The organism is Massilia genomosp. 1, assembly GCF_011682185.1.
GTDB classification, from domain to species: domain Bacteria; phylum Pseudomonadota; class Gammaproteobacteria; order Burkholderiales; family Burkholderiaceae_D; genus Telluria_A; species Telluria_A rubra.
The window spans coordinates 1-43,491 of the sequence record NZ_WHJF01000057.1 but is presented as its reverse complement, the minus strand read 5'-3'; the positions used below and the strand labels follow the sequence as shown (position 1 = coordinate 43,491).

Annotated in this window: 39 protein-coding genes and 1 pseudogene; 25 read left to right on the top strand and 15 right to left on the bottom strand. The window is 64.6% G+C overall.

Annotated elements, in window-relative coordinates; genetic code table 11:
• The first annotated feature begins 215 nt into the window (after positions 1-215).
• From F1735_RS37455 to phaP, 3 genes are all read left to right on the top strand, one after another.
• Complete coding sequence (locus tag F1735_RS37455; RefSeq protein ID WP_373888556.1) at positions 216-548, top strand: ATP-binding protein; 333 nt, start codon at positions 216-218, stop codon at positions 546-548.
• A gap of 62 nt (positions 549-610) precedes the next feature.
• Positions 611-817, top strand: coding sequence for a hypothetical protein (locus F1735_RS20250; protein ID WP_167238623.1), 207 nt, complete (start codon positions 611-613; stop codon positions 815-817).
• A 74-nt stretch (positions 818-891) separates the two neighbouring features.
• Entirely contained in the window at positions 892-1,437 is a 546-nt protein-coding gene (phaP, locus tag F1735_RS20245) for a TIGR01841 family phasin (RefSeq protein ID WP_167238622.1), read from the top strand.
• Positions 1,438-1,674: 237 nt separating this feature from the next.
• Here the strand turns inward: phaP and F1735_RS20240 are convergent, their stop codons facing one another.
• The gene (locus F1735_RS20240) at positions 1,675-2,166 is read right to left on the bottom strand and encodes an Hcp family type VI secretion system effector (protein WP_167238621.1); all 492 of its coding nucleotides are present in this window, start codon (positions 2,164-2,166) and stop codon (positions 1,675-1,677) included.
• A gap of 251 nt (positions 2,167-2,417) precedes the next feature.
• Here F1735_RS20240 and F1735_RS20235 point away from each other — a divergent pair, with 251 nt between their 5' ends.
• From F1735_RS20235 to F1735_RS20230, 3 genes are all read left to right on the top strand, one after another.
• Positions 2,418-3,164 carry a hypothetical protein gene (locus F1735_RS20235; RefSeq protein ID WP_167238620.1) on the top strand — a complete coding sequence of 249 codons (747 nt, stop codon included), beginning with the start codon at positions 2,418-2,420 and terminating at the stop codon, positions 3,162-3,164.
• 102 nt (positions 3,165-3,266) lie between these two features.
• Positions 3,267-4,910: a VRR-NUC domain-containing protein gene (locus F1735_RS35755; RefSeq protein ID WP_222853038.1), complete on the top strand. Its 1,644-nt coding sequence runs from the start codon at positions 3,267-3,269 to the stop codon at positions 4,908-4,910.
• Positions 4,907-7,189 carry an ATP-dependent DNA helicase gene (locus F1735_RS20230; RefSeq protein WP_373888555.1) on the top strand — a complete coding sequence of 761 codons (2,283 nt, stop codon included), beginning with the start codon at positions 4,907-4,909 and terminating at the stop codon, positions 7,187-7,189. Before F1735_RS35755 ends, F1735_RS20230 begins: the two co-directional genes overlap by 4 nt.
• Here F1735_RS20230 and F1735_RS20225 read toward each other — a convergent pair.
• The 5 genes from F1735_RS20225 to F1735_RS20205 form a co-directional block, all read right to left on the bottom strand.
• Complete coding sequence (locus tag F1735_RS20225) at positions 7,159-7,881, bottom strand: LytR/AlgR family response regulator transcription factor (protein WP_167238618.1); 723 nt, start codon at positions 7,879-7,881, stop codon at positions 7,159-7,161. The genes F1735_RS20230 and F1735_RS20225 overlap by 31 nt on opposite strands.
• Positions 7,872-8,930 carry a sensor histidine kinase gene (locus tag F1735_RS20220; protein WP_167238617.1) on the bottom strand — a complete coding sequence of 353 codons (1,059 nt, stop codon included), beginning with the start codon at positions 8,928-8,930 and terminating at the stop codon, positions 7,872-7,874. The genes F1735_RS20225 and F1735_RS20220 overlap by 10 nt, the downstream gene beginning before the upstream one ends.
• Positions 8,930-9,682 (bottom strand): LiaI-LiaF-like domain-containing protein, encoded by a 753-nt coding sequence (locus tag F1735_RS20215; RefSeq protein ID WP_167238616.1) that lies wholly within the window; start codon positions 9,680-9,682, stop codon positions 8,930-8,932. Before F1735_RS20215 ends, F1735_RS20220 begins: the two co-directional genes overlap by 1 nt.
• Positions 9,672-10,046: a LiaF transmembrane domain-containing protein gene (locus tag F1735_RS20210; protein ID WP_167238615.1), complete on the bottom strand. Its 375-nt coding sequence runs from the start codon at positions 10,044-10,046 to the stop codon at positions 9,672-9,674. The genes F1735_RS20215 and F1735_RS20210 overlap by 11 nt, the downstream gene beginning before the upstream one ends.
• Positions 10,047-10,154: 108 nt before the next feature.
• A complete protein-coding gene (locus F1735_RS20205; protein ID WP_167238614.1) occupies positions 10,155-10,769 on the bottom strand; it encodes a LysE/ArgO family amino acid transporter in 615 nt (204 codons plus the stop codon).
• Between the two features lie 112 nt (positions 10,770-10,881).
• On the opposite strand from F1735_RS20205, the gene F1735_RS20200 reads away from it, so the two are divergent.
• Complete coding sequence (locus F1735_RS20200; protein WP_167238613.1) at positions 10,882-11,775, top strand: LysR family transcriptional regulator ArgP; 894 nt, start codon at positions 10,882-10,884, stop codon at positions 11,773-11,775.
• A gap of 74 nt (positions 11,776-11,849) precedes the next feature.
• On the opposite strand, the gene F1735_RS20195 is transcribed toward F1735_RS20200, so the two are convergent.
• The 3 genes from F1735_RS20195 to F1735_RS20185 form a co-directional block, all read right to left on the bottom strand.
• A complete protein-coding gene (locus F1735_RS20195; protein WP_222853037.1) occupies positions 11,850-12,608 on the bottom strand; it encodes a hypothetical protein in 759 nt (252 codons plus the stop codon).
• Positions 12,609-12,751: 143 nt separating this feature from the next.
• A complete protein-coding gene (locus tag F1735_RS20190; protein WP_167238611.1) occupies positions 12,752-12,928 on the bottom strand; it encodes a hypothetical protein in 177 nt (58 codons plus the stop codon).
• A 95-nt stretch (positions 12,929-13,023) separates the two neighbouring features.
• A complete protein-coding gene (locus F1735_RS20185) occupies positions 13,024-13,182 on the bottom strand; it encodes a hypothetical protein (protein WP_166888914.1) in 159 nt (52 codons plus the stop codon).
• A 452-nt stretch (positions 13,183-13,634) separates the two neighbouring features.
• On the opposite strand from F1735_RS20185, the gene F1735_RS20180 reads away from it, so the two are divergent.
• The gene (locus tag F1735_RS20180; protein ID WP_167238610.1) at positions 13,635-14,723 is read left to right on the top strand and encodes an N-acetylmuramoyl-L-alanine amidase-like domain-containing protein; all 1,089 of its coding nucleotides are present in this window, start codon (positions 13,635-13,637) and stop codon (positions 14,721-14,723) included.
• A 168-nt stretch (positions 14,724-14,891) separates the two neighbouring features.
• Here F1735_RS20180 and F1735_RS20175 read toward each other — a convergent pair whose 3' ends face one another.
• Both F1735_RS20175 and F1735_RS20170 read right to left on the bottom strand, forming a co-directional pair.
• The gene (locus tag F1735_RS20175; RefSeq protein WP_229505873.1) at positions 14,892-15,395 is read right to left on the bottom strand and encodes a glycoside hydrolase family 19 protein; all 504 of its coding nucleotides are present in this window, start codon (positions 15,393-15,395) and stop codon (positions 14,892-14,894) included.
• Positions 15,396-15,442: 47 nt separating this feature from the next.
• Positions 15,443-16,395: pseudogene (locus tag F1735_RS20170) on the bottom strand (Hsp70 family protein); the annotation flags it as partial.
• 491 nt (positions 16,396-16,886) lie between these two features.
• Between F1735_RS20170 and F1735_RS20165 the strand changes: the two are divergent.
• The 15 genes from F1735_RS20165 (at position 16,887) to F1735_RS20095 (ending at position 33,514) form a co-directional block, all read left to right on the top strand.
• On the top strand, positions 16,887-18,869 hold the full coding sequence (locus F1735_RS20165; protein WP_229505872.1) for a polysaccharide biosynthesis protein: 1,983 nt from the start codon (positions 16,887-16,889) through the stop codon (positions 18,867-18,869).
• Positions 18,870-18,945: 76 nt separating this feature from the next.
• Positions 18,946-20,274 (top strand): nucleotide sugar dehydrogenase, encoded by a 1,329-nt coding sequence (locus tag F1735_RS20160; protein WP_167238609.1) that lies wholly within the window; start codon positions 18,946-18,948, stop codon positions 20,272-20,274.
• Between the two features lie 107 nt (positions 20,275-20,381).
• Positions 20,382-21,443: a Gfo/Idh/MocA family protein gene (locus F1735_RS20155; RefSeq protein WP_167238608.1), complete on the top strand. Its 1,062-nt coding sequence runs from the start codon at positions 20,382-20,384 to the stop codon at positions 21,441-21,443.
• 2 nt (positions 21,444-21,445) lie between these two features.
• Entirely contained in the window at positions 21,446-22,036 is a 591-nt protein-coding gene (locus tag F1735_RS20150; protein WP_167238607.1) for an acyltransferase, read from the top strand.
• A 25-nt stretch (positions 22,037-22,061) separates the two neighbouring features.
• Positions 22,062-23,177 (top strand): DegT/DnrJ/EryC1/StrS family aminotransferase, encoded by a 1,116-nt coding sequence (locus F1735_RS20145; RefSeq protein ID WP_167238606.1) that lies wholly within the window; start codon positions 22,062-22,064, stop codon positions 23,175-23,177.
• A gap of 13 nt (positions 23,178-23,190) precedes the next feature.
• Complete coding sequence (locus F1735_RS20140; RefSeq protein ID WP_167238605.1) at positions 23,191-24,441, top strand: lipopolysaccharide biosynthesis protein; 1,251 nt, start codon at positions 23,191-23,193, stop codon at positions 24,439-24,441.
• Positions 24,438-25,703 carry a hypothetical protein gene (locus F1735_RS20135; RefSeq protein WP_167238604.1) on the top strand — a complete coding sequence of 422 codons (1,266 nt, stop codon included), beginning with the start codon at positions 24,438-24,440 and terminating at the stop codon, positions 25,701-25,703. The genes F1735_RS20140 and F1735_RS20135 overlap by 4 nt, the downstream gene beginning before the upstream one ends.
• Positions 25,609-26,745, top strand: a complete 1,137-nt coding sequence (locus F1735_RS20130) for a glycosyltransferase family 4 protein (protein ID WP_167238603.1) — start codon at positions 25,609-25,611, stop codon at positions 26,743-26,745. Before F1735_RS20135 ends, F1735_RS20130 begins: the two co-directional genes overlap by 95 nt.
• Before the next feature lie 257 nt (positions 26,746-27,002).
• On the top strand, positions 27,003-27,707 hold the full coding sequence (locus tag F1735_RS20125) for a hypothetical protein (RefSeq protein WP_167238602.1): 705 nt from the start codon (positions 27,003-27,005) through the stop codon (positions 27,705-27,707).
• On the top strand, positions 27,704-28,477 hold the full coding sequence (locus F1735_RS20120) for a hypothetical protein (protein WP_229505871.1): 774 nt from the start codon (positions 27,704-27,706) through the stop codon (positions 28,475-28,477). Before F1735_RS20125 ends, F1735_RS20120 begins: the two co-directional genes overlap by 4 nt.
• Before the next feature lie 28 nt (positions 28,478-28,505).
• Entirely contained in the window at positions 28,506-29,735 is a 1,230-nt protein-coding gene (locus F1735_RS20115; protein ID WP_167238601.1) for a glycosyltransferase family 4 protein, read from the top strand.
• Between the two features lie 151 nt (positions 29,736-29,886).
• Entirely contained in the window at positions 29,887-31,083 is a 1,197-nt protein-coding gene (locus tag F1735_RS20110; RefSeq protein WP_167238600.1) for a DegT/DnrJ/EryC1/StrS family aminotransferase, read from the top strand.
• Positions 31,080-31,670 (top strand): sugar transferase, encoded by a 591-nt coding sequence (locus F1735_RS20105; RefSeq protein ID WP_167238599.1) that lies wholly within the window; start codon positions 31,080-31,082, stop codon positions 31,668-31,670. The genes F1735_RS20110 and F1735_RS20105 overlap by 4 nt, the downstream gene beginning before the upstream one ends.
• A gap of 10 nt (positions 31,671-31,680) precedes the next feature.
• A complete protein-coding gene (locus tag F1735_RS20100; RefSeq protein WP_167238598.1) occupies positions 31,681-32,274 on the top strand; it encodes a membrane-associated phospholipid phosphatase in 594 nt (197 codons plus the stop codon).
• Between the two features lie 43 nt (positions 32,275-32,317).
• The gene (locus F1735_RS20095) at positions 32,318-33,514 is read left to right on the top strand and encodes an acyltransferase family protein (RefSeq protein WP_167238597.1); all 1,197 of its coding nucleotides are present in this window, start codon (positions 32,318-32,320) and stop codon (positions 33,512-33,514) included.
• A 137-nt stretch (positions 33,515-33,651) separates the two neighbouring features.
• On the opposite strand, the gene F1735_RS20090 is transcribed toward F1735_RS20095, so the two are convergent.
• From F1735_RS20090 to F1735_RS20075, 4 genes are all read right to left on the bottom strand, one after another.
• Complete coding sequence (locus F1735_RS20090) at positions 33,652-34,365, bottom strand: class I SAM-dependent methyltransferase (protein WP_167238596.1); 714 nt, start codon at positions 34,363-34,365, stop codon at positions 33,652-33,654.
• Between the two features lie 54 nt (positions 34,366-34,419).
• Positions 34,420-36,765, bottom strand: a complete 2,346-nt coding sequence (locus F1735_RS20085) for a DUF1565 domain-containing protein (protein WP_167238595.1) — start codon at positions 36,763-36,765, stop codon at positions 34,420-34,422.
• Between the two features lie 233 nt (positions 36,766-36,998).
• Complete coding sequence (locus tag F1735_RS20080; protein WP_167238594.1) at positions 36,999-39,272, bottom strand: polysaccharide biosynthesis tyrosine autokinase; 2,274 nt, start codon at positions 39,270-39,272, stop codon at positions 36,999-37,001.
• 21 nt (positions 39,273-39,293) lie between these two features.
• Complete coding sequence (locus F1735_RS20075; RefSeq protein WP_167238593.1) at positions 39,294-40,403, bottom strand: polysaccharide biosynthesis/export family protein; 1,110 nt, start codon at positions 40,401-40,403, stop codon at positions 39,294-39,296.
• Positions 40,404-40,580: 177 nt separating this feature from the next.
• Between F1735_RS20075 and F1735_RS20070 the strand changes: the two genes are divergently transcribed.
• Together F1735_RS20070 and F1735_RS20065 are read left to right on the top strand one after the other, a co-directional pair.
• Positions 40,581-42,656, top strand: a complete 2,076-nt coding sequence (locus F1735_RS20070) for a PAS domain-containing hybrid sensor histidine kinase/response regulator (RefSeq protein ID WP_167238592.1) — start codon at positions 40,581-40,583, stop codon at positions 42,654-42,656.
• Positions 42,657-42,989: 333 nt separating this feature from the next.
• Entirely contained in the window at positions 42,990-43,235 is a 246-nt protein-coding gene (locus F1735_RS20065) for a hypothetical protein (protein WP_167238591.1), read from the top strand.
• The last annotated feature ends 256 nt before the right edge of the window (positions 43,236-43,491 follow it).

The following is a 43,491-nucleotide window of genomic DNA, read 5'->3' as shown; positions in this document are numbered from 1 at the left end:
AGCGACATCGGTCCGTGTGTCATTCTCGCGTCCAAATATCAAGAGTAAACGCCTTTCTCGGCGAGTTTACAAGCAATATTTACAATCTTTGCTCACCGCGACGTCCCAGCCTTCATGCAATCGCCCTGTTGCGCAGCCCGATGCGCGCGACAGCGCCAGGTTGCGCAACGGCCAGCACCGCCTGCTGGAAATGATCGCGCGCGCAGGAAGATCTGGTGCGGCGCGACCGGCTGGCAGCGCTGGGCGCGCTGGCGGGCAGCGTGGAAGGCGGCTTGCGCCGCTCGCAGCTGGCGCAATTTCTGACCCAGGCCGACGAGGCCGGCCAGATCCTGGCGCGCAAGCTGCAAGGGGCAGCGCGGCTGGTGGCCAGCTTCAAGCAGGTGGCGGTCGATCGCGGCAGGATGGGCTCGGGCGGATCGGGGCTGGGATTGCATGTGGTACACAACATCGTCAGCGGCGTGCTGGGTGGCAGCATCGACCTCGAAAGCGAACCGGGCAAGGGTTCGACCTTTGGCCCGCGCCTGCCGGCGATCGCGCCCGGGAGCTGAAACGCTGCGTACACGCCGCACACTTGACTTGCGGCGCCAACAGGCTATGCTCGCTCTGGCATATGACAACTTTCCGCAAATCCGCTGTGGCCGTCCTGCTCGCCTGCGCAAGCGCAGCGCTGCTGGCCGCCCCCGCACCCTGGTTCACCTGGCGCAGCAAGGCCGACGGCAAACAGGTGTGCCACCAGACGCCGCTCGGACCGGGTTGGGAAAAAGTCAACGGCCCCTATCGAGATAGCCATTGCATGAAGTTGCTTATTGCTAAATAATAGTGAAAAAACATAGAGGAGAAACTTGAAGGTTGAGGGTTGTCAGTACATCCATTCACACTGAGGAGAAGTCCATGTTTACGAATCCCGAACAATTTGCATCCGCCACCAAGACGCTGTTTGAACTCCAGATGATGACTTTTAACGCCCTCACCAGCAAAGCGGTGCAAGGCGTGGAACAGGTTGTCTCGCTGAACATGACGACTGCAAAAAATTCGGTGCAAGGCTCGATGGCGATGGGCAAGGAAATGAGCCAGGCCAAGGACCCGAAAGCGGCGATCGACGTTGCCACCGCCCACGCCAAGCCGATGGCCGGCGCGGTGCAGTACGGCGAGCAGCTCAAGGTGATCATCGACGACATCCACAGCGAATTCACGCAGGCCGCCGACGCCCATATCGCCGAAGCCAAGAGCGCCCTGACGGCGCTGATCTACGACGTGACGCAGAACGTCAAGCCGGGCTCGGAAAACGCCGTCGAAATCATCAAGACCGCGATCGACAATGCCTTCCAGGGTTACGAGCAGGTGACCAAGGCCACGCGCCAGGCCGTGCAGGTGGTGGAAGACCAGATTGCCAAGGCCACCGCGCAGGTTGCGCCGGCCGAGAAAAACGCCGCCTGAGCCGTTCCTTCTTGCTTCAGGCATGAAAAAGCGCCGTTCCCGGCAATCCGGGACGGCGCTTTTTACGTTTGGAATGCGCTGCGTCAGGCGACCACGCCGCTGCAAACAATGATCACCAGCACCAGCAGGGTAATGCGCTTGCGCGTGGCGAGGCGATCGAGCGCCCGGTGTGCATATTGTCTCACTCTGTTCTCCCGGTGGAGCCGCGGCGTGCGCCACGGCGCTTGCGTCTGTGTGTCAGACTACTTTGTTGGTGGCCAGGTCCCATCCGCCCGAGGTATTGCCGCCCGTTCCGCCACCGACTTTTTGCTGCGTGTACTTCCATTTCACCTTGGAATACTTCAAGCCCAGGTGCTCGTTCAGGATGTCGCCTTCGGTCACGGAGGGGCTGACGGTGCTGATCAGGACGTTTTCCAGTTCCATCTCGACATACTTGATGCGTTCCCCCTGGCCGTCGGCGCGCATGAATTCCAGCTTGGCTTTCGGCAGCGTCTTGCCGGACGAACAGTTTTGCAGCAGCAGCGGCGTGGCCAGGTCGGCCAGCTTGGCGATGAACAGCTCGCTGTGTTCGCAGCGCTCGGCGGTATGGCCTCCGCCGGTCGACGCGGTGGCCGACTTGGGCTGCGACACGCTCCACGACACCGACTGGCATTCGATCCAGTCCTTGTGCAGGTTATCGGTCGATTCGCCCTTGATGCCGTCGATTTGCAGGTAAACGTCGATTGCCATGTTGAACTCCGTGTGTGAGGAATGAGACCGCAAGAGAGTGAACGCAAACCCCATTATTGGCGCGGGGAAGCGCGCCGCGATTGCGCACGATCAAGCTCGGCTCAGTTCGCTTAAGGTCTTGCTGAATCGGGGCACAATTGATCTCGATCAAACAGCGTCTTGCGCTGGAATGAAAGCACGACAAATATCATGAAGGTGCCGTGCGGAATTGTTTCTAATTGGAATGCATCCTCACCTTCAGGGAGTCGTCCGTGTCCATTTCCGCCCAGAATACCTATTCCAGCATCAAGCCCGAGCTACGCCAGGGCAACCGGCGTTCATCCGATATCGAACAGCAAGCGTACGCCGCCGTGGGGCGCAGGTTCGCCACCGGCGCCGCCAGCAGGGTCCGCTACGTGCGCCTGGTGCTGGGCGCGGCGGCGTCGATCACGGTCGTGATGCTGGTCACGCTGGTGGCGCTGCTAACGTACGACAACATCAAGACGCCGCATGCGCTCAAGGCCACCTCCCCCGCCAAGGTCGCGCCGCGCGCGGCCGCCGTGGCGCCGGCCGCGCCCGCCAAGCCGGTCGTGATCATCGATGAAAAAGAGGAGGCGCCGGCGCGCCCCGTGGTGGCCCCGGAACCGATTCCACCGCTGGTGCTGCTGGCGCCGGAGGCGGTTCAGGCGTCGGCGACGCCGGCACGGCTGGCGAGCCCGGTCAAGACGCCGGCCAGGCTGCGCGAGCACGTCAAACCGGCCGCCGCAGGCAAGCATGTCGCCGTGAAAGCGGGCAAAACGGTGCAACTGCCGGCCCTGCGCAAGGCGAGCCGCAGCGAGCCGCGCAAGGCGCCCGCCGCCGTGAAACGCAAGGTGGCGTCGGCGCGGCAACACGAGAACGGCGGCGCGCTCATCACCGCGCTCTCGAACCCCGGCGCGCAGCGGCGCTACCTGGCCCAGCCCGCGTCGATGCTGACGGCCCGCCACGCGCCGCGCCGGCGCCACCTCGCCGAACCCTGAAAACCACGCCGCCCCACACCTGAGGCGAATTTGCTGGGGTTTGCCGGCCACTGACGATATACTGTACATAATTACAGGTTTTGGTCGATGGTCCGCAGCACAATGCGCAAAGTTCTTGAGAATGAGTTCTACTATCTGGATAACTTCCATCAGGTACTGGAATGGATTGCCGGGCGTTACAACGACTTGCTGACCGAGGAGGAGCGCGCGTTCATCGCCACCTTCCCGTCGCTGCCGCAAGCCTCGCGCGCGCTGCTGGTGCGCATGGTCATACGCAAAGGCACGGTTTTTCGCGCCAGCAAGCTCAATTACGCCGAAATCGGCTGCGCGGTCGAGGCTGCGCGCCACCTGCTGCCCACCGGCTGGGTCCATGCCGACCCGGTGCTGACGCTCGACGCGCTGTTCGAGCTGCTGCTCAAAGCCGAGATCGGCGCCATTTTCAGCCTGTCGCTGCACGAAAAGAGCGCGCGCAAGGGCGAACAACTGGCCGCCCTGCGCGACGCTTTCGGCGACGCGCGCGCGTTTTCGGCCTGGTACCGCGACTCGCCCGACACGGTCTACAACATCACCGTCAAGGACCTGTGCGACCGCCTGCGCCTGATCTTCTTCGGCAACCTGCGCCAGGACTGGACCGAATTCGTGCTGTCCGACCTGGGCTTGTTCCAGTACGAAAAAGTGGAATTTTCAGCCTCCTCGCGCGGTTTTCGCACGCGCCGCGATGTCGACGATTACCTGGCCCTGCACCAGTGCAAGGAGCGCTTTCGCGCCGGCGACGCCCTGGACGAGGTGTTGGCCACCCTGCCGCGCGAGCGTTTTGACAACGAATGGATCGATAGCCGGCGCGAACGGCTGATGTTCCAGATCGCGCAACACGTGGAAAAGCAAAAAGACTGGGGCCAGGCGTTCGAGTTGTACGCCTGCTGCAATTATCCCGGTGCGCGGGCGCGCGCCATCCGCGTGCTGGAAAAACACGAACGCCATGCCGAGGCGCACGCGCTGCTCGAACGCGCCCAGGCCGCGCCCGAGAGCGACGCCGAGCGTCAGCAACTGCTGCGCATCGCGCCGCGCCTGCGCCGCAAACTCGGGCACCCGCCGCTGCCCTCGCGGCGCACTGCGGCGGTGCTGCGGCTCGACCTCACCCTGCCGATGCCGCCGGATGCGGACTGGTGGGTCGAAGGCATTGTGCGCGACCATCTGGCCAGCGCCGATGCGCCCGTGTTCTACGTCGAGAACGCGCTGATCAATTGCCTGTTCGGGCTGCTGTGCTGGGGACCGATCTTCAGCGCCATTCCGGGCGCGTTTTTCCACCCGTTCCACCGTGGCCCGGCCGACCTGCACAGCGCCGATTTTTATCGCCGGCGCGAGCGCGAATTTTGCGCCTGCCTCGACCAGCTCGACGACGGCCGCTACCAGGACACCATCCGCGCCAACTACGACAGCAAGCGCGGCATCGTCTCGCCGTTCGTGGCCTGGGAAACGCTCAGCGCCGAACTGCTCGGGATGGCGCTGGCCTGCATCCCCGCCGCGCACCTGAAAAAATGGTGCGAGCGCATCCTGCTCGACATCAAGGCCAACCGCAACGGCTTCCCCGACCTGATCCAGTTCTGGCCGCTGGAACGGCGCTACAACATGATCGAAGTCAAAGGCCCGGGCGACCGCCTGCAGGACAACCAGTTGCGCTGGATCGACTACTGCGCCGCGCATCAGATGCCCATTTCCGTGTGCTACCTGCAGTGGGCGCAGTGAGCTACGTCGTCGCGGTGCGCGCCCTGTGCGAATTCTGCGCCAAGCAGGGCGACCTCGACCTGCGCTTCACGCCCTCGCCCACCGCCCAGGAAGGCATCGCCGGACACGCCGTGGTGACCGAGCGGCGCGGCCCCGGCTACCAGAAAGAGGTCAGCCTGGCGGGCGAGTACGGTCCGCTGCTGGTGCGCGGGCGGGCCGACGGCTACGACCCGGCCCGCAACGAAATCGAAGAAATCAAGACCTTCCGCGGCGACCTCGATCGCATGCCGGCCAATCACCGCCACCTGCACTGGGCGCAGGTGCGCGTCTACGGGCATCTGCTGTGCGCGCAGCTCGGCCTGGAGCAGGTGTCGCTGGCGCTGGTCTACTTCGATATCGGCAAGCAGACCGAAACCGTGCTGCGCGAAACCCACAGCGCGGCCGGCCTGCGCGCCATGTTCGCCGACCAGTGCGAACGCTTCGTGGCGTGGGCCGCGCAGGAACTGGCGCACCGCGAGGCGCGCGACGCGGCGCTGGGCGCGCTGCGCTTCCCGCATCCGGCCTTTCGCCCGGGTCAGCGCGACCTGGCCGAAACCATCTTCCGCGCCAACAGCGGCGCGCGCTGCGTGCTGGCGCAGGCGCCGACCGGCATCGGCAAGACCATCGGCACCCTGTTCCCGGCGCTCAAGGCGGCGCCGCTGCACCGGCTCGACAAGGTGTTTTACCTGGCCGCCAAGACGCCGGGACGCAAGCTGGCGCTCGACGCGGCCGAAGCGATCAAGCGCAGCGCGCCCGGCCTGCCGCTGCGCGTGCTGGAACTGGTCGCGCGCGACAAGGCGTGCGAGCATCCCGACAAGGCTTGCCACGGCGACTCCTGTGCGCTGGCGAAGGGCTTTTACGACCGCCTGCCGGCGGCGCGCAGTGCCGCGTGCGCCGCGCCGCTGCTAGACCGCGAGGGCTTGCGCGCGGTGGCGCTGGCGCACCAGGTCTGCCCGTATTACCTGGGCAGCGAAATGGCGCGCTGGAGCGACGTGGTGGTGGGCGACTATAACTACTACTTCGACATCGGCGCGATGCTGTACGCTCTGGCGCTGGCGAACCAGTGGCGCGTGAGCGTGCTGGTGGACGAGGCGCACAATATGGTCTCGCGCGCGCGCAAGATGTATTCGGCCGACCTGGAACGCGGCGCCTTGCGGGCGGCGCGCGCGGTGGCGCCGGCGCACCTGAAAAAGGCGCTCGACAAGGTGGGGCGCAACTGGCCGCCCAGCGCTGGCGCCGATTACGAAGTGCTGGGCGCGCCGCCCGAAAAGCTGCTCGATGCGCTGCAGGGCGCGTCAAGCGCGATCACCGACTACCTGGCCGACAATCCGGGGCCGATGGAAGCGGACCTGCAGCGCTTCTACTTCAACGCCCTGCACTTCGCGCGGCTGGCCGAGACCTTTGCCGAGCACTCGATGGTCGACTGCACGCGTGACGGCGCGCACGCATCCACCCTGGCGATCCGCAATATCGTGCCGGCGCCGTTCCTGAAACCGCGCTTCGCGCTGGCGCATGCGACGGCGCTGTTTTCGGCCACGCTCAGTCCCTGGAATTACTACAGCGACGCGCTCGGCCTGCCGGCCGATACGGCCTGGGTCGACATCGACTCGCCTTTTGTCGCCGACCAGTTAAGCGTGCATGTGGTGCGCGATATCTCGACGCGCTTTACGCACCGGGCCAGGTCGGTGGCGCCGATTGCGGCGCTGATCGCGCGCCAGTATGCGCAGGCGCCGGGCAATTACCTGGCGTTTTTCAGCAGCTTCGATTACCTCGAGCAGGTGGCCGAGCGGGTCGAGCGCGATTATCCCGACATTCCCGTATTCCGCCAGCCGCGCCGCATGCTTGAAACCGAGCGCGATGCATTTTTGGGGCGCTTCACGCTGGACAGTCGCGGGGTCGGGTTCGCGGTGCTGGGCGGCGCGTTCGGCGAAGGGATCGACCTGCCGGGGGCGCGCCTGATCGGGGCCTTCATCGCCACGCTCGGGCTGCCGCAAATGAATCCGGTCAATGAGCAGATCCGCCAGCGCATGCAGGCCACGTTCGGGGCCGGCTACGACTACACGTATTTGTATCCGGGCATGCAGAAGGTGGTGCAGGCGGCCGGGCGCGTGATTCGTACGGAGGGCGACCGCGGGGTGGTGTATCTGATCGATGACCGCTTTGCGCAGCCGCAGGTGCGCGAACTGCTGCCGCGCTGGTGGCATGTGGAGCAGGCGGGAATGACGGGGGGTCAGCCGATCAGCGCCCTGACCTTCTGGTAGCCACTGCGGCTGATCGGGATGCGGGTGGCGTCCTTGAGAATCGCGGTATGGCTGTCCCTGCCCTGCTCGATGCGCTCGATCGCGCCCAGATTGAGCATCCAGGACCGGTGAACGCGCACGAAAACCGCCGGATCGAGCTGGCTTTCGAGTTCCGTCAGCCGCTGGTTCTTTAAATAGTCCCTGCCGCCGGCGCTGATGCGCACGTAATCGTCCTGCGCTTCGATATAGTCGATCTGCCCGGCGCCGATGATGTGTACGCGCGCGCCATCGCGAATCAGCACCCGCTCGAGCGGCTTGCCGCATAGCGCCGACTCGCGCAGCACGGCGTCGACGCCAACCTGCTTGACGCTGGTGCGCGCATGCGCCAGCGCCGCGTCCAGCCGCTGCTGGCTGAAGGGTTTGAGCAGGTAATCGACGGCGTGGATATCGAAAGCCTTGAGCGCATACTGGTCGAAGGCGGTCACGAAGATATAGCGCGCCCCGGCCCCGGCCAGTTCCACCACCTCGAAGCCGTTCAGCTTGGGCATCTCGATGTCGAGAAAGACCAGGTCCGGCGCCAGTTCGGTGATGGCCTTGACGGCGTCGAAGCCGTTGGCGCATTCGGCCACGATCTCGATATCGGCGTGCATCGCCAGGAACTCGCGCACCAGGGCGCGCGCCAGGTCTTCATCGTCGACGATTATCACGCGCATGCTTGTCTCTCCATCGTATGGGCCGGCAGCGACAGCGCCACCCGGAACTGGTGCGCCTCGCGCGTCCAGTGGATGCTGGCCTCATTGCCATAGGTGGCCGCCAGGCGCTGGCGCACGTTGGCCAGGCCGATCCCGTGGCTGGTGGCGGCCGGCGGATCGTTGTCGATATCGTTTTCCACCACGATTGTCAGGATCGAACCGGCGCGCCGCGCCGCGATGCGGATGGTGCCGCCGCCGCTCAGGTGGGCGATGCCGTGCTTGACGGCGTTTTCGATCAAGGGCTGCAGGATCATCGGCGGCAGCAGGCAGTCGAGCGCGCCGGCGTCGAGCGCCTGCTCGACGTTCAGGCGCGCGCCAAAGCGCACTTTTTCGATGGCGACGAAATGCATCGCCATCGCCGCTTCCGCTTCCAGGGTAACCTTGCAGCTGGCCGCCAGGCCAAGGCTGTGACGAAAAAAATCGGCCAGTTGCAAGGTCATGTCGCGCGCGCGGGCCGGGTCGATGGAAGTGAGCGCGCTGATCGAATTGAGGCTGTTGAACAGAAAATGCGGATCGATCTGGGTGCGCAGCATGCGCAGTTCGGCGTCCTGCGAGGTCAATGCCGCTTCCAGTTCGCGCCGTTCGGCGGCGCGCGCGCGCTGGAATTCGAGCGCCAGGTAATGCGCCACGGCGCACAGCGCGTACAGGATCACGCCCAGGCCAAAGATCGCCGCTTGCAGCGGGGCGCTCATGGCGATGGCGGCGCAGGCATGGTTCCAGCCGATGCACAGCGCGGTCCACGCAAGGCTGGCCACCACGGCGGCGACCGCAAACACCAGCAGCACGGACATCGCGCTGCGCTCATTGAGCGGATAGGCGCGGCACAGGTAGTAGCTGGAAAACCCGCTGGCGCAGGCATACAGCAGCGTCACCGGCACGGTAAAGAGCAAGCCGTCGGTCCACGCGGCGCCGCTGGCGGCCACGATCAGGCCCGCGAACACGATCGCCAGCAGCAGCCACGCGAGCAGGTACAGCCCGGCGCCGCGCCGCGTGGAGAACGGTCCTTGCATCAGTTGCGCACTTCCACGCCGCCCATGATGGCGTAGCCCCGGATGGTGAGGCGCTTGCCGGGGTCCGGGGCGGGCGCGGTTTTTTCTTCGAAGCCGCCGAGCACCGGCACGCCCTTGAGGATAATGGTCCAGTCGGGCGGACACTTGATGGTGATGCCGCCCATGACGGCGAACACATTCAGTTCGGCCTCGCCGACGATGGACGACTCGCGCAAATCGAGCATGCAGCCGCCCATGAGGGCGCTGATGTCGCCGCCACGGAAGTCCTGCGTGCTGATGCGGCGCTGGAAACCGCCGAGGATGGCCGTGATATCGACCACGCTATCGGTGTCCGGCGGGACCTCGGCCCTGTCCGTGGCGCCCGCACTGGCAAGCGCATCGTCCTTGAGCGCCACGCCGTGCGGCGTATCGCGCTTGCGCAACGCTTTGTGGATCACGCCGATGCCGAACAAGATCAGCAGCACCGGCCACAGGGTGCGGGCGTTGAAGAAGTAGCCGTAGCCGAGGCGGTTGAGGGTGAGGACGACGCCGGCGGCGGTGATCAGGCCGAACACCATGCGCTCATGGCGCGAATCGGCTTCGGCGAACTTGACCAGGCCGCCGATGATGACCAGCACGGGCCAGAAATGCATGACCTGGCGGCGGTCGATGATGTACAGGTTATCGAGCAGGTACAGCATGCCGAAGGCGATCACCGCCAGGCCGAGCCAGACCTGCTTGGGCACGCCGGATGTGCGGGCTTTACTTTTCATTGGTCGGCTCCGTGCCTGGCGCGAGGCGGCGTTCGATGAACGGTTCCAGGATCATGGTCACGCCGCAGAAGATGACCGGAACCGGCCAGCCGTTGCTGAAGGTCAGGCCGAACAGGTGTTCGAACACGGCAAACAGCCACAGGCTGCCGAACACCTCCCACAAGCCCCTGGTGAAGTCTTTGGCGCTCGGGAAGCCGATCATTCTGTTCACGCCCATGACAGTGAGCACCAGTGGCGAGTAATGCCAGATATCGTCGACGTGGTACAGATCGAGCCGGTCGAGCAGCACGACGGTGCCGAAGCCGATCAGCAGCAAGCCCCACATCAACTGCCTGCGCCATTCGTAAGAGGATTTATTGGACACGATTGCTCCTGTAGTCAGTTCAGGCGCAACGATACAACGGCGCGGCGGCGCTGCACAGGGGATTTCGGCCAATGGCCGCTGGCGCCCGGTGAACGGCGGCGCGACCGGCTAGGCGCCGAACGCCACCGAGGCCGACAGCGCCAGCATCATGGTGCCGGTGAGGCCATCGATCCATTTCCATGCGGCGGGGCGGGCAAACAGGCCGGACAGCCGGGTGGCGCCGCAACCGAGCGCGCAGAACCACAGCGCCGAGGCGCTCATGGCGCCCAGTGCGAAAGCCGGACGTTCCGGTGGCGCGAAGTTGCCGCCGATGGCGCCGAGCAGCACCACGGTGTCGAGGTAGACGTGCGGATTGAGCAGGGACAGTGCGACCACGCTGGCCAGTGCCTGGCGGGCACTGCTGCGCACGGTGGCCGGCCCGACCGTGAGCGCGGCGCTGGCGAACACGGCGCGCCAGCTGCGCAGGCCGTACCACAGCAAAAACGCGGCCCCGCCCCAGCGCGCCGCGCCCAGCAGCAGCGGCGACGATTGCACCAAGGTGCCCACGCCGGCCACGCCGAGTCCGATCAGGGCGGCATCGATGAGAATGCAGGCGAGCACCGTCAAGCCCACGTGTTCGCGCTTGAGGCCCATGCGCAGCACGTGGGCATTTTGCGAGCCGATGGCGACGATCAGCCCGAAACACAGGGCCAGGCCGTTGAAAAAAGTGGAAAGGTAGGGCATGCACACTCCGCTTGATCGCTAAGAGATGCGAGTGTGCAATATCGATGTGCGCAAGTGAAGCCGGATTAACTTCTTTACGTATAATTAAATCTTTCTAATGCGGGAGACGCAGATGCTCGATACACGCAAGGGCGAAGCATTGCTTGCCGTGCTAGACAGCGGCAGTTTCGAGCAGGCGGCCGCCCTGCTCCACCTGACGCCGTCGGCGGTATCGCAACGGGTCAGCGCGCTGGAAAGCGAGCTGGGCATGCCGCTGCTGGTGCGCAGCAAACCCTGCCGCGCCACGCGCGCCGGCCAGCGCCTGGTGCAATACCTGCGCCGCAGCCGGCTGCTGGAAGCGGAGTTTATGGCGGAATCGGCCGACAGCGATGCGCATCCTTTGAGCATCGCCCTGGCTGTCAACAACGATACGCTGGCCACCTGGCTGCTGCCAGGGCTGGCGTCCTTCCTGATCGAAGAACAGATCCTGCTCGATATCGCGCTCGACGACCAGGACCATACCTACACCTTGCTGTCGCAGGGAGCGGCGCTGGCGGGCGTCTCGAGCGAAGCGCAGCCGATGCGGGGATGCACGGTGGCGCGGCTGGGCGCAATGCGCTACCGCCTGCTTGCCACGCCGGCGTTCGCCGCGCGCTGGTTTCCCGACGGCTTGCAGCGCGAGGCGGCGCGGCGCGCGCCCGTGATGGTGTTCGACCGCAAGGATGCCTTGCAGGCGGTGTTCCTGCTGCGCGAACTGGGGCTGCCGGCCGGCAGTTATCCCTGCCATTTCATTCCGTCGAGCGACGCCTTCACCCAGGCGGTGCGGCTGGGGCTCGGTTACGGCATGGTGCCGGAACAGCAGTTCAGGGACGATATCGACAAGGGCGCGCTGGTCGACCTGGCGCCCGGCAAGCCGACCGATGTGATGCTGTACTGGCACGCATGGCGGGTACAGTCGCCCAAGCTCGAGCGCCTCAGTGCGCGCCTGATCGAGGTGACGCGGGCGGCGTTGCGCCAGCCGGCGTGACAGCGCCGGCCGAAGGGCGCGGCCTCAGCGCGTGCTTGCGGATACGCTGAAACAATTCACAGGAATGTCGAGGCTCATGGCTTGCAGGTCGCATTGACGTCCTTGCCGATCGAACGGAATCTGAGCAATCGGCCTTGCGCATCCATTGTAATGACGGCCGTTCTTTCGTCTTTCAGGTGGGCGTTGTAGCTGAGATTCCTGTTCGGCTCGATCTTGACGCGCTCGAGCGTCGCCTGGTTCAAGTCGACAACCTGATCGGCCACTTTCAGGATACCGTTGGCCAGCTGATAGTCAACCACGGTCTCTTTCTTGCTCGTGTTGAACAGGCATGTCAGCTTCATCGTTGCATCGAGCGTGCCGGCATAGGTCGCATACAGGCTTTGCCTGGCGATCTCGAAGGGCCGCTCGATCTTGCATCGGGTGGCGTTTGGCTCCACCCCAAAACTGGCTATCGGGGTTCCTTGCGCAGGCAGCATGAATGACACCATCCGGGCGTCCCTGGTCGCCAGGAGCGACAACGACAATGCGCCATTCGGCTCGCGGAACCGGCTCAACAAGACACCCATGTCCGCCATGGAAGCCTGGGCCAAGCCGGCACCGGTAACGGTCCCGTCCGCGCTCACCACGACCGGGCCTCTGGTCCCGGCAGCGCCGGGCGCATCTGGATACATCTGGGTACACTCGCTGTTGTAGGTGCCGGCGATGCTCGCCAATACCGGAGCCCAATAGTCGGCCTTCGGCGTGTCCGCGGCTTGCGTCACGCCGCCGGCAAATAGCAGCCATGCTGCCGCCAGGGACATGGAACGTGGTGCCAGTCTAGGGGATATGCTCATCTACTCACTCCGGTTAAATGCAAAATTTACAATGGCATCATAATCGAAGTGGGCCGGCGCAGTCGGCATGCCGGAGAGTCGGGCACAACAAAAAACCCGCAGCGTTGCCGGTGCGGGTTTTCTGTTGCGCCCTCAGGCTGACATCAGGCCGGTGGCAGGAATGCCTCTGGCGAAGGCTGATTACGGACCTGGTTGCGGTACTTGGAAGCGGCAATCGCTTTCTTGATGGCTTCGCGCGCGATGTTGGTGCGCTTGATGTCTTTTTTCTCGGCTTTGCCACGATGCTGGGCGATGTCTTTGTTACCGATTCGATTTGTCATTTGATACTCCTGTGTTGATGTTTTTAGGATTATGGTAGAACGGTGCTACAGAAAAAATAGGACAAAGTGCAAGGATCTTGTAGGACAGGAAGCGGTCAGCGCCGTATCGGCGCCAGTTTCAAGCCCGGAAGCAGCAAGCCCCAACCGAGTTCGCGCCGTATTTCTTCGGGCGATGGCGGCGGCTTCGGATCACGCGAGCGGCGCTGAAGATATTCGCGTACCAGATGCTTTGGTGGCTGGGTGATGGCAGGCATGATGACCTCCGCTTGCGTTTAGTTATCAAAGCCAGCGCACAGATGCGCTGACATCAAGAATTGGTGCCGATCCTCGAGGCGACCGGCTAAGCTGCTGAGGAGGCGTCACCGTTGGACTGCGCCGCTGGGCCCCTCACTCACACAGCTTCATCTTAAAGGCTGAGCCGGAACCCAACCGTTCGTTGGCGCACACTTGCGCCAACATCGCTCCCGGAATTGTTCGCCCCCATTGCAGGGAGCCCGTACCTGCGGGCGCTATGCGATGGGACGCGCTGGCGGCACGGCGACGGCCTGGCGCGGAGATCACGGTACACGCATGCCATTTCATCTATCACTCCATGCAATGCCGGAACGGCAAGCCGCAACTTCCTTGTGCGCGCGCAACACATTTCCATTGTCAAACGCGGTGACAGCGGTTAGCTTGTCGCTTTAGCGTTCAATATTGATTCCCGATGCGTCTTGCTCCCCTCCTTGTACTTAGTGCCATCCTGGCCGGTTGCGCCAGCGCGCCGCCGGCCCCGCCTGTCGTGACAGCGCCCGCGGTCGTGCCGCCGCCCGCGGCGCCCGAACCGGTGGCGCCACCCGCGCCCGCGCCGGTGATTGCGGCGCCGCTGGCTCCTGTCGCGCCACCGTTCGACCTGGCCACCTTGCAGCGCAAGCAGATTTACCAGATGACGCCGGCCGAAGTCGGGCGTTACATCGCCTATATGCATGGCGCCGAACCGAACTTGCGCAAGCGCATCGCCGCGATCGGCCGCAAGAATATCGGCCAGCCGTATGTATTGAACCTGCTGGGCGAGTATCCGTACGAGCTGCACGACAAGCTGCCGATGTTCAGCCTGCAGGCGAGCGACTGCGTGGTGTTCGCCGAGCATACGTACGCGATGGCGCTGAGCCAGTCGTGGGAAGAATTCTTCTGGATGCTGCAGCGCATCCGCTACAAGGATGGCGTGATTGGCGTGGCCACCCGCAATCATTACACCGAAGTGGACTGGAATATCAACAATGGCTGGCTGGTGTCGGACGTCAGCGCCTTGCTGGCCGGCGCCGACGCCGCGGCGTATGAGATGAAGATCGACCGCGCGGCCTTCCTCAAGATGCGTCACAACACGGCCAGCAGCATTCCGGTGCAACTGAGCCTGGAAAACTATGTGGCCAAGGACAAGGTTGCCAGCGTTGTCGGGCAATTGCAGGATGGCGACCTGGTCAACGTGATTTCCACGCGCGGCGGCAAGCTGTGGGCTTCGCACGTCGGGCTGATCGTGGTCGATGCGAATGGGCAGCGTAACTTTTTGAATTCGGCCGAGCCGCAGGTGCGCGAGGAGAGCTTCGACGCGTTTTTTGCACGCACGTCGGCGCGCGAGGAACGCAACGGCAAGAATGGCATGAAGCTGGCGGGGTTCAAGTTCTTGCGGCTCAATGATCATATTGTGGTGCCGCCGGCCGCGCCGCAGCCACGTCCGGGCGCGCCGGTCGCGGTGGCGCCAAAGACGACGGCGACGGCGGCGGTGAAAGGGCCGGCGGGGTCTGTCAATCGTTGATCGTTGCATCGAGGGCGCTCAATTGAGGCCCTTACTGCGCACGGACGAGGTTCAAGATTGCTGGTTCGGTCGCTGGCCTTGGGGCGAACTTGGGCCCCCGCCTGCGCGGGGGCGACGGCGATAGGCTAACGGACGGCAAGTCGCGCTGCACTTTACTCACACCACACCTTACTCACGCCACACCTCGCGCGTGCGCGCCAGCCAGCGGTGGCGCTCGGCAAGGCCGACCGTGCCGCCGTTGATGCGTGTCGTCACCAGCACGATGTTGTCGTCATCGGCTGCCTGATTGCAATCCTTGGCAGCCCAGATCGCCGCCGCCGCGCCCAAACACCACCGTGCCGACAGCACCGATTCCGGGTCGGCGACGAAGTCCGGCGCCGATGGATAAGCGCTCTGGAGCGTCGCAGTCGCCTGCGCATAGCTGTCCTTTCCAGTCAGCTGCAACAATCCGCGACCGCGATACAGGTAGCCGTCGCCGGGACGATCGTTTCCCAAACGACCGCCATAGACCGCATTGGCAAGCCTGGCTTCATCCTCGGCGTAGCCGGCGGGATCGAGCGGCCCGCGCGGAAGACAACGCTGCGGCCAGACCTTGACCAGGCGTTGTGCGCTGTAACGCAGGTTTTCTAGCGTACGCGTCAGCGCCACCGATTCGTGCATGAGCTGCGCCATGAAATGGCTCACGCGCAATGCGGACGCGGCGATGCCGAACTGGACCAGAAAATGCTGCTCGTCGCTGAAGGCCGTGCGGTAGACCGGCAGCGCGCGCGGAGCAAGCTGGTCGATCTGGCCGAGCGTGATGACGACAGGCTGGTCATCACCCCGCCCAGGGTTTCGATGCCGAGCGACAGCGGGCTGACGTCCATCAACAGTACATCGGAGCGCTCGCCCGGCAGCACCGCCCCCTGGATGGCCGCCCCGACCGCCACCGCTTCGTCGGGATTGACATCCTTGCGCGCATCGCGCCCGAAAAATGCGCGCACCTTTTCCTGCACCTTGGGCATGCGCGTCATGCCGCCCACCAGAATCACATCGCCGATCTGTTCCCTGGTGAGGCCGGCGTCCTTGATCGCCAGCTGGCACGGCGCGATGGTGCGGTCGATCAGCTCGTCGACCAGCACCTCGAGCGTGGCGCGCGACAGGCGCAGGTTGAGGTGGGCGCGCCACTGGCCACGGCGATGTAGGGCTCGTTGATGTCGGTCCGCTGGGTCGTGGACAGCTCGATCTTGGTGCGTTCGGCCGAGCTCTTGATGCGCTGCAAGGCGATCAGATCGCGCCCCAGGTCGATCCCGCTCTGTTTCTTGAACTCGCCGATGAGGTGGTCGATCACGCGCTGGTCGGCCAGGCGCTTGCCGCGCATCTCGACCCAGGCGTCGCCATTGTCGGCGCGCACGATCTTGAAAGGCATCGGGTGTATGTCTTTTTGCATTTCCGCCTCGTCGAACTTGCGCCCGATCAGGCGCTTGACGGCGAACAGCGTGTTTTGCGGGTTCGTCACCGCCTGGCGCTTGGCCGGCGCGCCCACCAGGATCTCGCCATTGTCCTGGTAAGCGACCACCGACGGCGTGGTGCGCGCGCCCTCCGCGTTCTCGATCACCCGGGCCTGGCCGCCTTCCATCACGGCGACGCAAGAGTTGGTGGTGCCGAGATCGATACCGATGATCTTGTTCATGTCCTCCTCCTTGAAACAGTTTGCCAGCCCGCACACCCGAAGCGCGCGGCCCAGCCATACAGGAATAGACAGCGCGCGCCAAAACGCTCCCGCCACGATGGGCAGGGTCGATCCATATCAAATTTCACGGTTTTCACGATCCGTACATCGCTCGAGTCCGATTGCTTTATGCCGCAGTTTGGCGCGCGCCTTCCCACGACTGCTCGGATAATCTCCCGATTCCCCCTTTGCGCCGCTCAGAATAATATTTCCATTTGCAATTCATTCTAAATCCCAATCAAAGACAACCGGCAATATTTAAGCTAAGTCAGCCGTTGATGATTCTCAAATCAATACGATCAAGCCGGCAGGATAATAAACTTACGCGTGGATAAGTGCTCTAAGCCGGCGTCCGACATCGACTATAAAAATGAAAATACATGGGGGCGGTGATCCGGTATTCCATGTTATTTACCACATCAACCCAGGTTCATTTCGATCCCCTTCCAGCCATGCAGACGCTCATTCACAAACCGCTCGGCCAATTCTGCACCGAATTGGTCAGCATGAACCGCACCGCGAAAATCGCGCTGATGGTCGTGGTCGATCTGCTGGCCCTGCCGCTGTGTTTTCTGGCGGCGATGCTGCTACGGGTGGGGGATGCCGCCTCGGCCATGCAATATCCGCTCGCGGCCTATATCCTGGTGCCACTGCTGACGGTGGGCGCATTCTCGCTGTCGGACCTGTACCGCGCGGTGATCCGCTTTATCGACCAGCGCATGCTGGCGGTGACCGGCTGCACCCTGGCGTTGGCGACCCTGTCGGTGTATCTGATCCTGATGGGCATGAACGATGACAAATTCCCGCGCAGTACGCTGATCATTTACTGGTTTATCGCGTTTTCCTATGTGGTGACCTCGCGCATGGCGGTGCGCAACTTCTTGCGCAGGCAGATGAACGATGCGCCGCAGCCGGACCACGCGGTGGCCATCTACGGCGCCGGCGAACCCGGCGCGCAACTGGCGCTGACCATGCGCACCAGCAATGAGTATCGTCCCGTTTGTTTTTTCGACGACAAGCGCGCCCTCCACCAGCGCAGCATCGCCGGCTTGCGCGTGTTTCACACCGAGCACCTGGCCGACACCGTGCGCAGCCTGGGCGTGCGCTCGGTGATCATCGCGCTGCCGTCGGTGTCGCCGCAGCGCTTGCGCGACATCATGGAACGCTTGTCGATGGTGGGCGTCAATACCCGCATCCTGTGCCGCCTGCTCGACCTGGCCGATGGCGCCACGCCCGTGCATACGGTGCGCGACCTCAAGTTCGAGGACTTGCTGGGGCGCCAGCCGGTGCCGCCGCGCGCCGACCTGTTCGACCGCTGCGTGCGCGGCAAGCGCGTGCTGGTGACCGGCGCCGGCGGCTCCATCGGGAGCGAGCTGTGCCGCCAGATCGTCACCCTGGCGCCGGCCGAGCTGCACCTGCTCGACCATTCCGAGTTCGCGCTGTACACCATCCGCCAGGAATTGCTCGGCCGTCATCCTGAGCTGCGCATCAGCGCGCACCTGGGCTCGGTATGCAGCGCGCGCCTGGTGGAACGACTCTTCCAGGAAAACCCGATCGATACGATTTACCACGCGGCGGCCTACAAGCACGTACACCTGGTCGAGAGCAACATCGTCGCGGGCCTGCGCAACAATGTGCTTGGGTCGCAAGTCATCGCGGCGGCGGCCGCCAAGTTCAAGGTGCGTACCTGCGTGCTCATTTCCAGCGACAAGGCGGTGCGCCCGACCAATATCATGGGCGCGAGCAAGCGCATCGCCGAGCTGATCTTCCAGGCGGCGGCCGCCGTCCACGGGCCGGACACGACCTTTTGCATGGTGCGTTTCGGCAATGTGCTGGGTTCCTCCGGCTCGGTCATTCCCCTGTTCCAGCGCCAGCTGGCCGAGGGCGGACCGCTGACCATCACCCATCCGGACGTGTCGCGCTACTTCATGCTGATCGCCGAGGCGGCCCAGCTGGTCATCCAGGCCGGCGCCATGGCCAAGGGCGGCGATGTGTTCGTGCTCGATATGGGCGAGCCGGTGCGCATCGTCGACCTGGCGCGCACCCTGATCATGATGTCGGGCCTGACCGAAAAGACGGCGCAGAACCCGGCCGGCGATATCGGCCTCAAGTTTATCGGATTGTTTCCTGGCGAAAAGTTGTATGAGGAATTGCTTACCGACGGCAAGGTTTTTCCCAGCGACCATCCACGCATCATGCGCATGAAAGAACACGCGCTCGATCCCGGCGTGCTCGACACCTATATTACCTGCCTGATGCTGGCCTGCAATACGCATGAGCGCGCCATGATCGCATCGATGGTCAAGGCGATCGTGGCGGAATATATGCCGCAGCCAAATGGCGCCGCGCCGGAAAATCCAGCGCCGATGGTGGCGCCGCCCGATAAAAACCGGCCCGCCTTATTACGCAATTTCTCGCCGCACCGCATCGAATGAATAGCGGAAGCAATAAAAACATCAAGCCGCGGTTTCACCCCGGATTCATCCGGATTTATGTACGGAGATATTATCCATGAGCGAGCAACATTCAAGCGGCCATTTGTCGCAACTGATCGCCAGATTCGATCAACGAACAGCGGTAATCGGTATTATCGGCCTCGGTTACGTCGGTTTGCCGCTCAGCCTGCGTTATGCGGAAGCCGGTTTCCGCGTGCTCGGCATCGATATCGATCCGGCCAAGGTCAGGCGTTTAAATGCCGGGGCCAGCTATATCGAGCATATTTCCGCCAGCGCCATCGGGGCCGCGCTGGCGGCCGGGTTCGAAGCGAGCGGCGATTTCGCCCGCGCAGCCGAGGCCGACGCCCTGATCATCTGCGTGCCGACCCCGCTCAATGCCTACCGCGAGCCGGACTTGTCGTTCGTGCTGGCCACCGCCGACGCCCTGCTGCCCTACCTGCGCGCCGGCCAGGTGGTGTCGCTCGAAAGCACCACCTATCCCGGCACCACCGACGAGGAACTGCGCCCGCGCCTGGCGTCGCGCGGGCTGACCGTCGGCGAAGACATCTTTTTGGTGTTTTCGCCGGAGCGCGAAGACCCCGGCAACCCGGACTTTGAAACGCGCACCATTCCCAAGGTGTGCGGCGGCGATACCGCGGCCTGCCTGCGCGCCGGCATCGCCCTGTACAGCCCGGCCATCGACCAGGTGGTGCCGGTCAGTTCCACCCGTGCCGCCGAGCTGACCAAGCTGCTCGAAAACATCCACCGCGCCGTGAATATCGGCCTGGTGAACGAAATGAAAATCATTGCCGACAAGATGGATATCGATATCCACGAAGTGATCCGCGCCGCCGCCACCAAGCCATTCGGCTTCACGCCCTACTATCCGGGGCCGGGGCTGGGCGGGCACTGCATTCCGATCGACCCGTTCTATCTGACCTGGAAAGCGCGCCAGTACGGCCTGCACACGCGCTTTATCGAGCTGGCCGGCGAGATCAACAGCGACATGCCGCACTGGGTCATCGGCAAGCTGGCCGACGCGCTCAACGAGCGTTCGCGCTCGATCAAGGGCAGCCGCGTGCTGGTGCTCGGCATCGCCTACAAGAAAAACGTCGAGGACATGCGCGAATCGCCCTCGGTCGAACTGATGGAAATCCTGCGCGCCAAGGGCGCCCTGGTCGACTATTCGGACCCGCACGTGCCGGTGTTTCCACCGATGCGGGAACACCATTTCGCGCTGGCCAGCGTGGCGTTGACGGCGGCGACCATCGCGTCCTACGACGTGCTGCTGCTGGCCACCAGCCACAGCGCATTCGACTACGACCTGATCCAGCAACATGCCGCCCTGATCATCGATACCAGGGGCGTCTGGCCGGACCGGCTGCCGAACGTGGTCAAGGCCTAGACCGGCCGTACCTGACCGGCCGTACCTGACTGGCCGTACCTGACCGGCCGTACCTGACCGGCCGTACCTGACTGGCCGTACCTGAATCACAGCGATTGGAGAACCTCATGCGTACCTTTCCGCCCCCCGTCACCGACCGCCGCATCCGCTTCGCGCTGGTCGGCTGCGGGCGCATTGCCAACAACCATTTCAACGCCATCGCCCAGCACGCGGAGCGCTGCGAGCTGGCCGGCGTGTGCGATATCGATCCGGCGGCGCTGGCCGCCGCCGCCGCCCGCACCGGCGCCCGTCCCTACCGCACCCTGGCCCAGATGCTGGCCAAGTGCGACGCCGACGCCTTCATCATCTGCACGCCGTCCGGGCTGCATCCGGAGCAGGCGGTCCGGATCGCCGGCGGCGGGCGCCATGTGATCACCGAAAAGCCCATGGCCACGCGCTGGGAAGACGGCAAGCGCATGGTGGCCGCGTGCGACACGGCCGGCGTGCGCATGTTCGTGGTCAAGCAAAACCGGCGCAATGCCACCTTGCAGTTGCTCAAAAGTGCGGTCGACAAAAAACGCTTCGGGCGTATTTACATGGTCAACCTGAACGTGTTCTGGACCCGCCCGGACGACTATTACAACAGCGCCAAATGGCGCGGCACCTGGGAGTACGACGGGGGCGCCTTCATGAACCAGGCCAGCCACTACGTCGACCTGATCGACTGGATCGTCGGCCCGGTCGAAAGCCTGCAAGCCTACACCGCCACCCTGGCGCGCGATATCGAGGTGGAAGACACCGGCGTGATCAGCCTGCGCTGGCGCAACGGCGCGCTGGGGTCGATGAACGTGACCATGCTGACCTATCCGCGCAACCTGGAAGGCTCGATCACCATCCTCGGCGAGCGCGGCACGGTGCGCATCGGCGGGGTGGCCGTCAATGAAGTGCAGCAATGGGAATTTGCCGAGCCGGACGAGGACGACGCACGGGTCGGCGACGCCAGCTACCAGACCACCTCGGTCTACGGTTTCGGCCATCCGCTGTATTACGACAACGTGATCAAGGTGCTGCGCGGCGAGGCCGAGCCGGAAACCGACGGTCGCGAGGGACTCAAGTCGCTCGAGGTGCTCATCGCGGCCTATAAATCCGCACGCGACGGCAAGCGCGTGGCCTTGCCTTTGGAGTATTGACTATGGACCAGGCCATGATCGAAGCGAGCGCCATTGTCGACCCCGGCGCCATCCTGGGCGCGGGTACGCGCGTCTGGCATTTCGCCCACGTGTGCGGCGGCGCGCGCATCGGCGCCGGCTGTTCGCTGGGGCAAAACGTATTTATCGGCAACGACGTGCGGATTGGCGATCGCTGCAAGATCCAGAACAATGTGTCCGTGTACGACGCCGTGACCATCGAGGACGAGGTGTTTTGCGGCCCGAGCATGGTGTTTACCAACGTCTGGAACCCGCGCGCGGCCATCGTGCGCAAGGATGCCTACCGGCCCACCCTGGTGCGGCGCGGCGCGAGCATCGGCGCCAACGCCACCATCGTGTGCGGCGTGACCATCGGCCGCTATGCCTTCATCGCGGCCGGGGCCGTCGTCACGCGCGACGTGCCCGACTTTGCGCTGATGGCGGGCGTGCCGGCGCGCCAGAGCGGCTGGATCGGCCGCCACGGCGAGCGCCTGGCGCTGCCCCGGGGCGCGGACGGCGACGCCACCTGCCCCCATACGGGCGAACGCTACCAGGTGCGCGGCGGTGTCTGCCGCCTGCTGGACACCCCTCTTTGAACTGTCAGCGATCGGAGCCCGAATCATGGAATTCATCGACCTCAAAACGCAATACCGGGTGGGCCGCGACAACATCAACGCCCGCATCCAGGCCGTGCTCGATCACGGCCAGTACATCATGGGACCGGAAGTGGAGGAGCTGGAAACGCGCCTGGCCGCGTTCAGCGGGGCACGCCACTGCATCACGGTCTCGTCCGGCACCGAAGCGCTGATCATTTCCCTGATGGCGCTCGGGATCGAAGCGGGCGACGAAGTCATCACCACGCCGTTTTCCTTCATCGCCACGGCCGAAGCCATCGTGCTGCTGGGGGCGACGCCCGTGTTTGTCGATATCGACCCGGCCACCTGCAATATCAACCCGGCCCTGATCGAAGAAGAGATTACCGGGCGCACCAGGGCGATCATGCCAGTGTCGCTGTACGGCCAGCCGGCCGACATGGAAGCCATCAACGCGATCGCCTGGCGCCACAAACTGAGCGTGATCGAAGACGCCGCCCAGAGCTTCGGCGCCACCTATGGCGGCAAGCACAGCTGCAACCTGTCGGCCATCGGCTGCACCAGTTTCTTCCCCAGCAAGCCGCTCGGCTGCTATGGCGACGGCGGCGCCATCTTCACCAGCGACGATCGGCTGGCCACGGCCATGCGCGAAATCCGCGTACACGGCCAGTCGCACCGCTACGTACACACGCGCATCGGCGTCGGCGGCCGCATGGACACCTTGCAGTGCGCCATCGTGCTGGCCAAGCTCGACTATTTCGACTGGGAACTGAAGGAGCGCGCGCGCGCCGCCGCCAGCTACGACGCCCTGCTGTCGGGCAAAATCGGCCTGGTGGCGCGTCCGCGCGACCGCAGCAGTGTGTTCGCGCAATACACGGTGGTGGTGGAGCGGCGCGAGCAGGTGCGCGCCGCCTTGCAGGCGGCCGCCATTCCGACCGCCGTGCATTATCCGGTGCCGATGCACCTGCAGCCGGCCTACGCGCGCTGGAGCGACCCGCACAGTATGCCGGTGGCGACGGCCATGGCCGCCAAGGTGCTCAGTCTGCCGATGGGTCCGTATCTGGACGACGCCAGCATCGCCCTGGTGTGCGCGGCGCTGCTGGGCGCGGTGGACGCCGCAACGGCATCGTGCCGCCAGGATTGAGGGGAACGGCGTGATGACTGCACAGCTACCGGCCTACTGGCGCAATGTGATCACCGTGCTCGGCGGCGCGCTCGGGGCGCAGGCCTTGCCGCTGCTGGCCGCGCCGCTCATCACGCGCCTGTGCACGCCGGCCGACGTGGGCGCGTTCAGCGTCTGGCTGGGCGTGGTGGCGGTGGCCGCCATCGGCGCCACCTTGCGGCTGGAAGCGGCGATGATCCTCGACCACGAGCGCGCCGCGCAGCGCACCTGTTTTTCGGTGGTGGCCTACAGCGCCAGCATCATCGCTGTGCTGCTGACCGCGGGCGCGGCGCTGGCGCGCCTGGGCGGGGCGCCGGTCGCCGCGCAACTGTCGTGGCCGGCGCTGCTGACGCTCGGCCTGGCCACCTGGATGACCGCCTACATGCAAACGACGCTGGCCTACGCCACCTCGCACAACGCCTTCGGCAAGGCGGCGCGCGCACGGGTGTGGAGCGCCGCCAGCATCGCCGCCGCGCAAGTGGGACTGCTGGCGCTGGGGATCGGCGGGGTCGCCCTGGTCGCCGGCCAGCTGGTGGGGCTGGCGGTCGGCTTGCTGGCCGCCGTGCTGCTGCTGGCGCCACCGCAGGCATGGCCCGGCTGGCTGCCGGACAGCGCCCAGCGTGCCTACCTGCGCCGGCACGACAAATTCTGGCGTTTCTCGCTACCCTCGAACCTGCTCAACGTCATCGTCGGCCAGTTGCCGCTCCTGATGATCGGCGCGCGCCACGGCGCCCTGGCGGCCGGCCTGTTCGCACTGACCCAGCGCGTACTGGGCGCACCGATCGCCCTGCTGGCCGCGTCGGTGCTGGAAGTGTTCAAGCGCCAGTCGGTGCATGATTTCCAGACCCAGGGCAATTGCCGCGACGCCTATCGCTACACCTTCAAGGCGCTGGCCCTGCTCGGCATCGGCCCCTCGCTGGTGTTGCTGCTGTTTTCGCCGCCACTGTTCGCCTTTGCCTTCGGCGAGAACTGGCGCGCCGCCGGCGAGCTGGCGCAAATCCTGGCGCCCCTGTATTTCCTCAATTTCATCGCCAGCCCGCTCAGCTACGTGTTCTTTGTCGCCGGCAGGCAAAAGACCGACCTGGTGTGGCAGGTGGCGCTGTTCGCGATGACCTTGTCGGTATTCCTTGCGCCCGGCACCCTGCGCCAAAGCGTGCTGTGGTATGCGATCGGCTATTCCCTGCTCTACCTGGTCTACCTGCACATGTCGTACCAGTGCGCGCAAAACCGCATGGTGGCCGCATGAATCCGATCGCACCGTCCACGGGACGCGAACATTGGATCGGGATGCTCGGCTTTTTTGCCTTGTTTCCCGGGTTCTTCTTTTATCACACGGCGCTGGGACTGGGAAAAATCCCGGCCGTGCTGGGCGGCTATTTCGCACCGGTATCGCTGCTACTCCTGCCACTGCTGTTTTTCTACTACACCAGCAAAGTCCGGCAAGACCGCGATTACCTGGGCAAGAGCGACCTGGCGTTTTTCCTGTACCTGGCCTATTTCGCGCTGATCGTCGGCGTCAACGCCATCGCTGGCGCCAAGATGGCCATTGTCACGAATCACCTGTTCGGGATCATTTTCATGCTGAATGTGTTCTTTATGTTCCGCATGATCGCCCCGGACGAGCGGCGCTTTCGCCTGATGCTGCTGGGCAGCCTGTTTGCCATGTCGGCCATCGTGTTCGCGTATGCGATCGATGGCGCGTTTTACCTGGCGCCACTGGGCAATGCCAAAAATCCCGAAAGCCTGGCCTCGTACCAGGGGTTTTCGCGCTCCTACCTGTTCACCTTCGCGCTCGCCATTGCCTGTACCCGCGCGCTGTCGCTGCGCGTGCTGCTCTATTGCCTGGCCGCGGCCACCCTGTTCCTCAATACCGCGCGCAGCGAATTTGCCGCCATGCTGTTCATGATTCCCATCATCGAGCTGTATTACACCCGCCAGAAAGTGCTGATGGCGGCCGGCTTCCTGTTCCTGGTCATGATGACCTACTCCAATCTGGAGCAACTGTTATCGATGCTGCCTTCCAACCGGATTCTCGAGTTGCTCGACCTGTCCCACTCACGCTCGGCCAACGTGCGCCATCACCTGAGCACCTATGCGCTCAATTCGATCGCGCAGTTTCCCGTTTTTGGCGATTACGCCAGCTATTCTCCCGGCCTGTATTCGCACAATGTGCTCTCGGCCTGGGTCGATACCGGCATCTTCGGATTCCTGTTCGTGCTCGGCATCCTGATCGTGCCGGCGATTCCCCTGTTTTTCAAAGGCTACTTCTCGCGCTATCGCTCGGCTGCCTTCATCCTGGCGTTTTCGCTGTGCTGCATCACCATGCTGCTGCTGACTACCTCGCACTATTTCACCGACATGCTCATCGGCGCCACCATGGCGGCGTTTTCTTCCTACCGGTACGGAATGACACATGCTCACCATCGCACATCTGACATCGGCCCACCCGCGCCGCGACACCCGCATCTTCATCAAGCAATGCGCGGCGCTGGTACGGCAAGGATATGAGGTCACGCTGGTCGTGGCCGACGGCTTGGGGGACGAGCGCGACAGCGGCGTCCACATCACCGATGTCGGCCACATCCCGGGCCGGCTGGGGCGCATGCTGGGCAGCACCCGGCGCGTGTTGCTGCGCGCGCGCCAGGTCGACGCCGACATTTACCATCTGCACGATCCGGAATTGATGCCCGCCGGGCTGGCCCTCAAGCGCCTCGGCAAAACCGTCATTTTCGACGCCCACGAAGACTTGCCGCTGCAATTGCTGGGCAAACCCTATCTGACACCCGGCCTGCGCCGTGTGCTGTCACGCGCCAGCGCCGCCTACGAGCGCCACGCCTGCCGCCAGTTCGATGCCATCGTTGCCGCGACGCCCTTTATCCGTAACAAATTCCTGCGGATCAATCCAACCACCATCGATGTCAACAACTATCCGGTGCCGGGCGAATTCGATGCCGAGGCGCCCTGGAGCGAGAAGCGGCAGGAAGTGTGTTACGTCGGCAGCCTGTCGGCCATGCGCGGCATCGGCGAGCTGGTGGCGGCGGCGCAGTTGCTGCAGTCGCCGGCGCGCATCACCGTGGCGGGACGCTTCCCGGAGGTGAAGCTGGAAAACGCCCTGAGCGCGCTGCCCGGCTGGCAACGCCTGAACCGTCCCGGCTACCTCGACCGCGACGGCGTGCGCGCCGTCATGGCGCAAGCCCTGGCCGGCCTGGTGACCTTGCATCCCGAACCGAATTATCTCGACGCCCTGCCGGTCAAGATGTTCGAATACATGGCGGCCGGCATTCCCGTCATCGCCTCCGATATTGCCCTGTGGCGCGGGATTATTCAAGACCATCAATGCGGCGTGTGCGTCGATCCGCGCGATCCGGCCGCCATTGCCGCCGCCATCGACTATTTCGTGCGCTATCCGCAGATTGCCCAACGCATGGGGCGCAATGGACGGCGCGCCGTGCTCGAGAACTATAACTGGCCGACCGAGGCGGAAAAACTGCTCGCACTGTATCGCCAATTGCAGGCGTCAATCGGCGATAGGCGGCGCGCCGGCACATAGATCCGTGCATGCGTATCTTCGCTGAAATGAATAAACGCCGATGCGCTGAGCGATCACAAACAAGCGCGCTTAGGCCGGTTCGATTTACGCCACTTCAAACACGCCAGCGCGCCGTCTGGCTACAGTAAGAAAAGCCCGGGCCCTTGTCGGCCCGGAGCGTGCAAGCACCCATGCACGCCACCTTCATTCGATTAACCAGTCTGGAAAGCCAACTCCCGACCAACAAGAAAAGGCGGTTAACGCCGCGATGAACCGCAATGACTACCCTACTTTCCACTCTGTCGGACCAGCTTGCCACCGTCAGGCAATTGCTACGGCTGCCCGTTGCCCATTTGTTTTTCGACGAAGCCATTGCGCCCGTCAATGTGCGTTCGACCTACCGCTATTACACCAAGCGCCACCCGCGCTACAAAATCATCCAGCACAAAAGCTGGGGCGCCGCCCTGATCGACCTGCAACGGTTTAACAAGCGCAACGACTACTTCGACAGCATCAAGGGCCGCAACTGGGGGGCGCAGCACATCAAGCGTGCGCGCACGCGCGGCTACCGGCTCGCCGAAATCGAGCGCAACGACTATGTGGACGCCATCTTCGACATCAATACCTCGGTCGAGGCGCGCCAGGGCCGCTCCATGGACCAGACCTACCTGGAAAAGCAGGCATGCTTCGACAAGCTGGTCAACTTCCGCTACTACGGCGTGCTGAGCCCGGACGACCGGCTGGTCGCCTACGCCAACGTCGGCCATTACGGCAACTTCCACGCCTTCGAGCGCTTGATCGGCTACCGCAACAACGACGGCATCATGCACTTGCTCGTCGGCGACATCACGGCCGGCCTGATCGACCAGGGCCTGGCGCACTACCTGATGTACGACACCTACTTCGGCGCCTTGCCAGGGCTGCGCCAGTTCAAGACCATCCTCGGCTTCACCCCCTATCGCGCGCTGTACCACCTCCGATGAATGATCTGTTCCGACGCCTCTACAGCGATTACCTGATGCCCTCGCGCCTGCCCGAATACGAGGCCCTGCTGCGCGACGCCACCGAACGCGGCTACGCGCAGGTATCGGTACGCGAATTCCTGCGCCCGCCCCCGCCGGGCAGACATGCGCCCACCATCGTACACCGGCACGACATCGACAGCGACCTGCGCACCACCGCCAAAATGTTCGCGCGCGAGGTGCGGCGCGGGGTGCGCTCGAGCTTTTACTTCCGCCTTTCCACGCTCGACTTCGGTCTGATGCGCGACATCGAAGACTACGGCAGCGAAGCGAGCTACCACTTCGAGGAAATCGCCAGTTTCGCCAAGCGCCACCACCTTCATGATGCGGGGGAAGTGCGGCGCCACTTCCCGGCCATCGGCGAAGAATTCGCGGCCAACCTGCGCCGCATCGAAGCTGGCCTCGGCAGCAAGATCAGCACGGTGGCCAGCCACGGCGACTTTGCCAACCGCAAGCTCAAGCTGATCAACAACGAATTGCTGGCCGACAGCACCCTGCGCGCCCGTTGCGGCATCGCCTGTGAAACGTATGACAGCGCCCTGCTCGACCAGTTCGAGCTGTATATCAGCGACCGCCCGCCGCCGCTGCTGTACCACCCGGTCAGCCCGCACGCGGCGCTGGGGCGCTACCGCACCATCTGCCTGCTGACCCATCCGGTGCAGTGGGAAACCAACTGGCGCGAAAACACGCGCTGCAACCTGCGCCGCCTGGTCGAGGGGCTGACATGGTAAGCGCATCACACCCGCGGGAGCCTGGACCATGAACATTCTCCTCATCAATCACTACGCCGGCTCGCTCAAGCATGGCATGGAATACCGCCCCTTCTACCTGGCGCGCGAATGGGTGCGCCTCGGCCACACGGTGCGCATCATCGCCTCGTCGCAGTCGCACATCCGGGCCCAGGCGCCGCAACTGCACGGCTGCGACCAGCTCGACGAAACCATCGACGGGGTCGGCTACCGCTGGGTCGCCACGCCGGCCTACCGCGGCAACGGCGGCGCGCGCGTGGCCAATATGCTCGCCTTCGTGACGCGCCTGCACCTGCACGCGCGCCGCCTCGCCGCCGAGTTCGCACCCGACGTCGTCATCGCCTCGAGCACCTATCCGCTCGACATCTGGCCGGCGCACCGCATCGCCCGCTGCGCCGGCGCACGCCTGCTGTTCGAACTGCACGACCTGTGGCCGCTCTCGCCGATCGAACTGGGCGGCTATTCGCGCCGGCATCCATTCATCATGCTGCTGCAGGCGGCCGAAGACTATGCCTGCCGCAACGCCTGCGCCATCGTCTCGATCCTGCCCAAGGTGCGCGACCACCTCGAAGCGCACGGCATGGCGCCGCATAAGCTGCACATCGTGCCCAACGGCGCCGATCCGGCCGAATGGCTGGCCGCGCCGCCCGCGCTGGACGGCATCGCCGGCGCGCGCCTGGCCGCGCTGCGCGGCGATGGCAAGTTTATCGTCGGCTACGCCGGCACCCACGGCCTGGCCAACGCGCTCGACACCCTGCTCGACGCCGCGCGCCTCGTGGCCGACCAGCGCATCGCCTTCGTGCTGGCCGGCGGCGGGCCCGACAAGGCGCGACTGGTCCGGCTGGCCATGCAGCGCGGCCTGCGCAACGTGCATTTTCTCGACCCGGTGCCCAAGCAACAGGTGCCGGCCCTGCTGGCGCATTTCGACGTGGCCTACATCGGCTGGCAGCGCCAGCGCCTGTACCGCTACGGCATCGCCCCCAACAAACTGATCGACTACATGATGGCCGGCCGCCCCATTTTGCATTCGGTCGAGGCCGGCAACGACCCGGTCGCCGAGGCCGGCTGCGGCCTGACCGTGGCGCCGCAAGACCCGGTCGCGGTGGCGCACGGGCTGCTGGCCCTGTTCACGCTCGACCAGCAGGAGCGCGACGCCGCCGGCGAACGCGGACGCGCCTACGCCGTGGCCAAGCTGAGTTATCCGGTGCTGGCCCGTCGTTTCTTGCAGGCGTGCGCATGATGCGCGCCGTTCATTCCCGGCAGCGGCCATGCCTTGGCGCCGCGAGCGCCAGCGCAGTAGGCACTGGCACGCGGCGCGGCGATGCCGGCCGAACAACACCTCCGCGTGCGGCGCAGCCGCACCGGGCCACCAAACTGATGGAGCCTCGATCATGCCTGAAGACCTGACACCCACAGCGGATGCGGCCGCGCCCGATTCACCTCCCTTCCTGCCCTTCGCCCTGCCCGACATCGGCGATGAGGAAATCGCCGCCGTGGTCGACTGCCTGCGCTCGGGCTGGGTCACCACCGGCCCGCGCACGCGCCAGTTCGAACACGCCTTCGCCGCCTACCTGGGCGGCAACGTGGACGCCATCTCGGTCAACTCGGCCACCGCCGGCCTGCACCTGGCGCTCGAAGCGCTCGGCATCGGCCCGGGCGACGAAGTCATCGTGCCGACCCTGACCTTCACCGCCACCGCCGAGGTGGTGCGTTACCTCGGCGCGCACCCGGTCCTGGTCGACGCCGACCCGGACACCCTCAATCTTTCCCTGGCAGCCGTCGAAGCGGCCATCGGACCGCGCACCCGCGCCATCATTCCCGTCCACTATGCCGGCCTGGCCTGCGACATGGACGGCGTGCTGGCCCTGGCCGCCGCCTACCGCCTGAAGGTGGTCGAAGACGCCGCGCACGCCTTCCCGACCTTGTACAAGGGCCGCCTGGTCGGCACGCTGGCAAGCGACGCCACCGTGTTCAGCTTCTACGCCAACAAGACCATGACCACCGGCGAAGGCGGCATGGTCGTTACGCGCGACGCCGCCGTGGCGCGGCGCGTGCGCCTGATGCGCATCCATGGCATCAGCCAGGACGCCTTCGAGCGCTACACCTCGCGCACCCCGGCCTGGTTCTACGACGTGGTCGCAGCCGGCTTCAAGTACAACCTGACCGACCTCGCCTCCGCCATGGGCATCGAGCAGTTGCGCAAGATCGACCGCTTCCTGCTGCGCCGCGAACAACTGGCCCAGGCCTACGCCAACGGCCTGCAAGGCTTGCCGCTGCGCCTGCCGGCCGTCCCCGAGCCCGGCAGCAGCCATGCCTGGCACCTGTATGTGGTACGGCTGCAGGCCGGCGCCAGGCTGGGCCGCGACGAACTGATCGCGCGCCTGTCCGAGCGCGGCATCGGCACCAGCGTCCACTTCATTCCCCTGCACCGCCACCCGTTCTGGCGCGACAGTTGCCGCCTCAGTGCGGAACAGTTCCCGGTGGCCGAAGCCAGCTTTGCCCGCATGCTGTCCTTGCCCCTGTACACCCGCATGTGCGACGCCGACCAGCAGCGCGTCATCGATACCCTGCGCGAGTTGCTGACATGAGCAAGCGCCTGTTCGACCTCGTGGCGGCGCTGGCCGGGCTGCTGGTGCTGGCCCCGCTGCTGGCCATCATCGCCGTCTGCATTCGATTGGACTCGCCAGGGCCGGCTTGGTTCCGTCAACAGCGCGTCGGACGTCACGGCGCGCCGTTCGACATCATCAAGTTCCGCACCATGCGCGTGGGCCAGGGCGACGGCGCCCAGCTCACCGTCGGTGCGGACGCGCGCATCACGCGGGTCGGCACGTTCTTGCGGCATTACAAGCTCGATGAATTGCCGCAACTGCTCAACGTGGTCCTGGGCAGCATGAGCCTGGTCGGGCCGCGCCCGGAAGTGCCGCGCTACGTTGCCTGCTATCCACCCGAGGTGCGCGCCATCGTGCTGTCGGTCGCGCCCGGCATCACGGACTGGGCCTCGATCTGCTACAAGGACGAGAACGCCATCCTCGGACGCAGCGCCGACCCCGAGCGGGCCTACCTGGACACCATCTTGCCCACCAAGCTGGCCTACAACGTGCGCTATGTGCGCGAGCGCAGCTTCTGGACCGACCTGCGCATCATTTTCAGCACGCTTGCGGCGCTGGCGCGCTGAGGAGCCGGCCATGAGCGAGCTGACCTTCCTCCTGCACCTGGGCGACCCGCGCGTCACGCTGCCGCTCGGCGCCGCCCTGCTGGCGTGGATGCTGGCCGCGCGCGCCTGGCGCCTGGCGCTCTGGTGGGGTTTGCTGCTGGGGGCCGGGCTGGGCCTGGTGGCGGTCAGCAAGATCGTCTTTCTCGGCTGGGGCGGCGGTGTACTCTTGCTCGATTACAAGGCGCTGAGTGGCCACGCCGCCGGCGCCAGCGCGGTTTTTCCGATGCTGTTCTGGATGCTCGCGCTGGGCCGCGCCGATGGCTGGCGCGGGCGCGCGTTGCGCCTCGGCCTTGGCGTCGGGGCGCTGACCGGGGCGCTGCTGGTGGCGGACCATCAGCACAGCGTGGCCGAAGCGCTGGCCGGCTGCCTGCTGGGCGCGGCGATCAGCCTCGGCAGCATCCGGCTCGGGGCCGCCGGCGTGAGCCGCCTGTCGTTGACGGGCCTGCTGCCGGCCACGGGAACGCTGCTGGCGGCGGCATGGCTGATGAAGTGGGTACACCTGGGCTACTGGATGATCCGCGCCGCGCGTCTGCTTACCGGCAACATCCAGGTCTACCCCTTGTAGATCGACAAACCAATAACGCATATCACTCATGGGAAAAAGCATCATGAAACCGCATCCGATGCCCAGCATTCGCTTTCTGAGAGAAAGCCAGCTGGGGGAAGACTCCTTGCACTCCCTGCTCATCTCCTTGCTGCGCGGCCTGGCGGCGATCGAAGTGGCCGCCGCCCACGTGCGCGCGGGATTTTTTCCCGGCCTGCGCACCGTCGACGATCCCGCCTTGTGGTACCAGGCGCTGTCGTTCCTGACCGGCTTCGCGCACCAGGCCGTTGTGGTGTTTTTCCTGATCAGCGGCTGGCTGGTCGGCGGCAGCCTGCTCAACAAGCTGGGCCAGCCGCAGGCGATCAAGGCGTATGCGATCGACCGGATCACGCGCCTGTGGACGGTGCTGCTTCCGACCTTTGTCTTGATCCTGGCGAGCGGCATTGTCAGCGGCGTGATCGATCCGCACACACCCGATTTTTCGCGCGCTAACGATTACGCGTTCACGGCGCTGGCCGGCAACCTGTTCGGACTACAAACCATCGTCGTGCCGGTATTTGGCGGGAACTTCCCGCTCTGGAGCCTGTCCAACGAAACGTGGTACTACATCATGTTTCCCTTGCTGGTCATGTGCCTGGCGGCGGGGTCCGGCACGCGGCGGGTGCTGGCGACGCTCGTGTTGCTGCTGATCGGCATGCTGCTGCCCTTCGACATGGTGCTGTACTTCACAATCTGGCTGCTCGGCGCGGCGTTCTCACGGGTGCGCGTGGAATGCGGCACGTCCTTGCGCGCGCTGCTGCTGGTCGTGCTGGGGATGGCGTCGGTGGTGTTCCGCTTAAAGGGTAGCAATGATGACATGGTGGTTGCCTCGTTTCCGCAAGACCTGTTGTTGAGCGTGCTGTTCTTGCTGTTTTTGTCGAGTACGGTGAATCCCTTGCCGGCGGACCAGCGGTTTGTCGGGCCATTGCGGCGCGTGGCGGTGTTCTTTTCGAATTTTTCGTTCACTTTGTACGTCGTGCATATTCCGCTGCTCGGCATCATGGGCTACGTCGGCATGACCTTGTTCGGGCGCCGGCGGTTTTCCGCCGACAGCGTGGGCGACTTGGGAATCTACCTGGGCATGCTGATCGTGGTGATTGCGGGCGCGTACGGCTTCTATCTGCTGTTCGAAGCGCGCACTTACGCGGTGCGGCGCCACATGAAGGCATGGTTGATGGGCAAGGCCGATAGTGCGCCGCGTCCGCTGCCTGCCAAGCGGTGAGCAAGGGCGGACGCGCCACCGCCGCACCCGCCGAGAGCCGCCTTGGCAAGGGTGCGACGGGTGATGCGATGGCGGCGGGTGCGACGGGTGACGCGATGGCGGCAACTGCGACGGTGGTGCGCGGATGCGCCCCCTGCTCAGCCAGGCTTGCGCGCCATATAGATGAAATGCGAGCGCAGCGGCGGCGCGAAGGTCGTCAGCAACTCGGACAGGATGCGCGGCGCGCCAGCGAGCCGCCGCGCAATGGGCGGCGCCAGAAGCAAGGTGCGGTAGCGGCTCTCCGACGCCGGCCACATCCGGCGCAGCTCGTCACGCGTGACGCGGCGCACATTCGGGTTGCGCGGGTTGTTATAGCGGAAGTCGAACAACATGCACCAACCGCCCGGCGCCACGCTGCGCCACATGTCGCGCGCCAGCGCCGCCCGCGCATCCGCTCCCAGGATCGATGAAAACACGGTGTTGGCCACCGCCAGGTCGACACTCTCCGGTGCGGCAAAATCGAGGTCGCCCACGTGCCAGCGGATGCCCGGCGCACTGCGCATGCGCGCCAGCACCAGCCGCTGTTCCTGGTATTCGGTGCCCGCCAGCCGGCAGGGATCGGCGCCCCAGTCGACCAGCTGGCGCAGGAAGCCGCCCGAGCCGCAGCCCACGTCGACCACGCGCAGCTTGCCGAGCTCGGGGCCAAACGTCTGCGCCAGCAGCTCGCCGGCAACCCGCGCGCGCGCCGCATCCTGCGCCATGATTTCCGGCCGGTGCCATGCGTACGCGGCGATCCGCTCTTCCGCCAGCCAGGCGCGGTAGACGGAGCGGATGCGTTCTTGTTCGATGGAATGTTCGTCAAGTAAGCCCATGCCGCCATCCTAACAAGCATGGCACGGGCTTTCCTTGACTCTGCCCACGAGCACTCAATGCTGGTAGGCGCCCATGTCATAGCCGGTTGTCGCATTGCGCGGCTTGTTGTCGACATCGACCGGTGGGGCATTGGTTGGCGTTCCCGTTCCGATCGCCGGGGAGGTCGGGCGCAGGTGCAGGTCCGGGGTGCCGCTGCGCGTGTAGGAAACGAATTGCGGATCGGCGCTCACGGTCCCGCTGTGCGTCAAGCCGTTCTTCAGGCTGAAATTGTAGGTCGGGTTCTGGAACACCAGGTTGTTGGTGTAGCGGTTACGGGTACCGGTCTGGCCCTGCTCCGAAATCCCCATTGCGTTGTCGTACACAATGTTATTGGCAACGATGGTGTCGTTGTTCGGGCCGGTGGTGTGATAGTAGTCGCCGCCGCCGACAATGATGCCGGTGTGCGATGTCGTCACCGTATTGTTGGTGATGATCACGTTGTTGGCATCGTGCCAGAGGTGGATTCCCCCTTCCGCCACGCGGTACACCACGTTGTTTTTCACCGTGCCCGAGGTGCTGACGTAAATACCCTGAACGAATCGGCAGCCCGCCGGTCCAATATCATGAACGAGATTGCCGACGACATCGGACTTGATGCCGTGATAGTAACTGTCCACGCCGATGGCCGAACCGCCCGCGCTGGTGCAGGAGACGTTGGTGGCGATATGATGCACCCAATTACCGCGAATCATGTCATAGGAGCCGCCGTTGTAGATGCCGTGCGTCCATTTGGTACCGCTCTGCGCGCTGGTGCCGTCGATGTGGAAGCCGATGATGTCGGTATAGTTTCCACGGTTGTCCCATGCGGTGTCGTTTGATGAGCTGGCGGGCGGTACGATTTTCGCCCCCCATTTTGTGCTGGAGACATAATAGATGCGGCCGGCTGCGGTGCCGCTGACCGTTGTCTTGAAGCCGCCCGGATACGTGCCGTCCGCTACGTGGATCGTCGTGCTCGGCAAGGCCGCGCGCGAGGCCCGCGCAATCGTCTTGAACGGCGCCGTACTGGTGCCGGCAGCCGTGTCGGAGCCATTCGATGCCACGAAAAAGTTGTAGGTCGTCGGCGGGATGGTCGGCTCCGGTGTCGGCGTGGGCGTTGGCGTTGGCGTTGGCGTCGGCGTCGGCGTCGGCGTTGGCGTTGTACTCGCATGCTGGTAGGCGCCGATGTCGAAGCCCGTCTCGGCCGTGCGCGGCTTGCCGTCGAGGTCGGTCGAAGGCGCATCCGCCGGCAGCGCCGCCGCCTTGGCCGGCGAGGTACTCGCCGGACGGTAGTCGCCGCCCCCTGTGCGCACGTAGTTGACGAACTGCGGTTCGGCCGCCACCGTGCCGACCGGCTGCAGGCCGTTGTTCAGCATGAAGGGCGTGCCGTTGCCGAAAACCAGATTGTTGCTGTAGCGATTGTTGAGGCCCGTGGACCCGACCTCCTGCACGCCATAGCGGGCGTTATCGTAAAGAATGTTGTTGCTGACTCGCGTATGGTCGTTCGGCACGCTGCCGTTGTAGCCGCCGTCGCCGCTGACCACGATCCCGGTGGCGGCGTTGAACACCGTGTTGTTGACCACCACGACGTTGGTCGCGTCGTGCCACAGGCGGATGCCGGCGTCGCTGACCGCGTACACCAGGTTGTTATCGACCCGGCTGCCGGCCGTATTGATATAGATGCCGAGGTAGTTGGCGCAGCCGGCCGGCCCGACGTCATGCACGACGTTGGCGCTGACATCGTTGGCGCTGCCCTTGTAGTAACTGTCCGAACCGATGCCGCCGCCGCTGGCAGCGCAGGGGACCGTGCGCGCAATGTGATGCACGTGGTTGTTGTACACCGTGCTGTAAGAGCCGCCGGTGTACAGGCCGGTCAGCCATTTGGTGCCGGCCTGGGTAGCGCTGCCATCGACCTCGAAGCCTGCGATCTCCACGTAGCTGCCGCGATTATCCCAGGCCGCGGTGCTGGTGGAATCGGCGGGCGGCACGATTTTGGCGCCCCACGGCACGTCCGACACATAGCGGATGGGCGCTTCGGCGGTGCCGCTGGCATTGGTGCGAAATCCGCCGGCGTACGTGCCCGGCAGCACGCGAATAGTGGCGCCCGGCGTTGCGGCCTGGGCCGCGCGGGCGATGGTCTTGAAGGGCGCCGCCTGCGTGCCCGCATTGGTATCGGCGCCCGTGGGCGACACATACAAGTCGAGCGGCGCGAGCGCGTCGTTATACGTGACGGCGGACGTGAGGGCTGCGAACTGCGGCGCCGGCGTCGTATTGCCGCCATTGCTGCTGGTACTACCGCCGCAAGCGGACAGCAACACGGCGACGCCGCCGCAGATGCGCGCGTTAAAGCGGACATCCGACGCAAAACTGGATAGCTTGTTCATCAAAAGTTCCTCGCTCAATCAAGTAAATGAACAAGGTTTGATCTGCGTCAAATGTTTTGGTTCAGTGTTTACTGAAGTAAATTTACCTGTGTAATCAAATGATCAAAATCATTTTCTTTAGGGAAACATCGAATGACAAAAACGCGGCGGGCCGGTGCCGGCCTGCCGCGTTTCTAGAATGAAATGAATTGGAAGATGAAACCCTTGGGTGCGCCCGACCCTGCGCGCGCCGCTCACTGTTCCAGTTGCGGTACCTGGGTGTACTTGAACTGATACGCGTAGCTGCCCACGCGCAAGGCCATATCATTGAACAACACACCCTGCGGCGTGATGCCGGCGTGGTTCAGGCGCTTGATCGACTCGGTGATTTCGACCGCGGTCGTCACCCCGGCCCGCGCCAGGATGAATACCGCCCCGGCATGCGCGCCGATCATCAGCGCGTCCGATACGGCCAGGATCGGCGGCGGATCGATCAGCACGATGTCGTAGCGGCTGCCGACCACCTCGAGCAAATTGGAAAAATTTGGATGCTGCAAGAACTCCGAGCGATTCGGCGGCAGCGCGCCGGTCGGGATGACATCGAGATTGTCCAGCACGCCCCGATGAATCACCTCGTCGATCGTCTGCGCGCCGCCAATCGCCTGGGTCAATCCACGCTCGCGGCTGATCCCGAAATACCGGTGCAGGTGACCATTGCGCAAGTCCGCATCGATCAGCAAGACGCGCTTGCCGCTGGCCGCCAGCACGGCTGCAAAATTGACCGACAGAAACGACTTGCCCATCGCCCTGCCCGGCCCCGCCAGTATCACGATGTTGTTCTTCAACGACGGCATCGTATACATCAATGCCGCGCGGAAACTGCGCAAGCTTTCGATGGCGATGTCTTCCGGCGCCACCTGGGCCAGGATCGGCAGCACGGTGCCGTCCCGCGCCCTGCGTTCCAGACGCTCTTGATGGGTGCTGTGAGGAATGCTGGCATACACGACGCGCGCGCCGAGGATGGTTTCGATGCGCTGCGGAGTGTCGATCCCGCCCAGGAAGGCCTTGCGCGCAAACGCCAGCAGCACGCCCAGGAACAGGCCGGTGACCAGCGCCAGCGCCACGATCAGGGGCCGGTTGGGCTTGAGCGCGCGTTCGGGCGCCATCGGTGCGTCGATCAGGCGCACATTGCTGACCCGACCCACCGAAATCAGGCGCAATTGCTGAGCGGTATTCGATAGCGCCGTGTATAGATCGGTATTCACCTTGATTTCACGCAACAGGCGCGATTCGTCCTGCTCAAGCACCGGCAAGGTGCGGATCCGCTTGGCCACGCCGGCAATCTCGGCCTCGACTTCGCGGCGCTGCTGCTTGATCCCCTGCACGATCGGATGGTTTTCCGTGAAGCGCTGCAGTAACGCGGTCTTCTTCTGCTCCAGTTCCAGGCGCCGCGTCTGCGCCGCGGCTGCCTGTTGCAGGCTGATACGCGCTTCTTCGCGCATATCGATGCTGCCCTTGCTGTTGCGGAAACCGTTGTACTTTTCCTCGGACTCTTCCAGCTGGCGTTTGAGCGCAGGCAACTGCAAATTCAGGAAAGCCAGCGATTTTTCCGCTTCCTCGGTCTTGCGCGCCAGGTTCTGGCGCATGTACTCGCGGCCGATTTCGCCCAGCAAGCTGTTGATGCGCTGCGCGTCCGGCCCCTGCAGGCGCACTTCGATGATGCCCGATTGCTTGCCCTGCTCGGTGATCACCAGCGCCGTCTGGATGCGTTCGATCGCGGCCAGGCGCGAGCTGCGCGTCAGGCGGAACTGCGCTCCCGGCAGCGCGCGCAGGCGGTCGACCCGCAGCTCGAAGGCGGCCCCGGCCACCGTGGCGCGCAAGGTGGTGCCGACCACGCCTTCGAAGGCGGACGGCAAGCCGCCGCCGGACAGGTGATAGCGTCCGTTACCGGCCGCGGTCAGCGTGAAGGTGCGCTTGTACCAGGCCTCGGGCACCTCGAACACCGACACGTCCGCCTTTTCCGGCCCCCACACATAGCCGCCGCGCCCGAAAATGCCAGGTTCGGTCAACTCGTTCGACTTGCGGTTGGCAAACCAGAAACCGACCACCGGGAAATACTTGGGCCGCACATCGACAAACAATTGCAGGTTGTCGACCGCGTGCGAAATGACCATGCGCGAGCGCAGCAGTTCCATTTCGGCAATGGCCGCCTTCTTGGTTTCGAACAGGGACGACACTTCACTGAGGATGTTTTTCGACGCGTTCGGACTTTCTTCCTCGACGTGGATCATCAGGTTCGCTTCGTACACCGGGCTGGCGATGAGCGCATACATGATCGCCAGCATGGTCACCACGGCGGTGACCGTGCCGATCAGCCAGCGGCTGTCGTACAGGATGTTGACGTAGCCTTGCAGGTCGATCTCGTGCGGCTCGGCTTCGTGACCGGGCGGCGGCGCCGGCGGCGGCAGGCTGGGCACGGGCAAGGGCTTGGGGGCGGGCAATGGAAGCAGGTCGTCGGCATAGTTCATATGAATGTCCTCGATGCAAGTTCAGGGGCGGCTGAGCGTGACCGCCTGCGTCAGCGCGCCGGGGAACAGCATGCTCACGCTGCGGTACCAGTTGGCCAGCGGCGAGGCTGCCACATAGATCAGGTCGCGCGGTTCGAGCTCGAAGGCCTCGGCCATCGCCAGCGCCCCGGCGCGGCGCGCGTCGAGCTGGTACACGCGGGTGCCCTCGGGCGCGCGGCGCACCACATACACCTGGCGCGCGTCGCCGCTGAGCGGGCTGATGCCGCCCGACTCGCCCAATGCCTCGTTCAGGGTCAGGCGCCCGTCGTGCATGGTGAGCGCCTTGGGCGCGACCACTTCGCCCGACACGAACACCTTGCTCTCGTCGCGCGAATGGACCCGCACCACGTCGCCGGGCGCCAGCAGGATGCTGCCCGGATTGATGCCGCGCGCCACCAGGCCGCGCAAGCCGACCTGGTAGCGCGCGTCGCCGCGCTCAAGCACGATACGGCTCTGGTCGGCGCTGGGCAGCATGCCGCCGGCGCGGTTGAGCGCCTCGACCAGGGTCATGGGAATATCGTTGATCGACTGCAAGCCCGGCAAGCGCACTTCGCCATCGACATACACGCGCTTGCTGCGGTAAGCCTGTACGCGCAAGGTAACCAGCGGCTTGGTGATGTAGTGCGCCAGGCGCGTGGTGAGCAGCGCGCGCGCCTGTTCCTCGGTCAGGCCGGCCAGGGTCAGCGCCCCGGCGAACGGGAACTGCACCCGCCCCTCGTGATCGACCACGAAGCCGGCCGGCGGCGGGGCGTTCGGGCCCTGCGGGTCCACCGCCGTGGACGAGGCCGCAACGCCCTGCCCCGCCAGTTCCGGATGGTCCCACACCACGATCGAGACAATGTCGCCGCTGCCGATCACGTATGGCGGCGGATTGCGCACCACCAGGTGCGCCAGGCTCTGGCTGCCGCGCTGGGCGCGCAAGGCTTTTTCGGCGTCGATCAATTGCTCTGTGATCAATTCGGTCGGCGGCACGGGGCCGCTGGCCACGCCGGACAAGCTGGCGCCGGTGATACGGTAACCGGCGCAGCCGGCCAGGGTGGCCAGCAACAACAGCGCCGGCAGTGTCTTGGAAAGGTAGGTTGGCTTTTTCATGGTGCTTATCAAGATAAACATTGTCCAGTCCAGAGTAAGTGAGCCCCACCGGCCCGGTCTTGCTCCACATCAAACCCCGTCTGCACGCCTTTTTTTACAGCAGTGGCGACAGGAAAAACCCTTTTCTGGCAAGCTCGTGGTTAAATGCGAGCGACTAACTTTCTGTAAAAACAGACCATGCCCCACGCCTTTCCACCTAAGCACAACCGTACGACCGACAGCACCGAGCTGGCGGCGATCCGCCACGCTAGCGACGAGCTGCGCGCCAGCGAAGCACGCTACCGCTCGCTGGTGCAGGCGAGCAGCGCCATCCTGTGGCTGGCGTCGGCCGCCGGGCACCTGGAAGGGGAACAGGCGAGCTGGACTTCATTTACGGGGCAATCGACGGAACAGTTCGACGGCTGGGGCTGGCTCGATGCGATCCATCCCGACGACCGCGAGTACACCGCCGCCGCCTGGCACGCCGCGCTGGCCACCAGCAGCATGTACCAGATCGAACACCGCCTGCGCCGCGCCGACGGCCAGCACCGGTATATGAATGCGCGCGCGGTGCCGATTTTCGACGGCGCCGGTGCGATCACCGAATGGGTCGGCATTCATATCGACATCGATGAACGCAAGCGCGTCGAAGAACGCCTGCGCCTGCTCGACGCCATGAGCCAGGCGACGCGCAACGCGGACGATCCCAAGACCATCATGGAGGTCACCACGCGCATGCTCGGCGAGCATCTGGGCGCCACGCGCTGCCCGTACGCCGACGTCGAAAGCGACAACGACCGCTTCACCATCCGCCACGACTGGACCGCGCCGGGCGCCGCCAGCACGGTCGGGGTGTACTCGCTCGACCTGTTCGGCGCGCGCGCCGCCAGCGACATGCGCGAAGGCCGCACCCTGCGCATCTGCGACGTCGACCGCGAACTCGATGAAGCCGGCGGCGCCGCCATGTTCAACGCCATCGCTTGCCGTGCCATCATCTGCTGCCCGCTGGTCAAGGAAGGCAAGCTGGTAGCCATGATGGCGGTCCACCAGGACCGCCCGCGCCAGTGGACCGCGCCCGAAGTGGCGCTGGTCGAACAGGCCGTGGAGCGCTCCTGGGCCCACATCGAACGCGTGCGCGCCACCGAAGCGCTGCGCGAAGCCGACCGCCGCAAGACCGAATTTCTGGCGATCCTCGCGCACGAACTGCGCAACCCGCTGGCGCCCATCAGGAATGGCTTGCAGGTGATGCGCATGGCCGAACACGACCAGGCCACGGTGGCGCGCGTGCGCGACATGATGGAACGCCAGGTGACGCAGATGGTCACCCTGGTCAACGACCTGCTCGACATCGCCCGCATCACGCGCGGCAACCTGGAACTCAAGCCAGTGCGGGTCGAGTTGCGCGAACTGGTCGCCAGTGCGGTCGAAACGAGCATGCCGCTGATCGACGCCAACCGCCACACGCTCTCGCTCGACATCGCGCCCGGGTCGCTGCCGCTCGACGCCGACCCGACCCGCATCGCCCAGGTGATCGGCAATGTACTCAATAACGCCGCCAAGTACACCGCGGCCGGCGGGCGCATCGAGGTCCTGGCGTGGCGCGATGGCGTACACGCGCTGCTCTCGATCCGCGACACCGGGATCGGCATCCCGCCCGAATCGGCGCTGGCCGTGTTCGAGATGTTTTCGCAAGTGGGCGCCTCGCTCGACCGCGCCCAGGGCGGCCTTGGCATCGGCCTGTCGCTGGCGCGCCGGCTGGTCGAACTGCATCACGGCACGATTGAACTGGTGCGCGACGCGACCATCAAAGGCAGCCGCTTCGACATCCGCCTGCCGCTCGCGCCCGACGTGGCGGCGCAGGCGCCCGGCGCGGACACCTCCTCCGGCAGCGTCGCCAACGGCCTGCGCGTGCTGGTGGTGGACGACAACCTGGATGCCGCCGACATGCTGTCGGAACTGATGGAGATCATCGGCCACACCAGCCGCGTCGCCAACGACGGCGCGCGCGCACTGGCGCTGGCCGAACAGTTCAAGCCCGACGTGGCCTTCCTCGACATCGGCATGCCCGGCATGAATGGCTATGAGGTGGCGCGCGCGCTGCGCGGCATGACGCACCTGGCACCGCTGGTGCTGGTGGCATTGACCGGCTGGGGCGACGACAAGGACCGTGCGCGCAGCAAGGAGGCCGGCTTCGACCATCACCTGATCAAACCGGCCAACCTGGAGGCGGTCGAACGGCTGCTGACCGACCTGGTCGAAAAACGACAAGCTTAGCCAGCAAAAACCAGCGGTGCCAACAGCAAGCGAACGTCGCGGCGGGTCCTAAAATGGATGAAATGGTGGGTCGTGTTAGTGATAAAGTGCTATTTTCAATAAAACGATAACTCCGGCTTAACAATATCAAATGCGTGCAACGTTCATGTAGCCGTCAGATTCGTTTCCCTATATGAAGATCAAGCAGCTGAGGTAGCTGGCCAACCCGATCTCCCGACAGAAAATATTCTCGGCCTCGCCGCCCATGAGTGTCGACATGGGATTGGGCGGTTTGCGGTTGAGGGCAACAGTTTTTTCTCGATGCGCGCTCCCGTCCGTTACGAAATCGGAACAATGACAGCAAAGGGCGATGCAAAAGTCAAATTAGCGAAGTGCGCATCATTTGAAATGGCAGCAAAACCTTTTGAGGATCGTTGGGGTGAGGGAGTGCGCGGCAAAAAGGATGCGCGCGAATTGAGCAGAACTCTTGTGACAATCGGTTTTAACACAGCTAAGTCAAGCAACGGCGGGACCGACAACTATGCGAGCATTTTGGAAAACATCATCCGCATGGTCAAAGTGAGGATGCAATGCCGTTAATTTGCCGGCTCAAACCGTTGACCGCTGTTGCCGGTCTGCTGACCTGCTCACTGACGTTCGCGGTGGGGTTGAATACGAAAAACGTCAAACCTTCCGGCTTGACTGTGGCTCAGGCCGAACAGGTTTTGCGGGGCTCTATGCCGTTTTGAGTGGAACTGGACAGCCGGCACGGTAGATGGTAGATCGCAACGGAGCGGCGGCTGGTTGTAGTGGATTGGCCGGAAGGTTTTTAAACTTGGACATGCGAAGGTAGGCG

Excerpts from the sequence above, each read along its gene's own strand:
- F1735_RS20250 (WP_167238623.1), top strand. The coding sequence starts at position 611 with ATGACAACTTTCCGCAAATCCGCTGTGGCCGTCCTGCTCGCCTGCGCA.
- phaP (WP_167238622.1), top strand. The coding sequence starts at position 892 with ATGTTTACGAATCCCGAACAATTTGCATCCGCCACCAAGACGCTGTTT.
- F1735_RS20240 (WP_167238621.1), bottom strand. The coding sequence starts at position 2,166 with ATGGCAATCGACGTTTACCTGCAAATCGACGGCATCAAGGGCGAATCG.
- F1735_RS35755 (WP_222853038.1), top strand. The coding sequence starts at position 3,267 with ATGCGCAAAGTTCTTGAGAATGAGTTCTACTATCTGGATAACTTCCAT.
- F1735_RS20225 (WP_167238618.1), bottom strand. The coding sequence starts at position 7,881 with ATGCGCGTGATAATCGTCGACGATGAAGACCTGGCGCGCGCCCTGGTG.
- F1735_RS20220 (WP_167238617.1), bottom strand. The coding sequence starts at position 8,930 with ATGCAAGGACCGTTCTCCACGCGGCGCGGCGCCGGGCTGTACCTGCTC.
- F1735_RS20215 (WP_167238616.1), bottom strand. The coding sequence starts at position 9,682 with ATGAAAAGTAAAGCCCGCACATCCGGCGTGCCCAAGCAGGTCTGGCTC.
- F1735_RS20205 (WP_167238614.1), bottom strand. The coding sequence starts at position 10,769 with ATGCCCTACCTTTCCACTTTTTTCAACGGCCTGGCCCTGTGTTTCGGG.
- F1735_RS20200 (WP_167238613.1), top strand. The coding sequence starts at position 10,882 with ATGCTCGATACACGCAAGGGCGAAGCATTGCTTGCCGTGCTAGACAGC.
- F1735_RS20195 (WP_222853037.1), bottom strand. The coding sequence starts at position 12,608 with ATGAGCATATCCCCTAGACTGGCACCACGTTCCATGTCCCTGGCGGCA.
- F1735_RS20190 (WP_167238611.1), bottom strand. The coding sequence starts at position 12,928 with ATGACAAATCGAATCGGTAACAAAGACATCGCCCAGCATCGTGGCAAA.
- F1735_RS20185 (WP_166888914.1), bottom strand. The coding sequence starts at position 13,182 with ATGCCTGCCATCACCCAGCCACCAAAGCATCTGGTACGCGAATATCTT.
- F1735_RS20180 (WP_167238610.1), top strand. The coding sequence starts at position 13,635 with ATGCGTCTTGCTCCCCTCCTTGTACTTAGTGCCATCCTGGCCGGTTGC.
- F1735_RS20175 (WP_229505873.1), bottom strand. The coding sequence starts at position 15,395 with ATGGCGCAGCTCATGCACGAATCGGTGGCGCTGACGCGTACGCTAGAA.
- F1735_RS20165 (WP_229505872.1), top strand. The coding sequence starts at position 16,887 with ATGCAGACGCTCATTCACAAACCGCTCGGCCAATTCTGCACCGAATTG.
- F1735_RS20160 (WP_167238609.1), top strand. The coding sequence starts at position 18,946 with ATGAGCGAGCAACATTCAAGCGGCCATTTGTCGCAACTGATCGCCAGA.
- F1735_RS20155 (WP_167238608.1), top strand. The coding sequence starts at position 20,382 with ATGCGTACCTTTCCGCCCCCCGTCACCGACCGCCGCATCCGCTTCGCG.
- F1735_RS20150 (WP_167238607.1), top strand. The coding sequence starts at position 21,446 with ATGGACCAGGCCATGATCGAAGCGAGCGCCATTGTCGACCCCGGCGCC.
- F1735_RS20145 (WP_167238606.1), top strand. The coding sequence starts at position 22,062 with ATGGAATTCATCGACCTCAAAACGCAATACCGGGTGGGCCGCGACAAC.
- F1735_RS20140 (WP_167238605.1), top strand. The coding sequence starts at position 23,191 with ATGACTGCACAGCTACCGGCCTACTGGCGCAATGTGATCACCGTGCTC.
- F1735_RS20135 (WP_167238604.1), top strand. The coding sequence starts at position 24,438 with ATGAATCCGATCGCACCGTCCACGGGACGCGAACATTGGATCGGGATG.
- F1735_RS20130 (WP_167238603.1), top strand. The coding sequence starts at position 25,609 with ATGCTCACCATCGCACATCTGACATCGGCCCACCCGCGCCGCGACACC.
- F1735_RS20125 (WP_167238602.1), top strand. The coding sequence starts at position 27,003 with ATGACTACCCTACTTTCCACTCTGTCGGACCAGCTTGCCACCGTCAGG.
- F1735_RS20120 (WP_229505871.1), top strand. The coding sequence starts at position 27,704 with ATGAATGATCTGTTCCGACGCCTCTACAGCGATTACCTGATGCCCTCG.
- F1735_RS20115 (WP_167238601.1), top strand. The coding sequence starts at position 28,506 with ATGAACATTCTCCTCATCAATCACTACGCCGGCTCGCTCAAGCATGGC.
- F1735_RS20110 (WP_167238600.1), top strand. The coding sequence starts at position 29,887 with ATGCCTGAAGACCTGACACCCACAGCGGATGCGGCCGCGCCCGATTCA.
- F1735_RS20105 (WP_167238599.1), top strand. The coding sequence starts at position 31,080 with ATGAGCAAGCGCCTGTTCGACCTCGTGGCGGCGCTGGCCGGGCTGCTG.
- F1735_RS20100 (WP_167238598.1), top strand. The coding sequence starts at position 31,681 with ATGAGCGAGCTGACCTTCCTCCTGCACCTGGGCGACCCGCGCGTCACG.
- F1735_RS20095 (WP_167238597.1), top strand. The coding sequence starts at position 32,318 with ATGAAACCGCATCCGATGCCCAGCATTCGCTTTCTGAGAGAAAGCCAG.
- F1735_RS20090 (WP_167238596.1), bottom strand. The coding sequence starts at position 34,365 with ATGGGCTTACTTGACGAACATTCCATCGAACAAGAACGCATCCGCTCC.
- F1735_RS20085 (WP_167238595.1), bottom strand. The coding sequence starts at position 36,765 with ATGAACAAGCTATCCAGTTTTGCGTCGGATGTCCGCTTTAACGCGCGC.
- F1735_RS20080 (WP_167238594.1), bottom strand. The coding sequence starts at position 39,272 with ATGAACTATGCCGACGACCTGCTTCCATTGCCCGCCCCCAAGCCCTTG.
- F1735_RS20075 (WP_167238593.1), bottom strand. The coding sequence starts at position 40,403 with ATGAAAAAGCCAACCTACCTTTCCAAGACACTGCCGGCGCTGTTGTTG.
- F1735_RS20070 (WP_167238592.1), top strand. The coding sequence starts at position 40,581 with ATGCCCCACGCCTTTCCACCTAAGCACAACCGTACGACCGACAGCACC.
- F1735_RS20065 (WP_167238591.1), top strand. The coding sequence starts at position 42,990 with ATGACAGCAAAGGGCGATGCAAAAGTCAAATTAGCGAAGTGCGCATCA.